We start from the raw sequence: 53,589 nt of genomic DNA, 5'->3' as shown, positions 1-53,589 counted from the left end.
TCGATCGACTCGCCGTTGGGTGCCGGCCAGTTGCGCCACTGGTAGCCGTACACCGGGCCGAGGTCGCCGTTCTCGTCGGCCCACTCGTCCCAGATGCGCACGCCGTGGTCCTGCAGGTACTTGATGTTGGTGTCGCCCTGGAGGAACCACAGCAGCTCGTGGATGATCGATTTCAGGTGGCACTTCTTGGTGGTGACCAGCGGGAAGCCGGCGGCCAGGTCGAAGCGCATCTGGTGGCCGAACACGCTGTAGGTGCCGGTGCCGGTGCGGTCGGCCTTGAAGGTGCCGGTCTCGCGCACCAGGCGCATCAGGTCGAGGTACTGTTTCATGGCAGGGCTCGGCAAAGGGGGAGTTTCAGGGGGCGTAGGGTAGAAAACTCGCGCAGCGATTTGCTACCGATTCCGGCCGAAAGGTGGGCAATCGCGGCGCGAGTTGCCCACCCTACGGGGCTGGCGAATGAATTCGCCCCTACGCGGTACGTCCGACGCGGTGGTAGGCGTACGCCATGAGGCCCAGGCCGCCGAGGATCATCGGCAGGCTGAGGACCTGGCCCATGGTCAGCCAGCCGCCGGCCAGGTAGCCGAGCTGGGCGTCCGGCACACGGACGAATTCGACCAGGAAGCGGAACAGGCCGTAGCAGGCGGCGAACAGCCCGGATACCGCCATGGTCGGCCGCGGCTTGCGCGAGTACAGCCAGAGGATGGCGAACAGCGCCACGCCCTCGAGGGCGAACTGGTACAGCTGCGAGGGATGGCGGGCCAGCTGCTCGGGATCGCTCCACGCCGGGAACAGCATGGCCCACGGCAGGTCGGTGGGCTTGCCCCACAGCTCGGCGTTGATGAAGTTGCCGATCCGTCCGGCGCCCAGGCCCAGCGGCACCAGCGGGGCGATGAAGTCCATCAGCTGGAAGAAGCCCTTGCCGGTGCGCCGGCCGAACCACCACACCGCCAGCATCACGCCGAGCAGGCCGCCGTGGAACGACATGCCGCCTTCCCAGATGCGCAGCAGCCACAGCGGGTCGGCGAGGAACTGTTCGAAGTTGTAGAACACCACGTAGCCGAAGCGTCCGCCGAGGATCACCCCGCAGGCCACCCAGAACACCATGTCGGAGAGGGTGTCGCGGGTCCAGGCGGGGTCGAAGCGCGCCAGGCGGCGGCTGGCGAGCAGCCAGGCGCCGCCGATGCCGATCAGGTACATCAGGCCGTACCAGTGGATCTTCAGCGGGCCGAGGGCGATGGCCACCGGGTCGATCTGCGGGAAAACCAGCATGGTGATTCCTCGGAACGGGACGTTCGGGTCAGAGCAGGAAGTTCAGGCCGACGCCGAGCATCAGCAGGGCGAACAGGCGCTTGAGGATGTGCGCCGGCAGCCGGTGCGCCAGGTGCACGCCGAGGCGGGCGGACAGCATCGAGGTGGCGGCGATGCCGACCAGCGCCGGCAGGTAGACGAAGCCGACGCTCCACGCCGGCAGCTGCGCCTGCTGGCTCCAGCCGGTGAGCATGAAGCCCACGGCGCCGGCCAGGGCGATCGGCATGCCGCAGGCCGCCGAGGTGGCCACCGCCTGCTGCATGGTCAGGCTGCGCCAGGCGAGGAAGGGCACGGTCAGCGAGCCGCCGCCGATGCCGAAGATCGACGAGGCCCAGCCGATCACCCCGCCGGCGACACTCAGGCCGGCCTTGCCCGGCAGCGGGAGGGCGGTTCGTGGCTGGAGGTTGAAGGCCATCTGCGCGGCGACGCAGATGGCGAAGGTGCCGATGATCTTCTGCAGGATCTCGCCCTGCAGGCTGGCGGCGGTGAGGCTGCCGAGGCCGACGCCGGCGAGCAGGCCGAGGGTCATCCAGCGCACCACCGGCCAGTTCACCGCGCCTCGCTTGTGGTGGGCGCGCACCGAGTTGATCGAGGTGAAGACGATGGTGGCCAGCGAGGTGCCCACCGCCAGGTGGGTCATCACCGCCGGATCGACGCCCATGGCGGTGAAGCTGAAGATCAGCGCCGGGACGATGATCATGCCGCCGCCCACGCCGAACAGGCCGGCCAGCACGCCGACAAAGGTCCCCAGCACCAGATAGATAACGAACTCCATCACCATCCCCCGCACGCAAAGCGGCATGGTACCGGATGGCTGGCGGCGGCTCTAGGGCTGCGCGGCGGGGATGGCCTGGCGCGGCTCAGTTCTGCACGCTGCTGCCCGGGGCGAGCATGCGGCTCAGGCCGAGGTTGCGCAGGTGCAGCTGCAGGGTGCTGTGGATCAGCGGGGCGTGGTCGAGGGTCATCACCAGGTCGAGCAGCTCGCTGGCCTGCTGCAGCGACACCTGGCGCAGCAGCCACTTGACCTTGGGCAGGTTGGTGGCGTTCATCGACAGCGAGTCGAAGCCCATGGCCATCAGCAGCATGGCGGCCGCCGGATCGCCGGCCATCTCGCCGCAGATGCTCACCGGCTTGCCGACGTGATGGGCGTCGCTGACCACGCGCTTGAGGGCGTGGAGGATCGACGGGTGCAGGTAGTCGTAGAGGTTGGCCACCCGCGGATTGTTGCGGTCCACGGCGAGCAGGTACTGGGTCAGGTCGTTGGAGCCGACCGAGAGGAAGTCGACCTGGCGGGCCAGTTCGCGGGTCTGGAACACCGCGGCGGGGATCTCGATCATCACCCCGACCGGCGGCATCGGCACGTCGACGCCTTCCTCGCGCACCTCGCTCCAGGCGCGGTGCAGCAGGCGCTGCGCCTCTTCCAGCTCGGGCAGGCCGCTGATCATCGGCAGCAGGATGCGCAGGTTGTTCAGGCCCTCGCTGGCCTTGAGCATGGCGCGCGCCTGGACCAGGAAGATCTCCGGGTGGTCGAGGGTGACGCGGATGCCGCGCCAGCCGAGGAACGGGTTGTCTTCCTTGATCGGGAAGTAGGACAGCGCCTTGTCGCCGCCGATGTCGAGGGTGCGCATGGTCACCGGCAGCGGATGGAAGGCCTTGAGCTGGTCGCGGTAGATCGCCACCTGTTCCTTCTCGCTGGGGAAGCGCTCGTTGGTCATGAACGGCACTTCGCTGCGGTACAGGCCGACGCCCTCGGCGCCGCGCTCCTGGGCGCGGGCGATGTCGGCGAACAGCCCGGTGTTGACCCACAGCGGCATGCGGTGGCCGTCGGTGGTCTCGCAGGGCAGGCTGCGCAGGGCGTCGAGACCGAGGTTGAGCTGGCGCTCCTCCTCGGCGATCTCGGCGAACTGGCGGCGCAGGCCGGGCGAGGGGTTGGTGAACACGTCGCCGCGGTAGCCGTCGACGATCAGTTCGATGCCGTCGAGCATGGCGTAGGGCAGGTCGACCGCGCCCATCACCGTGGGGATGCCCATGGCGCGGGCGAGGATGGCGACGTGCGAGTTGCTCGAGCCGGTCACCGAGACCAGGCCGAGCAGCTTGGCGGGCGGCACCTCGCCGAGCATCGCCGGCGACAGCTCCTCGCTGACCAGGATGGTGTTGTCCGGGTAGACCAGCTTCTGCTGGCGCGCCTGCTGCAGGCAGGCGAGCAGGCGCCGGCCGATGTCGCGCACGTCCGAGGCGCGCTCGCTGAGGTAGGCGTCGTCCATCTGCTCGAAGCGCTGCACGTGGCCGTTGACCACCTGGCGCAGGGCGCCCTGGGCCCACTGGCCGGTCTCGATCACCTTGACCACTTCGCCGCCGATCGAGGCGTCGTCGAGCATCATCAGGTAGACGTCGAACAGCGCGCGCTCTTCCTGGCGCAGCTGGCTGGCCAGGCGCGCGGACAGCGCATGGATGTCGGCGCGCACCGCCTCGAGGGCGTTGTAGAAGTAGGCGATCTCGCCGTCGATGTCGTCGATGCTGCGGTCCGGCACCACGTCGAGATCGGCCGGCGGCAGCACCACCACGCCGGTGCCCAGCGCCACGCCGGGCGAGCCGGGCACGCCGATGAAGCGGGTGTCCGGGGTGGCCTTGCCCTGCTTGCCGAGGCCGCGGATCGAGCCGGTGGCCTCGGCATGGGCGATGACCCCGGCGAGCTGGGCGCTCATGGTGACCAGGAAGGCTTCCTCGCCCTCGTCGAACTGGCGGCGCTCCTTCTGCTGCACCACCAGCACGCCCATCACCCGGCGGTGGTGGATGATCGGCGCGCCGAGGAAGGAGGCGTAGCGCTCCTCGCCGGTCTCGGCGAAGTAGCGGAAACGCGGATGGCTGGAGGCGTCCTCGAGGTTGAGCGGCTCCTCGCGGGTGCCGACCAGGCCGACCAGGCCCTCGCTGGGCGCCATGCTGACCTGGCCGATGGAGCCCTTGTTGAGGCCCTCGGTGGCCATCAGCACGAAGCGGTTGCTCTGCGGGTCGAGCAGGTAGACCGAGCAGACCTGGGTGCCCATGGCCGCGCGCACGCGCTCGACGATGATCGTCAGGGCGGTGTCCAGATCCCGGGCGGAGTTGACCTCCTGGATGATCTTGCGCAGCGTGTGGAGCATGGTCAAAGGGGCGGCGCTCCTATGGTCGGTCGGGTGCAGTCGGTTGGCTGGTCAGTCGCGAATCGGCAGGCGCGGGGCCAGCTCCCGCAGCGCGCGGCGATACACCTCGCGCTTGAAGGAGACCACTTGACCCAGCGGGTACCAGTAGCTGACCCAGCGCCAGCCGTCGAATTCCGGCTTGGCGGTCAGGTCCATGCGCACCCGCTGCTCGTCGCCGGTCAGGCGCAGCAGGAACCACTTCTGCTTCTGGCCGATGCACAGCGGCTGGCTGTGGGTGCGCACCAGACGTTGCGGCAAACGATAGCGCAACCAGCCGCGCGTGCAGGCGAGAATGCGCACATCCTCGGGCTCGAGGCCGACTTCTTCGTTCAATTCGCGAAACAGCGCATCTTCCGGCGATTCCTGCGGGTTGATCCCGCCCTGCGGGAACTGCCAGGCGTCCTGATTGATGCGCCGTGCCCACATCACCTGGCCGACCTCATTGGCCAGGATGATGCCGACATTGGGTCGGAAACCATCGGGATCGATCACGGCAGGCACCTCGAAACATATATGCCCGGATTGTTCCACAAAGCCCGTCACAGCGGCAATGCGGATAGGCCGGTGCATGGGCAGGCCAGGCGAAACGGGGTACGCTTGCCACTTCCCTTGACTGCCTGAGAGAACCTATCCGTGCGTCTGGCGCTATTCGATCTCGACAACACCCTGCTGGCCGGTGACAGCGACCACGCCTGGGGCGACTGGCTGTGCCGGCGCGGCATCCTCGACGCAGCCACCTACAAGGCGCGCAACGACGAGTACTACGTGGACTACCTGGCCGGGCGCCTGGACATCCAGGCCTACCTGAATTTCTGCTTGGCCGTGCTCGGCCAGTACGACAAGGCCCAGCTGGACGCCTGGCATGGCGAGTTCATGGCCGAGTGCATCGAGCCGATCATCCTCGCCAAGGGCGAGGCGCTGCTCGCCGAGCACCGCGCCGCCGGCGACAAGCTGGTGATCATCACCGCCACCAACCGCTTCGTCACCGGGCCGATCGCCGTGCGCCTGGGCGTCGACACCCTGCTGGCCACCGAGTGCGAGATGCAGGGCGGCCAGTACACCGGACGCACCACCGACATCCCCTGCTTCCGCGAGGGCAAGGTGACCCGCCTGGAGCGCTGGCTGCTGGAGAACGGCCTGAGCCTCGACGACAGCACCTTCTACAGCGACTCGCGCAACGACCTGCCGCTGCTGGAGCTGGTGGATCGCCCGGTGGCGGTCGACCCCTGCGCCGAGCTGCGCGCCATCGCCGAGCAGCGTGGCTGGCCGGTGCTCTCGCTGCGCTGAGTGTTGCGGCGGGCACGAAGACGGCGCCCATGGGCGCCGTCTTCGTCCGTGGTTCAAGCCGGCTTGGCCACCATCAGGAAGAAGATCGCCACGAAAGCAGCGAACGCCGGCCAGCCGAGGGCGAACCACCAGGCCATGTAGCGCCCGGCGATCGCCGGCAGCGGCGTGCCGTCGCGCTCGGCCTGCACGGCGAGGTCGCGCACGCGGATCTGCAGCCACACCACCGGCAGCCAGCACAGCCCGGCCAGCCCGTAGAGGATGAGGGTGACCAGCAGCCAGCTCTGGCTCAGCGGCCAGCCGGCCAGATGGACCATGGCCAGGCCGCTGAGCGGCTGGACGACCGCAGTGGGGGTGGTGAACAGCCAGTCGGCGCTGACCAGGTGGCGGAAGGTGGTGGCGATGGTCGCCACCTGGGCGCTCTTCCACGCCCGCCAGGCGTAGTAGGCCGAGCCGAGGCCGGTGCCGAACAGTAGGGTCGAGGAGAGGATGTGCAGGGTCTTGAGCAGCAGGTAGAGGGTCATCGCCGGGTCCTTGCGGGGAGCGGCTGCAGCCACAGCAGCCAGAGGCTGACCGCCAGCAGCACCAGGTTCTTGCCGATGCCCTGGAGGGGATCGAACCAGTAGTGCGGCAGCAGGATGCTGATCAGCAGCGTATAGCCGAGCATCAGGGCGACCTGCGCCTGCAGGGCGCGGCGGCGCCAGCGCGTGCAGAGCAGGCCGATGCCCAGTGCGCCGTCGAGCAGTGCGCCGGCGATCACCGCGAGCCGCGCCGGCCAGCCGGCGATGCCGGCCTCGGCAAGGATGCGCAGGCTCCAGTCGAAGCCGGGGCCGAGACAGGCCAGCGCGGTACCCAGCCAGACCACCACCAGCAGCGCCAGCAGCAGTGGCTGCACGATCAGGGCGGCGCTGTCCGTCGCCTGCGGCCAGTCGTGCAGGCGGGCGGCCAGCGGCAGGCAGCGGTAGCCGCAGGCCTCGGCCAGCGGCTCGGCCGCGGCAAGGTTGTCGCTGCGCGCCAGGCGCAGGGTCTGGCGGTTCAGCGCGCGCCAGCCGCAGCGCTCGCCGAGCCAGGCGCCGGCCAGGGCCAGCGGCCGCGGCAGCGTCCAGTAATGTCCCGGCCCCCAGCCCTGGGCGGCGCGCAGGCGGTCGACGATCTGGCCCATGGTCAGCGCCTCGGGGCCGACCAGCGCCAGGCTGCACGGCTGCACCGGCCAGCGCTCAAGCAGGGCCAGCACCGCGGCACACAGGTCGTCGATGTGCAGCGGCTGCAGGCGCGCGCGGTTGTCCAGCAGCGGCGTCCACGGCCAGGGCGACAGACGCAGCAGCCAGCGGCTGCTGGCCGCGCCGGGGCCGAGCACCAGCGAGGGGCGCAGCACCACCGCGGCAATGCCGAGGCCGAGCAGGTGCCGCTCGGCGGCGGCCTTGCTGGCGAGAAAGGCGGTGTCCGGGTCGTCTTCGGCGCCGAGCGCGGAGATCTGCAGCACCCGCGCGCCCTGGGCGGCGGCCAGTTCGAACAGGGCGCAGGCGCCCAGGTGCTGCACCTCGTCCAGGCGGGCACGGTCGGTGGAGAGCAGGCCGGCGGCGTTGATCAGCAGCTCGACACCGGCGGGCCAGGCGAAGGCGTGCGGATCACGGGCCAGTTCGGCCAGGTCCAGCGCCAGCCACTCGCCGCTGGTGCCGGGGTCGGGCTGGCGCGCGGTGGCGACGACCTGATGGCCGGCCGCGTGCAGCGCGGCCTGCAGGTGGCGGCCGATGAAGCCGCCGGCGCCAACCAGCAGGATGCGCATCAGCGCACCCTCCGGTTCGGCAGGTGGAGCGGGTGGGGCATGGCGATCACCTCCCTGTGATCGATGCGGCTGCTCTCAGCCGAGGAACAGCTTGTAGGCCGGGTCGTCGCTGGCGCACCAGTACGGGTAGCCGATGCCGTCCAGCGCCTCGGTGAGCAGGAGCAGGTCGTCGTCGGGCACCTGCAGGCCGACCAGCACGCGGCCATCGGCGGCGCCGTGGTTGCGGTAGTGGAACATCGAGATGTTCCAGCGCCCGCCGAGCTTGTTGAGGAAGTTGAACAGCGCGCCGGGGCGCTCGGGGAACTCGAAGCGGTAGACCCGCTCGTTCTCCGCGCCCGGCGCGTGGCCGCCGACCATGTGGCGGATGTGCAGCTTGGCCAGCTCGCTGTCGGTCAGGTCGAGCACCGGGAAGCCTTGCTCGCGGAGCATCGCCACCAGCTGCTCGCGCGGGTCGGTTTCCGGGTGGGTCTGCACGCCGACGAAGATCTGCGCCTCGTTCGGGCGGTTGTAGCGGTAGTTGAACTCGGTGATCGCGCGCTTGCCGATGGCCTGGCAGAACGCCTTGAAGCTGCCCGGCTGCTCGGGGATGGTCACCGCGATGATCGCCTCGCGCTGCTCGCCCAGTTCGGCGCGCTCGGCGACGTAGCGCAGGCGGTCGAAGTTGACGTTGGCGCCCGAGTCGATGGCCACCAGGGTCTGCCCGCTGATGCCCTCGCGCTGCACGTAGCGCTTGATTCCGGCCACGGCCAGGGCGCCAGCCGGCTCGGTGATCGAGCGGGTGTCGTCGTAGATGTCCTTCATCGCCGCGCAGATCTCGTCGGTGCTCACGGTGACCACCTCGTCGACGTGCTCGCGGCAGATGCGGAACGGCTCGGCGCCGATCTGCGCCACCGCCACGCCGTCGGCGAACAGGCCGACCTGGCTGAGCACCACCCGCTCGCCGGCGGCCAGGGCGGCGCGCAGGCAGTCGGACTCCTCCGGCTCGACGCCGATCACCTTGATGTCCGGGCGCAGGTACTTGACGTAGGCGGCGATGCCGGCGATCAGCCCGCCGCCGCCGACCGGCACGAAGATGGCATCCAGGCGCCCCGGCTGCTGGCGGAGGATCTCCATGGCGATGGTGCCCTGCCCGGCGATCACGTCCGGATCGTCGTAGGGATGCACGAAGGTGTAGCCCTTCTCCTCGACCAGCTTGAGGCAGTGCGCCAGCGCCTCGGGGAAGGCGTCGCCGTGCAGCACCACCCGCGCGCCGCGCGCGCGCACTGCCTGGACCTTGATGTCCGGGGTGCTGCGCGGCATGACGATCACCGCCTTGATGCCGAGCTTCTTGGCGGTCAGCGCCAGGCCCTGGGCGTGGTTGCCGGCGGAGGCGGCGATCACCCCGCGGGCCTTTTCCTCCTCGCTGAGCTGGGCGGCCTTGTTGTAGGCGCCGCGGATCTTGAAGGAGAACACCGGCTGCAGGTCTTCGCGCTTGAGCAGGACCTGGTTGTTCAGCCGTTCGGACAGGCTGCGCGCCGGTTGCAGGGGGGTTTCCACCGCCACGTCGTAGACGGGCGAAGTGAGGATCTTCTTGACGTACTGTTCGAGCATCGGAGGGGCCGCAGGCGGAATGGGCAGAATGGGCCGAGTCTACTCCTGCGACCGATGGTCGGCCAACCGCCCGGCCGCTGGGCGCCGGCTTGGGGCTATAATGCGCGCCGATTTTTTCCTTCTTGCGGAAGCCGTCATGAATCAGGATCAGCTCAAGCAGGCGGTGGCCCAGGCCGCCGTCGATCACATCCATCCGCGCCTCGAATCGCGCAGCATCATCGGTGTCGGCACCGGCTCCACCGCCAACTGCTTCATCGACGCGCTGGCCAAGGTCCGCCACGACTTCGACGGCGCGGTGGCCAGCTCCGAGGCCACCGCCGCACGCCTGAAGAGCCACGGCATCCCGGTGTACGACCTCAACAGCGTCGCCGAGCTGGAGTTCTACGTCGACGGCGCCGACGAGACCAATGCGCGCCTGGAGCTGATCAAGGGCGGCGGCGGCGCGCTGACCCGCGAGAAGATCGTCGCGGCGGTGGCCAAGACCTTCGTGTGCATCGCCGACCAGAGCAAGCTGGTCGAGCGCCTCGGCGCCTATCCGCTGCCGGTGGAAGTGCTGCCGATGGCGCGCAGCCATGTGGCCCGCGAGCTGGTCAAGCTGGGCGGCGACCCGGAATACCGCGAGGGCTTCGTCACCGACAACGGCAATATCATCCTCGACGTGCACAACCTGCTGATCGGCGATGCCGTGGCGCTGGAGCAGCAGATCAACAACATCGTCGGCGTGGTCACCAACGGCCTGTTCGCCGCCCGCCCGGCTGACCTGCTGCTGCTCGGCACCGCCGAGGGTGTGCGCAGCCTGACGCGCTGAGCCGGCGCCTTTTCTGTAACGCCGGTGCTGCGTCGTGCAGGCCGGCGTTTTTTGTTGCCCTCGCTTGCTCGCCTGGCCGCGGATGTCGGCGCGCTCGCGGGCTGTCGGCTGCTCCGGCGCCTTAGGGTAGGGGCGGGACATGCAACTGCGGACTATTCTTGAACGATGTGACCGATCAATCCAGGCAGAAGCTGCAGGCCGGAGGTACGTTCCATGTTCAGGCATTGCGTCGCAGGTATCGATTTTTCGGCTGGCTGGGATCAGGTGCATGCCCAGCTCAAACGCATGACTGCTTTGCTGGGTATCCAGCAGCTGACCCTGGTGCATGTGGACGAGCCTCGCCAGTGGGTGCACCGGGACGTCGCCGACGCCGCCAGCAGTGTCCGCCTGGAGCAGCTGGCGCGCGAGGTGCAGGCGGAGCTGGGGATCGCGGTGCAGCCCCGGCTCGTCTCGGGCCTGGCGGCCACGGCTCTGCTGGAGGTCGCAACCCGCCAGCAGGCCGATCTGGTCGTGGTCGCCAACCGCAGCCATTCCCGCGGGCGGGAACTGGTCATGGGCAATGTGGCGATGAGTCTGGTGCGCATGAGCACGCTGCCGCTGCTGATCGTGCCCTTCGACCTGGGGAGCATCGACGAGGGCGCTCCCCTGCTGCTGGTCACCGACAATTCGCCGGTTGCGAGCAAGGCCAGAGCCTGTTTCGCCGGGCTGTTGGGCGCGCGCCAGGGCCGGGTGATGATCGTCCGCCGCCCGCCGCAGACCTCCCTGGCGGAGGCGGAAGCCCTGGAGGCGTTGCTGGCCAGACATGGCAATACCGTGGTCGACAGCGTCGACACTGATCCGGTGGCGCAGGTCTGCCGGGTCGCCGGCGAGATCAAGACCCCCTTGATCATCCTCGGCAAGCGCAGCAGCAACGCCATCGACGAGCCGCTCCCCGACAGCATGGTGGAAGGCCTCTGTCGGCAAGCGCTCAGCCCGCTGCTGCTGATCCCCTCCTGATCCCGGCTCGCCTCCAGGCCGCAGCTGCGGCCCAGCCAGCCGGCGCAGGGCGTTGCGTTCGCCGTGACGGTGGCCTGCGGTGCAGATATTCGCGCAAGGCTAGCGGCAGCCTGCGCTGATAGCGTCTAGCTTTAACGGCGAGCGATCCGCCAACCGAGGAGCTAGACCATGAACGGGAAATTCCACCTGAAGAAGGGCAGCAACGGCCAGTTCCACTTCAACCTGGAAGCCAGCAACGGCCAGGTGATCCTGACCAGCGAGCACTACAAGGCCAAGGATTCGGCGCTCAACGGCATCGACTCGGTGCGCCGCAACGCGGCGCGCGAAGGTGCCTTCGAGCCGCTGACCGCCAAGGACGGGCGGCCGTATTTCGTGCTCAAGGCCACCAACGGCCAGGTGGTCGGCCAGAGCCAGCTGTATGCCAGTGCCGCCAGCTGCAAGCAGGGCATGGAGTCGGTCAAGAACCAGGCGCCGGAGGCGGCGCTGGTGGACGAGACGCTGGCCTGAAGCGCGCGCCGCGGCCCGCCTCCGCTACGGCGGGGTGGCCGTGCGCGGGCGGCCCGGCTTGCGGCTGAACACGTAGAAGCGGTTGGGTTCGCCGATCACGTAGATGTTGCCTTCGGCGTCCATGGCCACGCCCTCGGCCTGCGCGATGCCGCGCACCAGGCCGTGGAGGCCGCCGAACAGGCTGATGAAGCTGCGTGGCTTGCCCTCCAGGTCGAGTTCCACCAGCAGGCGCGACTCATCGGAGAGCAGCAGGGTGTGGCCGCTGCGCGGGTCGATGGCCACCGAGGACAGGTCGCGGACCAGCAGCGGCTGCTCGGGCAGTGGCTCGAGCAGGCCGGCGGCGCCGTCCTCGCCGGGGAACGGCAGGCTGAACAGCCCCTGCGGATCGCGCTCCTTGGCCAGCAGCAGGCGGCGGGTCTGCGGATTCCAGGCCAGACCCTCGAAGCCCTTGTTGCCGGCGTCGGCAAAGCCGAGGTTGTAGTGGGTGAGCTCGGCCAGGTCGAGATGCTCCACGCCGGGCTGCAGATGGAACACCGCGAGCAGATGGCGGCGCTCGTCGACGATGGCCAGGCGGCCGTCGCCGAGGGCCTCGACCGCCTCCGGGTCGGAGAAGCCGTCGAGACGGATGCGCCGCAGGATCACCCCGCCGGGAGTGAACTCCACCAGTTGCGGGTTCTGCCCGGTGACGGTGAACAGGGTGCCGGTCAGCGGGTTCCAGGTCAGGCCGGAGGTTTCGTCCTCCTCGAGGCCGGCCAGGGTGGTTTCCAGCACCAGGCGGTAGTCCGGCAGCCAGATGCCAGCGGCGCGGGTCTGCTCGTCCACCGACTGTTCCTGCCAGAGCAGGCGCAACTGGTCGTCCCAGTGCAGGCGGTAACCGACGATCAGCAGGGCGAGGGCGCCCAGCAGCAGGGCGGCCGGCAGCAGGCGGCGGAAGCGCGACGGACGCTGAGCAGGGGCGGGCATGGGCTGACGCACTCCGTTGGGTCGGGGCGACAGGATGCCAGAGGTGCTGGGCAAGGTTATGAAAAAAGCGTGAAAAAGCCCGCACGAGCCGGGCGAGTCCGGCTCGTGCGGTGGTCCGGCTCAGAGCACGCGGGTCTCGAAGCGGCACAGTCCGGGCAGTTCGACCACCAGCTGGTCGCCGCTGGCCAGGCTGCCGACGCCGGCCGGGGTGCCGGTGAGCACCACGTCACCCGCTTGCAGGGAGAAGTGGCCGCTGATGTAGCGGATCAGCTCGAGGATCGGCGTCAGCATGTCGCGGCTGTTGCCGTCCTGACGCAGTTCGCCGTTGAGGGTCAGGCGCACGCCGATGTCGGCCAGGTCCTCGACCGCATCACCGGGCACGAACGGCGACAGCGGGCAGGCGCCGTCGAAGGCCTTGGCGATTTCCCACGGATGGCCCTTGTCCTTGAGGCGGGCCTGCACGTCGCGCAGGGTCAGGTCGAGGGCGACGCCGAAGCCGCTGATGGCGTCGCGGATTTCCTCGTCGTCCGGGCGGGTCGACAGCGGCTTGCCGATCAGCACGGCGATCTCCGCTTCGTAGTGCACGCCGCCGCGATCCTGCGGGATGGCGAAGCCGTCTTCCAGCGGTACCACCGCACTGGCCGGCTTGATGAACAGCAGCGGCTCGCTCGGCACCGGGTTGTTCAGTTCCTTGGCGTGTTCGGCGTAGTTGCGCCCGACGCACACCACCTTGCCCAGCGGGAAGTGGATGAGGGTGCCGTCGACGTAGTGGTGCTGGTAACTCATGACAGACTCCTTGGTCGATACCGCCGCTGCGGCAGGAGCGGATCGGTCCGCGACGGGCTCAGCCCGGGTCGCGAATGACTGCGCTCCTGCACGCTGCGGGTGTCAGGCGAAGATCTTGCCGGGGTTCATGATGCCGTTGGGGTCGAACACCGCCTTGATCGCCTTCATGCAGGCGATTTCTTCCGGCGAGCGGCTGTAGCCCAGGTAGTCGCGCTTGGTCATGCCCACGCCGTGCTCGGCGGAGATCGAGCCGTTGTACTTCTCCACGGTTTCGAACACCCACTTGTTCACGGTAGCGCACTTGGCGAAGAACTCTTCCTTGGCCATGGCGTCGGGCTTGAGGATGTTCAGGTGCAGGTTGCCGTCGCCGATGTGGCCGAACCAGACGATCTCGAAGTCCGGGTAGTGTTCGCCGACGATGGCGTCGATTTCCTTGAGGAAGGCCGGCACCCTGGACACGGTGACCGAGATGTCGTTCTTGTACGGGGTCCAGTGGCTGATGGTCTCGGAGATGTACTCGCGCAGCTTCCACAGGTTCTGCAGCTGCTGCTCGCTCTGGCTCATCACGCCGTCCAGCACCCAGCCCTGCTCGACGCAGTGCTCGAACAGCTCCAGGGCGGCGTTGGACACCTCCTCGCTGCTGGCTTCGAACTCGAGCAGCGCGTAGTACGGGCAGTCGGTCTCGAACGGCGCCGGCACGTCGCCGCGCGCCAGCACCTTGGCCAGCGCCTTGTCGGAGAAGAACTCGAAGGCGGTCAGGTCGAGCTTGCCCTGGAAGGCGTGCAGCACCGGCATGATCGAGTCGAGATCCGGCGAGCCGAGCACCATGGCGGTGAGGTTCTTCGGCGCGCGCTCGAGGCGCATGGTGGCCTCGACCACGAAGCCCAGGGTGCCCTCGGCGCCGATGAACAGCTGGCGCAGGTCGTAGCCGGTGGCGTTCTTGATCAGGTCGCGGTTCAGCTCGAGGATGTCGCCCTTGCCGGTGACCACCTTGAGACCGGCCACCCAGTTGCGGGTCATGCCGTAGCGGATCACCTTGATGCCGCCGGCGTTGGTGCCGATGTTGCCGCCGATCTGGCTGGAGCCGGCCGAGGCGAAGTCCACCGGGTAGTACAGGCCCTGCTCCTCGGCGAAGTTCTGCAGCTGCTCGGTGACCACGCCGGCCTGGCAGTGCACGGTGCGGTCGAAGGCGTTGAAGTCGAGAATCTTGTTCATGTAGTCGAAGGCCACGACCACTTCGCCGTGGGCGGCGACGGCACCGGCGGACAGGCCGGTGCGGCCGCCCGAGGGCACCAGGGCGACCTGGCGCTCATTGGCCCAGCGCACGATGGCCTGCACTTCCTCGATGGACTTGGGGAAGGCGATGGCCAGCGGCGCGGGGGCGAACTGCTTGGTCCAGTCCTTGCCGTAGGCGTCCAGGGAGTCGGCGTCGGTGAGCACCTTGCCGGGTTCGACCAGGGTCTTCAGTTCATCGATCAGGGCAGCTTGGGTCATCTGCGGAAATCTCGGCCAGTTCATGGTCACCCTGAGCAGGCTTCATGCTCGGGGATGGGCGCTTCGCGGGGGCGCTATGTTAGCATACGCACCCCGCCAATCGCGCCCGCCGCCGACTTGCGGGTCGGTCAGCCCGCGCTGTCCACCGCCCAGCCAATTTCCCCGGGACAACAGGTTTACGCAGATGAGCAAGACGACCTCTCTCGACAAGAGCAAGATCAAGTTCCTTCTTCTCGAAGGTGTCCACCAGAACGCCGTGGATACCCTGAAGGCCGCTGGCTACACCAACATCGAGTACCTGAAGGGCGCGCTGTCGGGCGACGAGCTGAAGGAAAAGATCGCCGACGCGCACTTCATCGGCATCCGTTCGCGTACCCAACTGACCGAGGAAGTCTTCGACTGCGCCAAGAAGCTGGTCGCCGTCGGCTGCTTCTGCATCGGCACCAACCAGGTCAACCTGGATGCCGCCCGCGAGCGCGGCATCGCGGTGTTCAACGCCCCGTACTCGAATACCCGCTCGGTGGCCGAACTGGTGCTGGCCGAGGCCATCCTGCTGCTGCGCGGCATCCCGGAAAAGAACGCTTCCTGCCATCGCGGCGGCTGGATCAAGAGCGCGGCCAACTCCTTCGAGATCCGCGGCAAGAAGCTCGGCATCGTCGGCTACGGCTCGATCGGCACCCAGCTTTCGGTGCTGGCCGAAGCCATGGGCATGCAGGTGTTCTTCTACGACGTGGTGACCAAGCTGCCGCTGGGCAACGCCACCCAGGTGGGCAACCTGCACGAGCTGCTGGGCATGGCCGACATCGTCTCCCTGCACGTGCCGGAGCTGCCGTCCACCCAGTGGATGATCGGCGAGAAGGAAATCCGCGCCATGAAGAAGGGCGGCATCCTGATCAACGCCGCGCGCGGCACCGTGGTCGAGCTGGACCACCTGGCCGCGGCGATCAAGGACGAGCACCTGATCGGCGCCGCCATCGACGTGTTCCCGGTCGAGCCCAAGTCCAACGACGAGGAGTTCGTCAGCCCGCTGCGTGGCCTGGATCGAGTGATCCTCACCCCGCACATCGGCGGCTCGACCGCCGAGGCGCAGGCCAACATCGGCCTGGAAGTGGCCGAGAAGCTGGTCAAGTACAGCGACAACGGCACCTCGGTGTCCTCCGTCAACTTCCCGGAAGTGGCCCTGCCGTCGCACCCGGGCAAGCACCGCCTGTTGCACATCCACGAGAACATCCCGGGTGTGATGAGCGAGATCAACAAGGTGCTCGCCGAGAACGGCATCAACATCGCCGGCCAGTTCCTGCAGACCAACGAGAAGGTCGGCTACGTGGTGGTCGACGTCGACAAGGAATACTCCGACCTGGCGCTGGAGAAGCTGCAGCACGTCAACGGCACCATCCGCTGCCGCGTACTGTTCTGATCGTCCGCGTCTGAATGCAGAAGGGAGGCCTCGGCCTCCCTTCTTCGTTTCAACCGCTCAGTTTCAACCGCTCACTGCACGGTGATGGTGATCTTTTCCGACAGCACCGGCGGCTGGTGCGGCACGTGGTTCTTGTCGCCGAGCAGCAGCTGCAGGGTGTGCTGGCCCGGCGGCAGGCTGATTTCCGTCTCGGTCTGGCCCTTGCCGAAGTGGCGGATGTGGTCGGTGGCCGGCAGCGGCGCATCGAGGCCCGGCAGCTCGGCGACGTCCACCAGCAGGTGGTGATGGCCGGTGTCCGGGGCGTCGGTGCCGGCCGGGGCCACGCCCATGCCCTTGAGGCCGAAGCGCACGTTGACCGGACCGCTGAGGGTGGCGCCGTTGGCCGGCTCGATGAAGTACACGCTGGCGCCGGCCGGGGCCGGGGTGCGCGGTGTTTCGGCGATGGCCGGGGCGGCCAGGGTGAGGGCGGCGAGCAGGCCGCCGGTGGCAAGCAGGGCTTTCATCGCAAGGTTCCTTATGCGCGGGGGAAGTCCAGTACAGACTAGCCGCTGTCGCGAAAGGTTCCAGCCGCTGGCAAGCCGCGTGCTAGAGCGGCCCGTTGCCGCGACGGCGATACCAGCCGGTGACCGACAGGCGCTCGCGGCTGGCCGGCAGCACCTCGTGGGGGAAGTCGCCCGACATGAACACCACCAGGGTGCCGGCGGCGGGCAGCACGTCGTGCTCGCGACCGTCGGCCAGCTCGATGCGCAGCGCCCCGCCGTGCTCGGGAAGCCAGTCCTCGTTGAGATAGCACACCGTGGTCACCGTGCGGCGGTCGTCGTCGCGGAAGCGATCGAGATGGCGGCGGTAGAAGCTGCCCGGCGGGTACAGGGCGAAGTGGCACTCGTAGTCTTCCAGGCCGAGGAACAGCTCGCGGTTGAGCCGCTCGCGCAGTTCGTCGAGCACGGCCAGGTAGCCGTCGACGCTGGCGGACTCGCCGGGGGTGAGCCACTGGATGTGGTCGCCGCGAATGCCCTCGTCGATCACCTGGCCACTACCCCGGCCGACGGAGGCCGGGGCCAGGGCGCCGGCGCTGTGGCGGCGGCGGCATTCGTCGGCCAGCGCGCGACTCAGCGCCGCGGGCAGGGCCAGCGTCTGCTGCGACCAGCCCTGGCCGGCCAGGTCGTCGAGGATGCGTTCGATCAGGGGGGCGTGGGGGCTGTGCTCGGTCATGGCGCATTCTAGGGAGCGCGGGCCGGGCCAGGCAATGCCCGACTGAACCAATTCCGCAGGGGGCGGACAAAACCACTGTTCGTCGGTGCAGTGCAATTGTTCGGCCATCGGCGCAGCTAGCGCCTCGACAAGGCGGATGCCCGGCCCCGACAATACGCCCCTGTTCCACGGGAGTTGCCATGCGCGTCCTGATTGCCGTTGCCCTGAGTCTTGTCAGCCTGTTCAGTCAGGCCGACGAGCATGACCTGCTCTACGATCTGGCCGGCTGGCCGCAGCAGCGCGAGCACTTCAGTGCTGCCCTGGTCGCTGCCCAGCAGCGCTATCAGGGCAGCCTGCCGCCGGGGGTGTACCAGGCGCTGGTGGACAACAGCAATCGCCGCTTCGCCGCGCAGGCGATGGATCAGCGCGCCCTGGACAGCCTGCGCCGCAACCTGCCCGATCCGCTGGCGGCGATCCGCTTCTTCGACAGTCCGCTGGGTCGCGCGGTGATCCAGAGCGAGGTGCGCGCCACCTCGCCGGCCGAGCTGAACCGCCACGCCAACGGCCTGCCGCAGATGAATGCCTCCGCGGCGCGGCGGGCGCTGGCGCAGCGCCTGGGCAAGGCCCTGCCGGCGCGCGAAGCGGGCGCCGAGGTCAGCCTGGCGCTGGCCGGGGTGGCCGCCGACAGCCTCAGCCAGATGCTCCCCGGGCTGTCCGGCCTGCTGGGCAATGGCGCGCCGCAAGAACTGCTGGGTGGCCAGCGCGAGCGGCTGATGCAGCAGATCGACGGCGAACTGGAAAACACCCTGCTGTACGTCTATCGCGAACTCGACGACGCCCAGCTGGGCGAATACGTGGCCTTCGCCGAATCGGCGGAGGGCCAGATCTACTTCCGTGCCGCGCTGCAGGCGATCAGGGCGGGCTTGCTGGCGGAGCCGTCGGCGGCGCAGTGACCACCTGCAGGTCTGCCGCCAGGCGGCGGATCTGCGCCTGACGTTCGGCCTGCTGCGGCTCGACGCCGGCATTCAGGCGTGACCACTCGGGATGGGCGCGGGCCTTGTGCAGGGCCGACGGCAGTTTGCCCTCGCGCCAGGCCTGCTCCTGCGGGGTCGCCAGCTGGATGCGCTGCTGCGCGGCGTGGCCGCGGGCCTCCAGCAGCGCCAGCAGCCGGCTCTGGCGCAGCGCCAGCAGGCGCAACACGCCATCGTCGACGCTCAGCTCGCGCTGGCCGGTGAGCTTGCCCTTGAGCCGCGCGCCGTAGTTGCGCAGGGTCTGCCAGCCGCCGCCGGCGATGGCGCCCAGCGCGGCGGCGGCGCCCAGGGTCAGGCCGCCGACCAGCAGATCGACCCCCGCGCCGGCCGCGGCGCCGGCGGCCATGCCGCCACCCACCTTCACGCCCAGCTGTTTCAGGGTTTCCGGATGGAACAGGTCGTTGCCCCAGCGGCCGTCCTGCAGCGGCAGTTCGCCGGCTTCGGCATCGTCGGCGCGAAAGGCGTACAGGCTCAGCAGCTCGTCCACGCAGCGCTGCTCGCGGTCGCGCAGGTCGCCGCGCAGGCGCTCGACGGCGGCGGCCAGGCTCCCGTCATCGGCGGCGACCAAGCGCCGGCAGGCGGCGGCATCCAGCAGCAGCTCGGCGATCAGCCGCGCACCGGCCTGGCGGCGCGCGGCGCGCTGCGCCTCGTGATCGGCGATCAGCCGCTGCAGGCGCTCGCGCGCCGGCTCGAGCAGCAGGGCCAGGCTCTCGTACAGGCGCCGTTCGCCGTCCGCGGGCGGCGCCACGCTGTCGAAGCGCACCAGCGCGTGCAGGCCCAGGCGGGCCAGCGCCGTACGCCAGTCGTCCTCGCGGTGGCCGGGGGCGGCGACGAAGTTGAGCACCGGCAGCAGCGGCCGGCCACAGTCGGCCAGCACTGCCAGTTCGTCGCGGTACTTGGCCAGCACCGGCTCGCGGGCGTCGATCACGTACAGTCCGGCATCGGAGACCAGCAGCTGGCGCAGCACCTTGGCCTCCTGCTCGAAGCGCCCGCGCGCCTCGCTGCCGGCCAGCAGGCGCTGGATGCGCTCGGGGCCGTCGAGGCGCTGGCCGGGCGGTTCGAGGGTGTCGAGGTAGTCGCGCAGGGCGATGGCGTCCTCCAGGCCGGGGGTGTCGTACAGCTCGAGCAGCGCCTCGCCGTCCACCGACAGCCGCGCGCCCTCGACGTGGCGGGTGGTGCTGGGGCGGTGCGACACCTCGCCGAAGCCGACGTCGCGGGTCAGGGTGCGCAGCAGCGAGGTCTTGCCGACGTTGGTGTGGCCGACCACCGCCAGTTTCAGCGGCGTGCCTTGGCGGGCGTCAGTCATCACCGTTCTCCAGCCAGGCCAGCGGCGCGTCGTCGGCCCACGGCAGCCGCAGCTGGTCGAGGGCGGCGTGCCAGTCGCCCAGGCGTGCCGGGTCGAGCGTCTCGCCGGCGCTGGCCGGCAGCAGCCACACGCGCGTCTTGCCGGCGGCGCGCGCCAGCTCGCCGAGCAGCGCCAGGGTGCCACGGTCCGGCGAGCGCCGCGGGTCGCAGGCGATCAGCAGGCGCGCCGGCGGCTGGCGGGTCAGCTGCTCGAGCAGGCGGCGGCGCTGGGCGCCGTCGTCGAGGATGCCCGCATCGCTCACCCCGGCCGGCAGCGCCGGCGGCCAGGGGCGGCGGTCGTCCAGCTCCACCGCGACCAGCAGGGCGCCCCGGCTGGCGGCAGCGAGGTGCCCGGCCCGCGGCTGGTGCAGCTGCGCCGGCGCCCCATCGCTGACCCCCAGGCGCTCGCTGGACGGCAGCAGGCGCTCGCGCAGGCGGCTGTAGCCCGGCAGTCCGAGATCCAGCTGCAGGGCGTGCAGGCCGCGTTGCCATTGCACGAAGCACAGCAGGGCGAGCAGGGCGCGCGGCAACAGGCCGAACACCGCGAACACGCCGAGCAGCCAGCCGGCCCAGGTCTGCCGCGCCGCCTCGCCGCCCACCACCGCCTCGCCGCTGGCGCGCAGCAGGTCGAGGTCGGGCTGCGGGAAGCCGAGCAGTGCCGGCAGGGCGCCGAGGGCGTGGATCAGGCTGGCGAAGCTGTCCGCCGGCAGCAGGGTGGTTTCCCAGACGAAGCCGTAGCGGCGGGTGGCCAGCAGGGCCAGCAGCAGGAGCAGTGCGGCGAGCAGGGCGAGCAGCCACAGGCCGTGGCTGAGCAGGCCCAGCGCCCAGCGCTGCAGCCCGTGGCGACCGAGCAGCAGGACCAGCGCCGGGCCGAGCTGGGCGCCGCGGCGGTCGCGCGCCAGACGGGCGCTCAGGCCCAGCCACAGGCGGCCGAGGGCGCTGCCGGCTTCGCCGCCGAAGGCGAAACCCAGCACCCAGCCGAGCAGGGTCAGCAGGTGCAGGCCGAGCAGGCTGCCCAGCGCCCACAGCAGGTTGACCGGGCGCGCACCGTCGCCCAGCGCGGCGAAGGCCAGCCCGGCGCCGCTGAACAGCGCCAGCACGGCGAGCAGGAGCAGGCCGAGGCCGGCGCCCTGGCGCCAGTGCTGCAGGGCCAGGTCGAGACCGTCGCGGCGCGCCAGCTGGGTGGCGCGGGCGAGGATGCGTCGCTGCAGGTCGCCGCCGCCGGCACGCGCCTGCCGGCAGGCTTCGGCGTCCTCCAGCGGACCGCTGCGCTCCTCGGTGAGGCGCAGGGTTTCGGCGAGCCAGAGGGCTTCGGGGATGGAGTTGAGGGGCAAGCGGCCTCCGTGGCGGCGAGGTGATGGGCAGAGGATAACCGCTCGACCGCCTGCCGGCATCGTCAGCGGCCGCGACCGCCTGCTATCCTCGCCGCCATGAACACGACACCACTCCCCCTCGCCCTGATCGCCGCGCTGGCCGACAACCGCGTGATCGGCATCGACAACCGTCTGCCCTGGCACCTGCCGGCGGATCTCAAGCACTTCAAGGCCGTGACCCTCGGCAAGCCGATCATCATGGGTCGCAAGACCTGGGATTCGCTCGGCCGGCCGCTGCCGGGCCGCCTCAACCTGGTGGTCAGCCGCCAGGCGGACCTGCGGCTGGACGGCGCCGAGGTGTTCGCCTCGCTGCCGGCGGCCATCGCCCGCGCCGAGGAATGGGCGCGCGCGCAGGGCGTCGCCGAGCTGATGCTGATCGGCGGCGCCGAGCTGTACGCCCAGGGCCTGGCGCGGGCGCAGCGCCTGTACCTGACCCGGGTGCACCTGCAGCCGGACGGCGACGCCTGGTTCCCGGAATTCGCCGAGGGCGACTGGCGGCTGGTCAGTCGCGACGAGCAGCTGGCCACGGCGCAAACGCCGGCGCACGCCTACGAGGTGTGGGCGCGCGCCTGAAGCCGCCGCGGGGCGCGCAAGGCGCCCCGCGGGTTATTCAGAACTTGTCGGGGAACTGCTTGACCAGCGCCCCGGCCAGGGCGTCGGCAACGCCGAGTATGTGCTCGCGCATGGCGTGCCAGGTCTTCGCCTCGCCGGCGTAGTCGGCCTTGGCCAACTGGTCGATCTGGCTGATGTGGTGGCCGCCGTGGGCGCTGAGCAGGGTCACCAGGGTGTCCTCCGGCAGATAGGGGTTGGCCTTGGCGAGGAAGGCGGCGATCGCCTTGGCGTTGCTGACCAGGGCGTCCATGGCGGCTTTCTGCTTGGCCGCGTCCTTGGCCAGGCCGGCGTCGCTGTAGTCCTTGATGGCGCCCCAGTGGCCGGCCAGCAGCTCGAGCATCTGCTCGGCGGCCGGCTGGCCGTACAGCGGTTGCAGGCTGTTGGCGATCGCGGTGGCGTTGGCCACCACTTCCTTGGCGGCCGTATCGGCCTGCGCGGCGTTGCCGCCCTGGTTGGCCAGCGCGTAGTTCCTGACCCAGAAGATGTGCTCGACCCACAGGTCGCGCAGGGCCAGGCGGGTGGTCAGGGCGGCGCTTTGCATTTCGGCCTGAGCGGCGGCGGGAGCCGCCGGGGTTTGGCTCCAGGCCAGCGGTGCGCAGAGCGCGAGCAGCAGGGCCAGGTTGCGGATGAGCATGTCGGTACCCTCACGTGATGGATGGTCCCCCGCACTCAAGTGAAGGTCGGAATTGGGCAAAGGCGAATCCGCCGGACGGACGGCTGGTCCGCCGCCAGAAACGCCAACGCCCCGCAGAGCGGGGCGTTGGTTGTTGCAGTCACGGGCTGGGGGGAAGCCGCTGGGCGGCTTTCCCGTTGGTCGATCAGCCGTCCAGCAGCGCCTTGTTGCGCACCGCGCCCTTGTCGGCGCTGGTGGCGAGCAGGGCGTAGGCCTTCAGCGCGGTGCTGACCTTGCGCGCGCGCGGTGCGGCCGGCTTCCAGCCCTTGTGGTCCTGGTGCAGGCGGCGGGCCTTGAGCTCGTCGGCGCCGACCAGCAGGTTGATGCTGCGGTTGGGGATGTCGATGAGGATCTTGTCGCCTTCCTCGACCAGACCGATGGCGCCGCCCGCGGCGGCTTCCGGCGAGGCGTGGCCGATCGACAGGCCGGAGGTGCCGCCGGAGAAGCGGCCGTCGGTGAGCAGGGCGCACTGCTTGCCCAGGCCCTTGGACTTCAGGTACGAGGTCGGGTAGAGCATTTCCTGCATGCCCGGACCGCCCTTGGGGCCTTCGTAGCGGATGATCACGATGTCGCCCGGCTTCACCTCGTCGGCGAGGATGCCCTTCACCGCGGCGTCCTGGCTCTCGTAGATCTTCGCCGTGCCTTCGAACACGTGGATCGACTCGTCGACGCCGGCGGTCTTCACCACGCAGCCGTCCTCGGCGATGTTGCCGTACAGCACGGCCAGGCCGCCCTCCTGGGAGTAGGCGTTCTCGACGCTGCGGATGCAGCCCTCGAAGCGGTCGGTGTCCAGGCTCGGCCAGCGGGTCGCCTGGCTGAACGCGGTCTGCGACGGGATGCCCCCCGGGCCGGCCTTGAAGAAGGTGTGCACGGCCTCGTCGCTGGTCTGGGTGATGTCCCACTGGGCGATGGCGTCGGCCATGGTCTTGCTGTGCACGGTCGGCACGTCGGTGTGCAGCAGGCCGCCGCGGGCCAGCTCGCCGAGGATCGAGAAGATGCCGCCGGCGCGGTGCACGTCCTCCATGTGGTACTTCTGGATGTTCGGCGCCACCTTGCACAGCTGCGGCACGCGACGCGACAGGGCGTCGATGGCGCGCAGGTCGAAGTCGACCTCGCCTTCCTGGGCGGAGGCCAGCAGGTGCAGGATGGTGTTGGTCGAGCCGCCCATGGCGATGTCCAGGGTCATCGCGTTCTCGAACGCCTTGCGGTTGGCGATGTTGCGCGGCAGCACCGACTCGTCGTTCTCGCCGTAGTAGCGCTGGCACAGCTCGACGATCAGGCGGCCGGCGCGCAGGAACAGCTGCTCGCGGTCGGCGTGGGTGGCCAGGGTGGTGCCGTTGCCCGGCAGGGCGAGACCGAGGGCCTCGGTCAGGCAGTTCATCGAGTTGGCGGTGAACATGCCCGAGCAGCTGCCGCAGGTCGGACAGGCGCTGCGCTCGTACTCGGCGACGGTCTCGTCGGAGCAGCTGTCGTCGGCGGCGGCGACCATGGCATCGACCAGGTCGAGGCCGTGGCTGGCCAGCTTGGTCTTGCCAGCTTCCATCGGGCCGCCGGAGACGAACACCACCGGGATGTTCAGGCGCAGGGCGGCCATCAGCATGCCGGGGGTGATCTTGTCGCAGTTGGAGATGCACACGATGGCGTCGGCGCAGTGGGCGTTGACCATGTACTCGACGGAGTCGGCAATGATCTCGCGGCTGGGCAGCGAATAGAGCATGCCGTCGTGGCCCATGGCGATGCCGTCGTCGACGGCAATGGTGTCGAATTCCTTGGCCACGCCGCCGGCCTTCTCGATCTCGCGGGCGACCAGCTGGCCGAGGTCCTTCAGGTGCACGTGGCCGGGCACGAACTGGGTGAAGGAGTTGGCGACGGCGATGATCGGCTTCTTGAAGTCCTCGTCCTTCATCCCGGTGGCGCGCCACAGCGCGCGGGCGCCGGCCATGTTGCGGCCGAAGGTGGAGGTTTTCGAGCGATAGTCAGGCATGGCGGGTTCCCGGAATGCAGGCAGGTACGGAAGTTTTCAGGATAACGCGATTTGGCGGGCGGGTGCACCGGGGCGGGCGGCGTCGGTCCCGCTGCCGATCTTGTAGGAGGCCCGCCCTCGGGGCGATGCTCGTGCGCTGGGGTGGACCGGTGGCCCATCGCCGCGAGGTCGCGCCTCCTACAGTGCCGGGTTGTTGCCTCAGTTGGGCAGGATGCGGCAGGTCAGGCTCTTGATGTAGCGGGTTTCGTGGATCGCCGGGTGCACCGGATGGTCCGGGCCCTGGCCGCCGCGCTCGAGCAGCTGGATGTGGCGATCGAGGTGGCGGGCGCTGGACAGCAGGATGTTCTGCAGGTCGTCCTCGGGCAGGTGCATCGAGCAGCTGGCGCTGACCAGGATGCCGTCGCGGCTCAGCAGGCGCATGGCGGCCTCGTTGAGGCGGCGATAGGCGGCTTCGCCGTTCTTCAGGTCCTTCTTGCGCTTGATGAAGGCGGGCGGGTCGGCGACGATCACGTCGAAGCGCTCCTCGGCGGCCTTCAGCTCCTTGAGCGCCTCGAACACGTCGCCCTCGACGCAGGCCATCTTGTCGGCGACGCCGTTCAGCGCGGCGTTGCGCTCGACGCCGTCCAGGGCCAGCGCCGAGCCGTCCACGCACATCACCTCGGAGGCGCCGAACGCCGCGGCCTGCACGCCCCAGCCGCCGATGTAGCTGAACAGGTCGAGCACGCGCTTGCCCTTGACGTAGGGCGCCAGGCGCGCGCGGTTCATGCGGTGGTCGTAGAACCAGCCGGTCTTCTGGCCGCTGAGCACCGGGGCCTCGAACTTGACGCCGTTCTCTTCCAGCGCCACCCACTCCGGCACCTGGCCGTAGGCGCTGTCGACGTAGCGCGGCAGACCCTCGGCGTCACGCGCCGCGGAGTCGTTCTTGAGCAGGATGCCGGCCGGCTTGATCACCTGGACCAGCGCCTCGATCAGGTGGTGCTTGTGGTGTTCCATGGTCGCCGAGGCCATCTGCACCACCAGATAGTCGCCGAAGCGGTCGACCACCAGGCCGGGCAGCAGGTCGGAGTCGCCGTAGACCAGGCGGTAGAACGGCTTGTCGAACAGGCGCTCGCGCAGGCTGAGGGCGACGTTGATGCGGTGCACCAGCAGCGACTTGTCGAGCATGTGCTTGATGTCGCGGGAGATCAGTCGGGCGCAGATCAGGTTCTGCGGGCTGATGGCGACGATGCCCAGCGGCTTGCCGTTGCTCATCTCGAGGATGGCCTGGTCGCCGGCGCCGAACAGCGACAGCGGGGTGGCCGCCACGTCCACCTCGTTGCTGTAGACCCACAGGTGGCCGGCGCGCAGGCGGCGCTCGGCGTTGGCTTTCAGTCGCAGGCTGGGCAGGGTCATGGGGCACTCTCGCAAAAAGCGCGCAGTATAGCGGAAGGCGGTGCGCCGGGCGCCTGCCGGCTGGCGCGCGAGGGTGAGCGGGGCCGGCAATCCTGCTATGTTGGCGCCCCCTGTTCCACCTGTGTCTGCCGCCATGCCCGAACTGCCCGAAGTCGAAACCACCCGCCGCGGCATCGCCCCCCATCTGGAAGGCCACCGGGTGACCCGGGTGATCGTCCGCGAGCGCCGCCTGCGCTGGCCGATCCCCGAGGATCTCGACGTGCGCCTGTCCGGCCAGCGCATCGAGCGGGTCGAGCGGCGCGCCAAGTACCTGCTGATCGGCGCCGAGTGCGGCACCCTGATCGGCCATCTGGGCATGTCCGGCAGCCTGCGCCTGATCGAGGCCGGCCTGCCGGCGGCCAAGCACGAGCACGTCGACATCGAGCTGGATTCCGGGCTGGCGCTGCGCTACACCGACCCGCGGCGCTTCGGCGCGCTGCTGTGGAGCCAGGACCCGCTCAATCACGAGCTGCTGCGCAAGCTGGGGCCGGAGCCGCTGGGCGCGGACTTCGACGGCGAGCGCCTGTACCAGCTGTCGCGCGGCAAGCGCGTGGCGGTCAAGCCGTTCATCATGGACAACGCGGTGGTGGTCGGCGTGGGCAACATCTACGCCACGGAAGCGCTGTTCGCCGCCGGCATCGACCCGCGCCGCGAGGCCGGCTCGATCTCGCGGGCGCGCTACCTGAAGCTGGCCGAGGAGATCCGGCGCATCCTCGCCCAGGCCATCGACTGCGGCGGCACCACCCTGCGCGACTTCGTCGGCGGCGACGGCAAGCCCGGCTACTTCCAGCAGACGCTGTTCGTCTACGGCCGCGGCGGCGAGTTCTGCAAGGTCTGCGGCAGCACCCTGCGCGAGGTCAAGCTGGGCCAGCGCGCCAGCGTGTACTGTCCGCGCTGCCAGCGCTGAATGAAGCCCCGGCTGCCGGGCGCCGGCGGCTTTGCCGGGACGGCATTTCCTCGCCGGTCTGGCCGCAGCGATTGACGGCGTTCACGCTGGCGGCCGGCGATTCGCTGATATAGTTATCCTCACGTGCAACGCGGCAAAAAGGACCCTGCGCATGAATCTGTTCCGCTCCACAGCCCTCGGCTTGCTCCTGACCACCGGTCTGGCCTCCCTTCCGCTGTCCGCGTCTGCTTCCCAGGACAATGTCAGCGGCGATCCCACCTACACCCTGGAGGCTCCGCCGGCCTACGCCATGATGGGCGACTTGCTGATCGCCCGTCCGCTTCTGATCGCCGGCACCATCATCGGTGCGGCGGCCTTCGTCGTCAGCCTGCCGTTCACGGCGCTGGGCGGCAACGTCGCGGAGGCCGGTCATGCCCTGGTGGTCGAGCCGGGTCGCGAAGCCTTCGTGCGCTGCCTGGGCTGCACCAGCTCCTGGGCCCAGAACCAGTCGTACCAGCGCTGAGCCGGAATCGGGCGCCCGTCCTGCACTCCCGCGCGTCTCCCCCTTCCCGCTGCATTTTCGGGCAGAATTGCCCGCGTGACGGTCATCTGCCCGTCACTCCATGGTCATGCCGCTTCCTCCCGTGCGCAGAGGTGCTGTGCGGCGCCTCCCTGAACGTGCACCGTGGGTCGTCAGCCGAGGGCCGTCTTGTCCAGTAAAACCGCTAATACCGTCGTGATGTGGCTGCTGGCCGTGGCGCTGGCGGCGTCGTTCTGGTTCAGCGCTGGCTGGACGCGCCTGGCCGGCGGCCTGGCGTTGTTCCTGTTCGGCATGCAGTGTTTGGAAGAAGGGCTGCGCCTGCTGGCCGGCAGCGCGCTGGAACGTTTCCTCGCCAAAGCCACCGACCGGACCTGGAAGAGCCTGGCCTTCGGCGTGCTGGCCACGGTGATGGTGCAGTCCAGCACCCTGGTGTCGCTGCTGACCATCGCCTTCCTCGGCACCGGGCTGATCGGCCTGGGCGCGGGGCTGTGCATCGTCTTCGGCGCCAACCTCGGCACCACCAGCGGCATCTGGCTGCTGGCGCTGGTCGGACAGAGTGCCAGTCTGGCCGACATGGCCCTGCCGCTGGCGGTGTTCGGCATCCTGCTCGGCTTCAACGGCCCGCGCAGCAAGGGCGCCGGGCGGATTCTGCTGGGCATCTGCTTCCTGTTCTTCGGCATCGACCTGATCAAGGGCGGCTTCACCGATGCCACCGCAATGTTCGATCCGGCGCAGTTCAAGGTGCCGGGCCTGCTCGGCATCCTGCTGTTCGCCGGCATCGGCGCGCTGGTCACCGCGGTGGTGCAGTCCAGCCACGCCAGCCTGATGCTGGTGCTGACTGCGCTGGCCGCGGGGCAGATCGACGTCGACCAGGGCTTTGCCCTGGCCATCGGCACCAATGTCGGCGGCGTGCTGACCGCGGTGATCGGCTCGCTGGGCGGTGGGCGGGCCGGCAAGCGCCTGGCGCTGGCCAACGTGATCTTCAATTGCGGGGTGGCCGCGCTGGCGCTGGTCTTCCTGCAGCCGCTGACCAGCCTGGTGCTGCTGCTGGCGGAGCGCTTGGGCTTTGCCGGCAACGCGCTGCTGGCGCTGGCCCTGTTCCACACCCTGTTCAATGGCCTGGGGGTGCTGCTGTTCGTGCCCTGGCATCCGCGGCTGGCCGCGGCCCTGGAGCGCTGGCTGCCGGAGCTGGCCGAACCCAAGGTGCTGATCGCCGAGGTGCAGGGCCAAGCGCCGACCGCGGCGCCGCCGGTGGTGACCCGTGCCCGCTACCTGGACGACAACGCGCTGGATTCGGCGGATGCCGCGGTGCAGGCGGTGGCCCGCGAGCTGCAGCACCTGGCGCGCCTGAGCCTGGAGGTGATCTGCCACGCGCTGTACCTGCCGGTCGATCAGCTGCGCAGCGCGCAGATCGACGAGCGCGCCCTGCAGGATTCGGCGCAGGGCGCCAGCCGCGGCCTGGATGCCGAGCAGCTCTACCAGCGCCACATCAAGGGCGTGTACAGCGACCTGGTCAGCTACATGGGCCGCCTGAAGGCCAACCTCGACGAGACGCACAACCGCGAGTGGATCGCCAGCCAGGTGCTGGCCATGCAGCTGGTGGATGCGGTCAAGGATGCCAAGCACCTGCAGAAGAACCTCGGCCGCCAGCTCAACGGCCACGAGCCGGCGGTGAGTGCGGCCTATGCCGAGCTGCGCCGGCACATGCTCTGGGTGCTGCGCGAGATGCGCGTGATCAGCCTGCTCGATCTGCCGGAGGAAGCGCTCAGGGCGCGGCTGGAGCTGTTCGACGGCGAGGCGGCGAAGTTCGATGGCCAGTTCCGCGAGCGGCTGTTCGTGGCGGTGCGCGAGAACAAGCTGGACGGCCTGCACGCCAGCTCGCTGATGAACGATCTGGGCTACGTCAGCCGGATCAGCCAGAGCCTGCGCAACGTGCTGATGCTGGGCCTGGGCGATGCGCACGAGCTGTTGCCGCAGCTGCCGTTCCGCAGCGAGGACGAGGCGCCGCTGATTCAGCTGTAATCAACCACGGCGGCGGCAGTTTCGTGCGGCGGTCGCCCGCAGGAGGGAGATTTCTTGTCCAAGCATTCGGCGAATGAAGTGGTGGTCTGGCTGCTGGTGGCGGCGCTGCTGGTGTCGTTCTGGTTCAGCACGGGCTGGACCCAGCTGGCCGGCGGTCTGGCCTTGTTCCTGTTCGGCATGCAGTGCCTGGAGGAAGGCCTGCGCATGCTGGCCGGCGGCGGGCTGGAGCGCATTCTGGCCAGGGCCACCGATCGGGTCTGGAAGAGCCTCGGCTTCGGCATCCTCGCCACCGCGCTGGTGCAGTCCAGCTCGCTGGTTTCCCTGCTGACCATCGCCTTTCTCGGTACCGGCCTGATCGGTCTGGCGGCGGGGCTATGCATCATCTTCGGCGCCAACCTCGGCACCACCAGCGGCATCTGGCTGCTGGCGCTGGCCGGGCAGAGCGCCAGCCTCAGCGCTCTGGCCCTGCCGCTGGCGGTGGTCGGCATCCTGCTCGGCTTCAACGGCCCGAAGGCCAGGGGCGTCGGCCGGGTGCTGCTCGGCATCTGCCTGCTGTTTCTCGGCATCGACCTGATGCAGAGCGGTTTCTCCGGCGCCACCGCCTGGCTGGATCCGGCCAGCATCCAGGTGCCGGGGTTGCTCGGCACCCTGCTGTTCGTCGGCGTCGGCCTGCTGGCGACGGTGCTGCTGCAGTCCAGCCATGCGGCGCTGATGCTGACCCTGACCGCCCTGGCGGGCGGGCAGATCGGCCTCGAGCAGGCCTTCGCGCTGGCCATCGGCGCCAACCTCGGCACCACGGTCACCGCCGTGCTCGGCTCGCTCGGCGGCGCGCGCGCCGGCAAGCGTCTGGCCCTCGGCCATGTGCTGTTCAACCTGGGCACGGCACTGTTGACCATCGTGCTGGTCGCGCCGCTGGCGGCGCTGACCGGGCAGGTCGCCGCCTGGCTCGGTCTGGGCGACAACGCCCTGCTCCAGCTGGCGCTGTTCCACACCCTGTTCAACACCCTCGGCGTGCTGCTGTTCGTGCCCTGGCACAAGGGACTGGCGGTGCGCCTGGAGCGCTGGCTGCCCGAGCTGGCGGAGCCCGCGGTGCTGATTGCCGAGGTGCAGGGCGCGGCGCAGGTGTCGGTGCCGGCGGTCACCCATGCCCGCTATCTGGACGACAGTGCGCTGGGTTCGGCCGAGGCCGCGGTACAGGCGGTGGCTCGCGAGCTGCAGCATCTGGCGCGTCTCAGCCTGGAGGTGATCTGCCACGCGCTGTACCTGCCGGTCGACCAGCTGAGCAGCGCGCAGGTCGACGAGGCGCTGCTGCGCCGCTCGGCGCAGACGGCCGGGCGCGCGCTGGATGCCGAGCAGCTGTACCAGCGGCATATCAAGGGAGTGTACGGCGACCTGCTGAGCTACATGGGGCGCCTGGAGGTCAATCTGGACGAGGCGCACAGCCGCGCCTGGCTGGCCAGCCAACTGGTGGCGCTGCAGCTGGTGGATGCGGTGAAGGACGCCAAGCACCTGCAGAAGAACCTCGGCCGCCTGCTGAACGACGGCGAGCCGGCGGTCAGCGCGGCCTATGCCGACCTGCGTCGCCAGTTGCTCTGGGTGCTGCGCGAGATGCGTGCGATCAGCCTGCTGGATCTGCCGGCCGAAGCGCTCAGGGCGCGGCTGGAGCTGTTCGACAACCAGGCGGCGAGCTTCGACGCGGCGTTCCGCGAGCGGCTGTTCGCCGCGGTGCGCGAGAAGCGCCTGGACGGCCTGCACGCCAGCTCGCTGATGAACGATCTGGGCTACGCCAGCCGGATCGGCCAGAGCCTGCGCAACGTGCTGCTGCTGGGCCTGGGCGAGGGGCACGAGATCATGCCGCAGCTGCCGTTCCGCGGCGAGGGCGAGGCGCCACTGATCCAGCTGGAATGAAAAACGCCGGCCACCCTGTGCGGGATGGCCGGCGTTGTCGCCTGCGGCAGGTGGATCAGGCCTTGCCGCTGATGATCAGGTATTTCTGCATCAGCTCGTCGCGGCTTTCCACGTGGTTCGGGTCCAGCGGGATGCAGTCCACCGGGCACACTTGCTGGCACTGCGGCTCGTCATAGTGGCCGACGCACTCGGTGCACAGGTTCGGGTCGATCTCGTAGATCTCCTCGCCCTGGGAAATGGCGCCGTTGGGGCACTCGGGCTCGCAGACGTCGCAGTTGATGCAGTCGTCGGTGATGATAAGGGACATGGGGAGAACTCCAGGAGCAGGTACAGTCAACGTTCATATTGTGCCGCAACTGCGCGCGGCCTGCATGCGTCCGTGTGTCTCAACCCGGGTAGCGTTCGTGCAGGGCCTGGGCGACAACCGGGTGGACGAACTTGCCGATCTCGCCGCCGAGCGCCGCGATCTCGCGCACCAGACTCGAGGAAATGTACGAGTACTGCTCGGACGGGGTGAGGAACAGGCTTTCCACCTGCGGCGCGAGCTGGCGGTTCATGTTGGCCAGCTGGAACTCGTACTCGAAGTCCGACACCGCGCGCAGGCCGCGCAGCAGCACGTTGGCCTGCTGCTGCTGGGCAAACTGGGCGAGCAGGTTGGAAAAGCCGAGCACCCGCACGTTGGGCAGGTGGGCGGTCACCGCCTCGGCCAGCTCGACGCGCTTGTCCAGGCTGAACAGCGGATTCTTCTTGGGACTGGCGGCCACGGCGACGATCACCTCGTCGAACAGCCGGGCGGCGCGCTCGATCAGATCGCCATGGCCCTTGGTGATCGGGTCGAAAGTGCCCGGGTAAAGCGCTCGGTTCATCCTGTGGTCCTGCTTTAGGGGGCGTAGGAGGCCCGGATGGTAGCGCAGCGCCGGCGGGGCGGCCAAGCCGAACCTGTGACGGCGTCAGGCGGGCAGCGGCGCCGTCTCGCCGCACACGCGGTTGCGGCCGCCGCCCTTGGCGGCGTAGAGGGCCTGGTCGGCGCGCTGCAGCAGGCTGCCGTGGCTGTCGCCGGGGCGGGCGCTGCTGACCCCGAAGCTGGCGGTGACCTGGCCGGCCTGGGCGAAGGGCGTGCCCTGCACCAGGCGTCGCAGGGCTTCGGCCAGGTGGGCCGCTTGGCTGGCGTCGGTTTCCGGACAGATGATCACGAACTCCTCGCCGCCGAGGCGGCAGAACAGGTCGATCCGCCGCAGGCGCGCGCCGATGCGCCGGCACAGCTCCTGCAGCACCTGATCGCCGGCATCGTGCCCCCAGGTGTCGTTGACCCGCTTGAAATGGTCGATATCCAGCATCACCAGGCTGAGCGGGCGCCCGGTGCGGGTGCGGCGCTCCAGTTCGATGTCCAGCTGGTCGAGAAAGTAGCGGCGGTTGTGGATGCCGGTCAGCGGGTCGGTGATGGTCAGCGCCCGCAGCTCGTGCTCGACCTGCTTGAGGTTGCTGATGTCGGCGATGAAGCCGTGCCAGAGCACCGAGCCGTCGGCCAGCCGCTCCGGCATCGACTCGCCGCGCAGCCAGCGCAGGCCGCGCTGCGGCAGCAGCACCCGGTAGTCCTCCTGCCAGCGGGTCAGCTGGCGGGCCGACTGCTGGATCGAGTCGATGATCCGCGCGCGGTCGAGCGGGTGGATGCGCTCGAGGACCGCCGTGGCGTCGCTGCGCACCTGCTCCGCCGTCACTTCGTAGACCTCGCGGATGCCGGCGCTGGCGTAGGGAAAGCAGCTGCGGCCGTCGCTGAACAGGCGGTATTGATAGATGCTGCCGGGCACTTGGGCGCCGAGCTTTTCCAGCAACTGGCTGCGCTCCTCCAGGGCCTGGCGGGCGCGCAGGCGCTCGCCGATGTCGAGGGCGATCAGCAGAAAGCCGCCGCGCCGGCCATCGGCCTCGATGATGGCGGAGAGCATCAGGGTCACGTGCAGCGGCTCGCGGTTGCGCCGCAGCAGGATGGTTTCCAGCTCGCGGTGCTGATGTGGCGAGTCGAGCAGCGCTTCCAGCAGCGCCAGGGCGCCGCCCGGCGGCACGCCCAGCTCGGCACTGGCGGCCAGACTCGGGCCGTCCAGCAGCGGGTCGAGCGGCTGCTGCTGGACGTCCTCGCGGTTGTAGCCGAGCAGGCGCTCGGCACCGGCGTTGAAGGTGCGGATCCGCCCGTCCGCGCCGACGCCGATGATGGCCACCTGGGTGGCGGCCTCGAGCAGGCGCTGCAGGCGGGCATTGCTCTGGCGCAGCTCCAGTTCCAGCGCCTTGCGCGCCGAGATGTCGACGTGGGTGCCGATGATGCGCAGCGGCTGGCCGTCGGCCCGGCGCTCGACCACCTTGCCGCGGGCCAGCAGCCACCGCCAGTTGCCATCCCTGCCGCGCAGGCGCTGCTCGCAGCGGTACATCGGCGTGCGGTCGGCCAGGTGCTCGTGCAGGGCCTGCTGGCAGCGGGCGGCATCCTCCGGGTGCAGGCGCTCGCGCCATTCGTCGGGGTGGTTGCCGATCTCGTCCTCCGCGTAGCCAAGCATGCTCTTCCAGGTCGCCGAGAGGTACAGGTGGTCATTGCGCAGATCCCAGTCCCACACGCCGTCGCCGATGCCGTCGAGGGCCAGGGTCCAGCGCTCCTCGCTGAGACGCAGGGCCTCGCGGCTGCCCTGCAGCTCGGCAGTGCGCCGCTCGACCAGGGCCAGGGCGCGCTGGCGCTGGCTGAGCAGGACGAACAGCAGGATGCCGAGCAGCAGGCTGAGGCTGGCGCCCGGCAGGGCCACGCTCCAGGCGGTCAGGCTGTCCTGCCAGAACTGGCGGGTGAACAGTGCGGTGATGATCAGGCCGGTGAGGCTCAGCAGGCAGCAGAGCAGCCACTGGCAGCGTCGGCTGCAGCGGCTGGGCGTGGCATCGCGGAGGGTGGACATGGGGACTCCTGGTCCACCGCGCGGCAGTCGGGATGCGGTCGGACAGCGGCGCCAAGCATAGCGTTCCGGCCGCCATTTTTGCAGCAGTGTGACAGGGTTGCGACTTGCGCTGTGATGAAGTCGACAGAAACCCGGTGCACGGAGGGCTGCGCAGCCCGCCGGATCAGCTCGGCGTCTGGCGCTGCCACAGCGCGTAGTGCACCTGGCCGGTGTGCTTCTCGCGGTGCAGACGCCAGTTGCCCGGCAGGCCGAGCGTGGACGGTGCGTTCTCGCTCTCCGTGTAGATCCAGGCGCGCTCGGCCAGCCAGCCGCGTGCTTCGAGCAGCTGACAGGCGGGGGCGAGCAGGTCCTTGTGGAACGGCGGGTCGAGGAACACCAGGTCGAAGGACTCGGCGGCGGCCGTCTGCAGGTGCTGCAGGGCATCGGCCTGGCGCACCTCGCCGTTGCCGGCGCGCAGCAGTTCGAGGTTGCCGCGCAGGGCGCTGACCGCCGCCGGATTCAGCTCCAGAGCCAGGCCGCGGCTGGCGCCGCGCGACAGCGCCTCGAGGAGCAGCGCGCCGCTGCCGGCGAAGGGATCGAGCACGCGGGCGGCGCCCACATAGGGCGCCAGCCAGTTGAACAGGGTCTCGCGCACCCGGTCCGGCGTCGGTCGCAGGCCGGGAGCGTCGGGAAAGCTCAGGCGCCGCGAGCGCCAGTCGCCGCCGATGATGCGCAGCTGGCCCTGGCTGGCGGTGGCGCGGGCGGGTCTTGCGGGGGATCTGGCCATCAGTGCTCCGGTACGCCGGCGCTCTGCGCGGCGGGTCGTTCGACAGGCGGTGGCAGCGGCTGCTGGGCGACCGTGGGACCGCTGGAGACCACCACGAAGGCGTCGGCATCCAGGTGGCGGGCCATGGCCTCGCGCACCTGGTCGACGCTGAGCTGCTGCACCTGGTTCATGAAGTCTTCCAGCTGGGTGCTGGGCAGGTCGTAGAAGCCGATGGCGGCGAGCTGGCCGACGATGTCGGCGTTGCTGGCGGTGGTCAGCGGGAAGCTGCCGGCCAGCTCGCGCTTGACCTGCTTCAGTTCTTCCTCGGTCGGCCCCTGGGCGACGAAGTCGCGCACCAGCGTGCGCACCAGCTCGAGGGTGGCCTCGCTGAGCTCGGCGCGGGTCTGCACGTTGATCATGAACGGCCCGGCCACCTGCATCGGGGTGAAGCCCGAGTAGATGCCGTAGGTCAGGCCGCGCTTCTCGCGCACCTCTTCCATCAGCCGGGTACCGAAGCCACCGCCGCCGAGGATCTGGTTGCCGACGTAGAGCGCGGCATAGTCCGGATCGCGGCGCTCGATGCCGAGCTGGGCGAGCATCAGGTGGGTCTGCTGCGAGGGAAACTCGATGTGCTGGCGCGCCGCGGCCGGCGCCGCGGGCGCTGGCGGGGCGGGCAGCGCCGGGCCCTTGGGCAGGCTGGCGGAGACCTGCGCGGCGATGGCCTCGGCCTCGCTGCGCGAGAGGTCGCCGACCAGGGCGATCACCGCGTTGCCGGCGCTGTAGGCGCGGGCGTGGAAGGCGGCCAGCTGGGCGCGGTCGAGGGCGGGGACGCTCTGCAGGGTGCCATCGCTCGGCCGGGCGTAGGGGTGCGCGCCGTACAGCTGCTGGAACAGGGCGATGCTGGCCAGCTTGCCGGGGTTCTGCTTCTGCTGCTCGAGGCCGGCGAGGACCTGGTTCTTCAGCCGCGCCAGGGCGGCGTCGGGGAAGCTCGGCGCGCCGACCACCTGGGCGAACAGCGCCAGCGCCGCTTCGCGCTGCTCGGCAGCGGACAGGCTGCGCAGCGAGGCGACCGCCATGTCGCGGTAGGCGCCGTTGCCGAACACCGCGCCGAGGCTCTCGAAGCCGGCGGCGATGGCGGTGGTGTCGCGGCCGTCGATGCCCTCGTTGAGCATGGCGTTGGTCAGCATGGCCAGGCCGGGGGTGGCGCCGTCCTGGCTGCTGCCGGCGGCGAAGGTCAGGCGCAGGTCGAACATCGGCAGCTCGCGGGCCTCGACGAACAGCACGCGGGCGCCTTCGGCGGTTTCCCAGCGCTGGATGTCGAGGTGGCGGCGGGCCAGGGCCTGGCCGTTGATGCTGGCCAGCGAGGCGATCTTCGGCGTTGCGGCCGGGGTGCTGCCGGTGGCGGGCGTCGCCGGGGCGGGACTGTCCGGTTCGGCCGCCGGGCGGCTGATCAGCAGCAACAGGCCGAGCAGGACCAGCAGCGCCAGGGCGAACAGCAGGTGGCGTTTATTCATGGCGGGTCTCCGCGGTGGTCGGCGCGGCGCTGGCCAGTGGCAGCACCTGGGCGAGGGTCAGGCGCTCGCGCTGGAACAGGCGCTGGGCGGCGGCCTGGATGTCGGCGGGGGTGACCGCCTTGAGGGCGTCGAGCTCCTGGTCGAGCAGCTGCCAGGACAGGCCGACGGTCTGCAGCTGGCCGATGCCGGTGGCCTGGCTGGTGATGGAGTCGCGCTCGAAGACCAGCCCGGCGATCACCTGGGCCTGCACCCGCGCCACTTCCTCGGCGCTCGGCGCTTGCTTCTTGAGCAGCTCCAGCTCCTGCCAGAGGCCGGCCTCGACCTGCTCGAGGGTCTTGCCCTGCTGCACGTTGGGGCGGGCGGACAGGATGAACAGGCTGTCGCCGCGGGTGAACGGGTTGTACCAGGCCGAGGCGCCGGTCACCAGTTCCTGCTCGCGCTCCAGGCGGGTGGCCAGGCGCGCGCTGTAGCCGCCGTCGAGCAGGGCGGCGATCAGGCGCAGGGCGTGCACCTCGCGGGGGTTGTCGCTGCTGGCCAGGCCCGGCACGTTGAAGCCGAGCAGCAGGCTGGGCAGCTGGGTCTTGACCCGCAGGGTCAGGCGCCGCTCGCCGAGCGCCGGCAGCTCCAGCGGGGCCTTGGCGGTCGGCAGCGGGCGGGCCGGGATGGCGGCGAAGTGGCGCTCGGTCAGGGTCTTCACCTCGGCGACGGTGACGTCGCCGACCACCACCAGGGTGGCGTTGTTGGGGCTGTACCAGTCGTTGTGCCAGCTGCGCAGGTCGTCCACCGTCATGCGCTCGAGATCGCTCATCCAGCCGATGGTCGGGTTGCGGTAGCCGGTGGCCGGGTAGGCGGCGGTCTTGAAGCGTTCGAAGGCCAGCGAGGAGGGGTTGTCCTCGGTGCGCAGGCGGCGCTCCTCCTTGATCACCTCGATCTCGCGGCTGAACTCGTCGGCCGGCAGGGCCAGGCTGGCGAGGCGGTCGGCTTCCATTTCCAGGGCGATTTCCAGGCGGTCGCGGGCCAGCACCTGGTAGTAGGCGGTGTAGTCGTCGCTGGTGAAGGCATTCTCCTCGGCGCCCAGTTCGCGCAGGATGCGCGACGATTCGCCGGGGCCGAGACGGGCACTGCCCTTGAACATCATGTGCTCGAGGGCGTGCGACACGCCGGTGAAGCCGGGACGCTCGTAGCTGGAGCCGACCTTGTACCACAGCTGGGAGACCACCACGGGGGCGCGGTGGTCCTCGCGCACGATCACGGTCAGGCCGTTGTCCAGGCGGAACTCGTGGGTGGGCTGGCCGCTGGCGGCAAGGGCGCTCAGCGGCAGGCAGAGAGCGCTCAGCAACAGGCTGACGGCGCGGCGCGCGAATGCATTCATCAATAGTGCCCTTTCAGACTGCCGGCCGGTTTTGGCGCCGGCGGGCGAGGAGGTGCTAGGATACCCAACCGATTTCCTGGCGGCCACGTCGGTGCGCAGCCGCCCACTTGAGATGCAAGCCGTCCATGTTTGGTTCCAAAGACGACAAGAAGACTCCGGAGAGCGGAGAAAAGAAAGGCCTGTTCGGCTGGTTCCGCAAGAAGGGCCCGGCACAGGTCGAAGAACAACCGGCCGCCGCCGAGCCGACGCCCGCTGTCGCGCCCGAGACGCCGGAGGTGGTGGCCGAGCCGGTCGCTGCCGCAGCCGAGGTCGCGCAGGCCAAGCCGCCAGCGCCCGTGGTGGTCACGCCGCCGGCGGCCGCGCTCGAGCCCGAGCCTGCTCCGCGGCCGGTTGTCGAGCCGCCCGCCGCCGCCGTGGTCCCCGCGCCCGCCGCACCTGAACCCACACTCCCCGTGTCCGCCGCCGCGCCCGCCCCGGTCGCCGGCGAGGCGCCGGCCAAGCTGGGCTTCTTCGCCCGCCTGCGCGCCGGCCTGGCCAAGACCAGCGCCAGCCTCGGCGAGGGCATGGCCAGCCTGTTCCTCGGCAAGAAGGCCATCGACGACGACCTGCTCGACGAGCTGGAAACCCGCCTGCTGACCGCCGACGTCGGCGTCGAGGCGACCAACGCGATCATCCAGAGCCTGACCAGGCGCGTGGCGCGCAAGGAGCTGACCGACAGCGAGGCGCTGTACAAGGCGCTGCAGGAAGAGCTGGCCGCCATCCTGCGCCCGGTCGAGCAGCCGCTGCTGATCGCCGCCGGCCGCAAGCCCTACGTGATCCTGGTGGTCGGCGTGAACGGCGCCGGCAAGACCACCACCATCGGCAAGCTGGCCAAGAAGCTGCAGGACGAGGGCAAGAAGGTCATGCTCGCCGCCGGCGACACCTTCCGCGCCGCCGCGGTCGAACAGCTGCAGGTGTGGGGCGAGCGCAACCAGATTCCGGTGATCGCCCAGCACACTGGCGCCGACTCCGCCTCGGTGATCTTCGATGCGGTGCAGGCCGCCCAGGCCCGCGGCATCGACGTGCTGATCGCCGACACCGCCGGCCGCCTGCACACCAAGGACAACCTGATGGAGGAGCTGAAGAAGGTCCGTCGGGTGATCGGCAAGCTCGACGACAGCGCGCCGCACGAGACCCTGCTGGTGCTGGACGCCGGCACCGGGCAGAACGCCCTCAGCCAGGCGCGGCTGTTCCATCAGGCGGTCAACCTCAGCGGCCTGGTGCTGACCAAGCTGGACGGCACCGCCAAGGGCGGGGTGATCTTCGCCCTGGCCAAGCAGATGCAGATGCCGATCCGCTACATCGGCGTCGGCGAGGGTATCGACGATCTGCGTCCCTTCGAGGCCGATGCCTTCGTGAGGGCGCTGTTTGCGGGACAGGAGCAGGCATGATCCAGTTCGAGCAGGTGGGCAAGCGTTATTCCAACGGCCACGTCGGCCTGCACGAGCTGAGCTTCCGCGCGCGGCGCGGCGAGTTCCTGTTCGTCACCGGCCACTCCGGGGCCGGCAAGAGCACCCTGCTGCGCCTGCTGCTGGCGCTGGAGCGGCCGACCAGCGGCAAGCTGCTGCTGGCCGGCCAGGACATCGGCTCGATCCGCAACTCCGAGATCCCCTTCCTGCGCCGGCAGATCGGCGTGGTGTTCCAGAACCACCACCTGCTGTTCGACCGCAGCGTGTTCGACAACGTCGCCCTGCCGCTGCAGATCCTCGGCCTGCCGCGCGATGAAATCCGCCGGCGGGTGGACACCGCGCTGGAGCGGGTGTCGCTCCAGGAGATGGGCGAACTGCTGCCTAGCGACCTGTCCAGCGGTCAGCAGCAGCGCGTCGGCATCGCCCGCGCGGTGGTGCACCAGCCGGCGCTGCTGCTGGCCGACGAGCCAACCGGCAACCTCGATCCGCGCCTGGCCGCCGAGATCATGGGGGTATTCGAGGACATCAACCGCCTGGGGACGACCGTGCTGATCGCCAGCCATGACCTTGCCCTGATCGCGCGCATGCGCCATCGCCTGCTGACCCTGCAACGTGGTCGCCTGATCGGCGACGGGGAGGCGGCCTGATGAGCGCCACCAAGCAGTTGCCGCGCGGCGCCGAGGAAGGCGCGCCGCAGCCGCGCCAGCGCCACCTGCAGGAGGACGAGGCCAGCGACTGGCGCGGCCTGCTGCGTGCCTACCTGGACAGCCATCGCGCCAGCCTGCTCGACAGCCTGCGCCGCCTGGCACTCCAGCCGTTCGGCAGCTTTCTCACCTGCCTGGTGATGGGCATCGCCCTGTCGCTGCCCATGGGCCTGGCGCTGCTGCTGGATAGCGTCGAGCGCCTCGGCGGCTCCTGGCAGCGCGCCGCGCAGATCTCGGTGTTCCTCAAGCTCGAGGTGGCCGACGTCGAGGGGCAGTCGCTGCGCGAACAGATCGCCGGCATGGAGGAGGTGCTGGCCGCCGAGTGGATCAGTCGCGAACAGGCGCTCGCGGAACTGCAGCAGCATTCCGGCCTCGGCGACGCGCTGCGCGAGCTGCCGGAAAATCCCCTGCCGGCGGTGGTGCTGGTCACCCCGCAGGAGATCGACAAGGCCGCCCTGGAAGCCCTGCGCACGCGCCTCGCGGCGCTGCCCGGAGTGGAGCAGGCGCAGCTCGACCTGCTGTGGGTCGAGCGTCTGGGCGCCATTCTCAAGCTTGGCGAGCGCTTCATCTTCGGCCTGGCGGTGGTGCTGATCCTCGCCCTGCTGCTGGTGATCGGCAACACCATCCGCCTGCACATCGAGAACCGCCGCGCGGAGATCGAGGTGATCAAGCTGGTCGGCGGCACCGACGGCTACGTGCGGCGACCGTTCCTCTACACCGGGGCCTTCTACGGCATCGGCGCCGGCCTGCTGGCCTGGGGGCTGCTGGAATACGGCCTGGGCTGGCTGAACGAGTCCGTGGTGGGCCTGGCCGGGCTGTACGACAGCGAGTTCGCCCTCGGCGGCGTGCCGGTGGACGATGGCCTGTCGCTGCTGGTCGGCGCGCTGCTGCTGGGCTGGGTCGGCGCCTGGCTGGCGGTCGCCCGCCACCTGCGCCAGCTTGAGCCGCAGTAGCAAGCTGTTGATTTTATTGATATTTTTGAAGTGTAAGGGAACTTTTCGCGGGCATTTCCTGTCTTATTGGCACAGTGCTATAGTCATGAGCTGATTAGTACTCTGGAGGATGTCCATGTCCACGTCTCTGCAACCTGTCTATGCCCTGGCTCCCGGCGCCAACCTGGAGGCCTACGTGCATTCGGTCAACAGCATCCCGCTGTTATCGGCCGAGCAGGAACGCGAGCTGGCCGGGCGTCTGTACTACGCGCAGGACCTCGATGCCGCCCGCCAGATGGTGCTGGCCCACCTGCGTTTTGTCGTGCACATCGCCCGCAGTTACTCCGGCTACGGCCTGGCCCAGGCCGACCTGATTCAGGAAGGCAACGTCGGCCTGATGAAGGCGGTCAAGCGCTTCAACCCGGAAATGGGCGTGCGCCTGGTGTCCTTCGCCGTGCACTGGATCCGCGCCGAGATCCACGAGTTCATCCTGCGCAACTGGCGCATCGTCAAGGTCGCCACCACCAAGGCGCAGCGCAAGCTGTTCTTCAACCTGCGCAGCCAGAAGAAGCGCCTGGCCTGGCTGAACAACGACGAAGTCAATGCGGTGGCCGCGACCCTCGGCGTCGAGGCCCGCGAAGTGCGCGAGATGGAAAGCCGCCTGACCGGTCACGACATGGCCTTCGATCCGGCCAGCGATGCCGACGACGACTCGGCCTTCCAGTCGCCGGCGCACTACCTGGAAGACAACCGCTACGACCCGGCCCGCCAGCTGGAAGAGGCCGACTGGAGCGACAGTTCCAACGCCAGCCTGCACGACGCCCTGGAGGGCCTCGACGAGCGCAGCCGCGACATCCTCCAGCAGCGCTGGCTGAGCGAGGAAAAGGCCACCCTGCATGAGCTGGCGGACAAGTACGGCGTTTCCGCCGAGCGCATCCGCCAGCTGGAAAAGAACGCCATGAGCAAGCTCAAGGGCCGCCTGCTGGCCTGATCGGCAGCGGTTTCGGGGCACACAAAAAAACCGCATCCCGGGATGCGGTTTTTTTGTGTGCGGCGTTCCTGCGGCGCCTACAGGCGCCTGAGGTAGTGGCTGCCGCCCAGCTGCCACATCTGCTGGCGGATCCAGTTGGCCCGCCGGCTGACGTAGGCGCTCGGCCGGCCGGCGCTCCACACGCGCGGGTTGGGCAGCACCGCGGCGAGCAGGCTGGACTGCTGGCGCGACAGGTAGGGCGCGCCCTTGCCGAAGTGGTGGCGGGCGGCCGCCTCGGCGCCGAACACGCCGTTGCCCCACTCGACACTGTTCAAGTACACCTCGAGGATGCGCTGCTTCGGCCACAGGGTCTCGATCAGCAGGGTGAACCAGGCTTCCAGGCCCTTGCGCAGCCAGCTGCGCCCGGACCACAGGAACAGGTTCTTGGCCACCTGCTGGCTGAGGGTGCTGGCGCCGCGCAGGTTACCGCCGCGCTCGTTGTGCGCCAGCGCGGCGCGGATCGCGGTCAGGTCGAAGCCCCAGTGTTCGGCGAACTTCTGGTCCTCGGCGGCGATCACCGCCACCTTGAGATCGTCCGGCAGTTCCTGCCAGGGGCGCCAGTCGCGCTGCAGGTCGATCGGATCGCCGTCGATCCAGGACTCGAGCTTGCGCTCGATCATCAGCATGCTGCCGGGCGGCGGCACCCAGCGCAGCAGCAGCACCAGCAGGAGGTTGGCGGCCAGGCAGCAGAGCAGGAGTTGAGTGATGCGTCGAAGCAGGCGGCGTGGCATGGAGGCACGGGAATGGCTGAGCGGGTGGCCATTATAGAGGGCGTCCGCCTCGCCACGGGACTGCCCGCGGCGCAAAGTCGCCGGCCCCGGGACGGGCGGGGCGTCCGCCCGGCGCGCAGGGGAGTCAGTCGGCGACGAAGATGAAGTACTTGCGGACGGTTTCCACCACTTCCCAGGTGCCGCGCATGCCCGCCTCGATCATGAATATGTCGCCGGCGCGCAGGTGGATCGGCTCCTGCCCTTCGGGAGTGATGATGCAGTAGCCTTCCTGGAAGTGGCAGTACTCCCACTTGTCGTAGCTGACCTCCCACTTGCCCGGCGTGCAGATCCAGGTGCCCATGATCTTGCGACCGTCGGGCGAGGTGTAAGCGTTCAGGTTGACCGTGTGTGGCTCGCCCTCGATGATCCGCCACTTGGAGGCGTCGAGGACGGGAATCGGCTGGGTGTCGCGCAGCAGAGTGATCGGCTGGTGCATGGGGTGCTCCTATGAGTGTGCGGGTGGATACGGCTCTTCACCATAGCGACGTGGAAAAACGTGGCTTGTCTGCAATCGACCTCTCCTTGTCCGGCTCGGCCGCGTGCAGCCGGTTTGCCTGTGGCAGGTGTCTGGGGCGATCATGGCTGCCGTTTCTGATGTGGGAGTCCCCCATGTCGCGTCTGTTCGTCCTGCTCGCTGCGCTCTACGGTTTCACCGGCGTGGCCCTCGGCGCCTTTGCCGCCCATGGCTTGCGCGGTCGCCTGAGCCCCGAGTACCTGGCGGTGTTCCACACCGGCGTGCTCTACCAGCTGGTGCATGCGCTGGCCCTGCTCGGCGTCGGCGCGCTGGCCCTGCACTGGCGCTCGCGCCTGCTGGCGGCGGCTGGCGGCCTGTTCGCCGCCGGCATCCTGCTGTTCTCCGGCAGCCTGTACCTGCTGACCCTGAGCAGCCTCAGGGTCGGCCCGGTCACCCCGCTGGGCGGCGTCTGCCTGCTCGCCGGCTGGCTGTGCCTGGGGATCGCCGCCAGTCGCGCTCAGTCGCGCCGCCACTGAGCCATCCGGCCGCCGCCTTGGTCATCCTCCACGATCGGCGCTAGAATGCCGGCTTTCCCTGTGTTCGCGAGCGGATACCCATGCACATTCAGCTGAATGGCGAAGCCCTCGACCTGCCCGACGGTCTGTCCGTCGCCGACCTGCTGGAGCGGCTCGAGCTGACCGGCAAGCGCGTGGCGGTCGAGCTCAATCTCGATATCGTGCCGCGCAGCCAGCATGCCGCGACCCGCCTCGGCGAAGGCGACCGGGTCGAGGTGGTGCATGCGATCGGCGGCGGCTAGCCGGCTGTCTCCTGCACCGCCGCCCTTTACCCGTTTCCGCCTGCTCGTATGGAGCCTTCCATGACCCAGTCTTCCCGCACCGACAAGCCGCTGGTCCTCGCCGGCCGCACCTACAACTCGCGCCTGCTGGTCGGTACCGGCAAGTACAAGGATCTCGACGAGACCCGCCTGGCCATTGAGGCCTCCGGCGCGGAGATCGTTACCGTCGCCGTGCGCCGCACCAACATCGGCCAGAATCCCGGCGAGCCGAACCTGCTCGACGTGATCAGCCCGGACCGCTACACCATCCTGCCCAACACCGCCGGCTGCTACGACGCGGTGGAAGCGGTGCGCACCTGCCGCCTGGCTCGCGAGCTGCTCGACGGTCACAAGCTGGTCAAGCTGGAAGTGCTGGCCGACCAGAAGACCCTGTTCCCCAACGTGCTCGAGACCCTCAAGGCCGCCGAGACCCTGGTCAAGGATGGTTTCGACGTGATGGTCTACACCAGCGACGACCCGATCATCGCCCGCCAGCTGGCCGAGATCGGCTGCATCGCGGTGATGCCGCTGGCCGGCCTGATCGGCACCGGCCTGGGCATCTGCAACCCGTACAACCTGCGCATCATCCTCGAGGAGGCCACCGTGCCGGTGCTGGTGGATGCCGGGGTGGGTACCGCGTCGGATGCCGCCATCGCCATGGAGCTGGGTTGCGAGGCGGTGTTGATGAACAGCGCCATCGCCCACGCCCAGCACCCGGTGCTGATGGCCGAGGCGATGAAGCACGCCATCGTCGCCGGTCGCCTGGCCTACCTGGCCGGGCGTATGCCGAAGAAGCTGTACGCCAGCGCCTCGTCGCCGCTGGAAGGGTTGATCCGCTAACCGACGTTTACATGGGCAGGCCCCTGGCGCTGCCCTGACTTCAGCACGGCGAGTCCGGTCCGCGAGGGCAGGGCTCGTTTGTCTTTACAGCGAAAGTGTTCATGACTGACGAAATCCAACAAGCGCCGCAAGCTGCCGGCGAAGCGCGCCGTCTGCGCACCATCAAGAGCTTCGTGATGCGTGCCGGGCGGGTGACCGAGGGCCAGCAGCGCGGCCTCGAACAGGGCTGGCCGAAGTTCGGCCTCGAGCTGGAGGACGGCCTGCGCGACTTCGACCAGGTGTTCGGACGCCAAGCGCCGCGCACCTTCGAGATCGGCTTCGGCATGGGCCACTCGACCCTGGAGATGGCCGCCGCCGCCCCCGAGCAGGACTTCATCGGCGTCGAGGTGCACAAGCCGGGCGTCGGCGCCCTGCTCAGCGGCGCGCTGGCGCAGAACCTCAGTAACATCCGCGTGTACAGCTGCGATGCCTTGGACGTGCTGCGCCAGTGCGTGGCCGACGCCAGCCTGGATCGCGTGCTGCTGTTCTTCCCCGACCCGTGGCACAAGGCCAAGCACAACAAGCGGCGCATCGTGCAGCCGGCCTTCGCCGAGCTGGTGCGCCAGAAGCTCAAGGTCGGCGGCGTGCTGCACATGGCCACCGACTGGCAGCCGTATGCCGAGTACATGCTGGAAGTGTTGAGCGCGGCGCCCGGCTACCGCAACCTGGCCGCGGACGGCGGCTACGTGCCGCGCCCCGAGGAGCGCCCGGTGACCAAGTTCGAGCGCCGCGGTGAGCGCCTTGGTCATGGCGTGTGGGATCTGAAGTTCCAGCGCGTTGAGTGAGTCGATTGCACTGACGACAAAGCCGGGCTTGCCCGGCTTTGTCGTTTCTGGTCGGTGCGCAGGGTGGACTCAGCGCCGCTCGGCGATCACGCCGATACCGATGAATACCAGCAGCAGCGCCGGCGCCAGGGTGTAGTTGTTCAGCTGCGCCAGGCCCTTGGCCAGCCAGGGGGTGGCATGCACGATGACCATGCCGTAGCCCAGCGCGCAGAGCAGGATGAACAGCAGGGTGCGGAACACGAAGTTGAGGCTGCCGACCTGGCGCTGCAGCCAGGCATTGACCAGCGGGCCGAACAGCACCAGCAGCGCGGCGACCACCGCCAGGGCGATCTCGTCGAGATGGCTGCGGCACCAGCGCGACAGGGTGACGAACAGGTCGAGTAGCAGATCCATGCGGACTCCTGACTAGTACGGGAAGGCTCGGGCTAGTTTACCCGGTGCAGCGTGACGGGCCTGCCACGCCGCACACGCTTAGGGCAGAAAGTGCTGCAGCAGATCGTTGAGAAACAGCTGGCCGCGGGCGGTCGGCCGCAGCAGCCGCGGATCGGCGTCGAGCAGGCCGGCGGCGCGCGCCGCGGCGCAGGCGTCACTGATGCTGGCCAGCGGCAGGCCGGTGCGCTGCTCGTACAGCGCCGCCGGCACCCCGCCGGTCAGGCGCAGGGCGTTCATCATGAACTCGAACGGCAGCTCGCCGGCTTCCAGCAGGCGCTCGCCGGCCTGGAACGGCTTGCCCGGGTCGAGGTAGTCCTTGGGTAGGCGGGTCTTCCAGCTGCGGCGGATAGCGCCGTCGGGGGCGCTCAGCTTGGCGTGGGCACCGGCGCCGATGCCGAGGAAGTCGCCGAAGCTCCAGTAGTTGAGGTTGTGCCGGGCGCGGCGCTCATCGCGGGCGTAGGCCGAGGTCTCGTACTGGGCGAAGCCGTGTTCGGCCAGCAGCGCCTGGCCGGCCTCCTGGATGTCCCAGAGGATGTCGTCCTCGGGAATCTCCGGCGGCTGGCTCCAGAACACCGTGTTCGGCTCCAGGGTCAGCTGGTACCAGGACAGGTGGGTCGGCGCCAGGGCGATGGCCTGGCGCAGGTCGGCCAGTGCACCGGCGACGTCCTGGCCGGGCAGGCCGTGCATCAGGTCGAGGTTGAAGTTGTCGAAGCCGGCGCGGCGCGCCATCTCGGCGGCGCGGATCGCCTCATCACCGTCGTGGATGCGCCCCAGCGCCTTGAGCTGCTCGGTCTGGAAGCTCTGCACGCCGATCGACAGGCGGTTGATGCCGAGCCGGCGGTAGTCGACGAACTTGGCCTGCTCGAACGTGCCCGGATTGGCCTCGAGGGTGATCTCGATGTCCGGGGCGAAGCCCAGGCGCCGGTTGACCCCCTGCAGCAGGCGGTCGAGGGCGCGCGCCGAGAACAGGCTGGGCGTGCCGCCGCCGAAGAAGATCGAGCCCAGCTCGCGGCCGTGGGCGGCGGGCAGGTCGATGTCGAGGTCGGCGAGCAGGGCGTCGACATAGGCCACTTCCGGCAGCTCGGGGCCGGCGGCGTGGGAGTTGAAGTCGCAGTACGGGCACTTGCGCACGCACCACGGGATGTGGATGTACAGCGCCAGCGGCGGCAGCTGGAACGGCCCGACCGGCGCCAGCGCGGAGCTGACGCCGTGCTCGCTCGCGCGGTTCAAGCGAGGGCCAGCCGCTGCTTGAGCTGGGCCATGGCCCGTGCGCGGTGACTCAGCTGGTTCTTCTCGACGGGCGACAGTTCGGCGCTGGCGCACTCGCGCTCCGGTACCCAGAACAGCGGGTCGTAGCCGAAGCCGCCGGTGCCGCGCGCCTCATGGAGGATCTGGCCGTGCCAGAGGCCCTCGCAGATGATCGGCAGCGGATCATCGGCATGGCGCACCAGGGCCAGGGCGCAGACGAACCGGGCGCCGCGCTCGGCGTCCGGCACGTCCTTGAGGGCGTCGAGCAGCTTGGCGTTGTTGGCCGCATCGCCCAGGCCGTCGGCGTAGCGCGCCGAGCGGATGCCCGGGGCGCCGCCGAGGGCGTCCACCGCCAGGCCCGAATCGTCGGCCAGCGCCGGCAGGCCGGACACCCGCGCGGCGTGGCGGGCCTTGAGGATGGCGTTCTCGACGAAGCTCAGGCCGGTCTCTTCCGGCTCATGGCTGCTGAACTCGGCCACCGAGCGCACGCGCACGGCGTCGCCCAGCATGGCCTGCAGTTCCTTGAGTTTGCCGGCGTTGTGGCTGGCCAGTACCAGTTCGGTCAGGGCTTTCATTCGTCGGGGAATACTTCCTGGTTGAAGGTGAGGCTGTGGGTGTTGCCGCCTTCCTGCACCTTGAGGTCGAAGGTCAGCACCTCGCGGTCGGTCATGCTGAACTGCGCCAGGTGATAGACCGCCTGGGTGTCGCCCTCGCCTTCGCTGACACGCTGGAAGTTCAGCGTCTTGCTCTGGCCGAGCAGGTTCTTCACCGAGCCGCTGACGCTGGCCGCGGGGACGGCCTTGCCGGCGCGCATCACCGCGACGTTGACCACGCCCTGGGTCTTGCTGCGGGTCAGGCCGGAGGCGGCGGCGATGTCCGGCTGCAGGAAGCTGGAGTTGAACACGTTGTAGTGCACCTCGAGGTCGCCGAAGCGTTGCAGGCGCTCGGCGGCGGCCGGCAGGGCCAGGCTCAGGGTGAGGAGGAGGAGGGCTAGGCGACGCATGGTGGTTCTCCTTGCTCAGCGGGTGACTCGGTAGATACCGATCTCACCCAACAGATTAGGCCACAGGCGGGTGAGTGCATGCAGCCGGTGGTCGCGGTCCACCGCCAGGCGATCGAGCACGCGCAGCCGCTGTTCGCGGCACAGCGCCTCGAAGTCGCGGAAGGTGCAGAAGTGGATGTTCGGCGTGTTGTACCAGGTGTAGGGCAGGAAGTCGGAACGCGGCATTTCGCCCTTGCGCGCCAGGTACCAGCGGCAGCGCCAGTGGGCGAAGTTGGGGAAGGTGATGATGCAGGTCTTGCCGACCCGCAGCATGTCGCGCAGCAGGCGGTCGGGGTAGTGCACCGCCTGCAGGGTCTGGGTCATCACCACCACGTCGAAGCTGTCGTCGCCGAAGTGGTCGAGGCCGAGGTCCAGGTCCTGCTCGATGACGTTGACCCCGCGGTCCAGACACTGGGCGATCTTGTCCGGGTCGCGCTCCAGGCCGTAGCCGTGCACGTTGCGGTGCTCGCGCAGCCAGGCCAGCAGTTCGCCATTGCCGCAGCCGAGGTCGAGGACCCGGCTGCCGGCGGGGATCCATTCCTGAATGATTTCCAGATCGGCACGCATGTCGGACAGGCTTCCTTACACGGCAATACGGTTCATGTAGCGACCAAAGCCCTGCAGGTAGCGCGGGCTGGGGATGAGGAAGGCGTCGTGGCCGTGGGCCGACTCGATTTCCAGATAGCTGACGTTCTTCTTCGCCGCCACCAGCGCATCGACGATCTCCCGCGAGCGCGCTGGCGAGAAGCGCCAGTCGGTGGAGAAGGAGATCACGCAGAAGTCGGCGCGGGCAGGCGTGAGGGTCTTGACCAGGTCGCCGTCATGGGCGGCGGCCGGGTCGAAGTAGTCCAGCGCCTTGGTCATCAGCAGGTAGGTGTTGGCGTCGAAACGCCCGGAGAACTCCTCGCCCTGGTAGCGCAGGTAGCTTTCCACCTGGAATTCGACGCTGTGGAAGTCGTAGTTGAGCTGGTCGGTCTTCAGCTCGCGGCCGAATTTCTCGCCCATGGCGTCGTCGGACAGGTAGGTGATGTGGCCGACCATGCGTGCCAGCATCAGGCCGCGCTTGGGGATGGTGCCCTGCTCCTGGAAGTGTCCGCCGTGGAAGTCCGGATCGGTGAGGATGGCCTGGCGCGCCACCTCGTTGAAGGCGATGTTCTGCGCCGACAGCTTGGGCGCCGAGGCGATCACCAGGCAGTGCCGGATGCGTTCGGGGTAGCTGATGCTCCACTGCATGGCCTGCATGCCGCCGAGGCTGCCGCCGACCACCGCCGCCCACTGGGTGATGCCGAGGGCGTCGGCCAGGCGCGCCTGGCTGTGCACCCAGTCCTCCACGGTCAGCACCGGGAAGTCGGCGCCGTAGGCGCGGCCGGTTTCCGGGTTGCGGCTGCCGGGCCCGGTGGAGCCGTTGCAGCCGCCGAGATTGTTGAGGCTGACCACGAAGAACTTGCGGGTGTCGATCGGCTTGCCGGGGCCGATGCAGCTGTCCCACCAGCCTGGCTTGCGGTCGTCGGGGCTGTGGTAGCCGGCGGCGTGGTGGTGGCCGGAGAGGGCGTGGCAGATCAGCACGGCGTTGCTGCGCTCGACGTTGAGCGTGCCGTAGGTTTCGTAGACCAGCTCGTAGTCGGCCAGCTGGCGGCCGCAGGCCAGCGGGAGGGGGTCCTTGAAGTGCAGTACCTGGGGGCTGACCAGGCCGACGGAATCTTCGGCGAAGACGGTGGGCATCGACCCTGCTCTCGAAAAATGAAGTGCGCCAGTCTAAAGAGCGCGCCCCCGAGGGGCAAGGGCGCGGGTGGAAGGGGGGGGTTACGGCCTTTGGCCTGAGCCACGCTGCGCCTGGCGTCCGGCCTCGAGTTCCGCGGCCAGCTCCGCCGGCAGCTGCTGCGGCGCGTGGATACGCACGCGCTTCTGTCGGTTGAGGTCGCCGCTTTCCAGGCTGACCTGGCTCTTGGCCACGCCGAAGGCCTTGCCGAGGAAGGCCAGCAGGTGAGCGTTGGCCTTGCCCTCCACCGGCGGCGCGGTGAGGCGGATCTTCAGGCGCTCGCCATGCAGTCCGGCGAACTCGTCCTTGCTGGCCTTGGGCTGCAGGTGGCAGGCGAGGATCAGGTCCGCGCCGTCCCAGCGGAACCAGCTCATTTACAGGAACGGGCTGAGCAGTTGCGGCATGCTGGTCATGGCGGCGAGATTCTTGATCACCAGCATGTCCACCAGGTTCAGCGCGATGAAGGCGAAGATCGGCGAGATATCCAGGCCGCCGAGGTTCGGCAGGATGCGCCGGATCGGCGCCAGCAGCGGCTCGCAGAGCTGGTTGACCAGCTGGGCGCCGGGATTGTGGCTGTGCGGGGCGACCCAGGAGAGGATCACGCTGGCGATCAGGGCGAAGAAGAAGATCTTCACGAACAGCGCGGTGACGCCGATCACCGACCACACCAGCAGCTGTGGCAGCAGGGCGCCGATGCCGTAGCCCATCAGCAGCAGCGTGAGGATCATCAGCAGCAGTTGGATCAGCAGCGCCAGCACCAGGGAGGCCAGGTCCAGGCCGCCGAAGCCGGGAATCACCTTGCGCAGCGGGTTGAGCAGCGGCTTGGTGGCCTTGACCGCGAACTGGCTGAGCGGATTGTAGAAGTCGGCGCGCACCAGCTGGAGGATGAAGCGCAGCAGGACGATCAGCAGGTACAGGCTGCCGAGGGTCTGCACGACGTAGACGGCGGCGGTGTTGAGTCCGTTCATCGGGGCTCCTTATTGGCCGAGCTGTTCGGCGAGTTCGGCCGAGCGGTGGGCGGCGGCGTGCAGGGCCTGGTCGACCAGCGCCTCGAAGCCGCCGGCCTGGAAGGCCTTGATCGCCGCCTCGGTGGTGCCGTTGGGTGAGGTCACCCGGCGGCGCAGTTCGGCCGGGTCGAAGTCGCTGACCAGGGCCATGCGCGCCGCGCCGAAGGCGGTCTGCCGGGCCAGCAGGCTGGCGGTGGCGGCGGGCAGGCCGAGGCGCTCGCCGGCGGCGGTCATCGCCTCCATGAGCAGGAAGAAGTAGGCCGGGCCGCTGCCGGACACCGCGGTCACCGCATCGATCTGCTGCTCGTTGTCCAGCCACAGCACCAGGCCGACCGCATCCAGCAGGGCCTCGGCCTGCTCGCGCTGCGCGGCGCTGGTGCGCGCGTTGGCGTACAGGCCGCTGGCGCCTTCGTGGAGCAGTGCCGGGGTGTTGGGCATGCAGCGCACGATGGCCTGCTCGCCGAGCCAGCGCTCGAGGCTGGCGCAGGGGATGCCGGCGGCGATGGAGACCACCAGCACGCCGGCCGGCAGCGCCGGGGCCAGGGCCTGGCAGACTTCCTTCATCACCTGCGGCTTGACCGCCAGCACCACGATGTCCGCGCCGGCCACGGCGGCGGCGTTGTCGGCGAACACGGCGATGCCGTGCTCGCCGGCGATGCGCTCACGCTGCTCGGCGGAGGGTTCGCTGGCGGTGATGCGCTCGGCGGGCACGGCACGGGCGATCAGCCCGCCGATCAGGCTGGTGGCCATGTTGCCGGCGCCGATGAAGGCGATGCGCGGATGAGTCATGGGGCAAGTTCCTTTCAGGTCGGGGAGGGCGCCGCCTCAGCGGGCGGGGCTCTCGGAAGCTTTCTGAGGGTAGTCGCGGGCGCCGAACAGCGCGCTGCCGATGCGCACCCAGCTGGCGCCTTCGGCGATCGCCGCTTCGAGGTCGTCGCTCATGCCCATCGACAGGGTGTCGAGGGGCAGCGACAGGCTTTCCTGCAGCTGGCGCAGGCGGGCGAAGGCGGCGCGCTGGGCGGCGACCTCCGCGGTCGGTTCGGGAATCGCCATCAGTCCGCGCAGGCGCAGGTTGGGCAGCGCGGCCACCGCGGCGGCCAGCGCCGGCAGCTCGTCGGGGTTGCAGCCGGACTTGCTGGCCTCGCCGCTGACGTTGACCTGCAGGCAGATGTTCAGGGGGGCGAGGTGTGCGGGGCGCTGGGCGGACAGGCGCTCGGCGATCTTCAGGCGATCCACCGAGTGCACCCAGGCGAAGTGCTCGGCCAGCGGCTTGGTCTTGTTCGACTGGATCGGGCCGATGAAATGCCAGACGAGATCCAGGTCGGCCAGTTCGGCCTGCTTGGCCAGGGCCTCCTGCAGGTAGTTCTCGCCGAAGTCGCGCTGGCCGCAGGCGAAGGCCTCGCGCAGGGCGTGCGCCGGCTTGGTCTTGCTCACCGCCAGCAGCTGCACCGCCTGCGGATCGCGACCGGATGCTTGCGCCGCCTCACGGATGCGCGTTCGGACCTTTGCAATATTGTCGTGGATCGTGGACATTTACTTCCGCTTCCTGCACCGGCCGCTGGCTGTCGCAGCATTCTACCCGCTTGTTTGTGATTGGGGACCCCCATGGATATTACCGAGCTGCTGGCCTTCAGCGCCAAGCAGGGCGCATCGGACCTGCACCTCTCCGCCGGTCTGCCGCCGATGATCCGCGTCGATGGCGACGTGCGCCGCATCAACCTGCCGCCGATGGAGCACAAGCAGGTGCATGCGCTGATCTACGACATCATGAACGACAAGCAGCGCAAGGACTTCGAGGAGTTCCTCGAGACCGACTTCTCCTTCGAGGTGCCTGGCGTCGCGCGCTTCCGGGTCAACGCGTTCAACCAGAACCGCGGTTCCGGCGCGGTGTTCCGGACCATTCCCTCGCGGGTGCTGAGCATGGAAGACCTCGGCATGGGCGAGGTGTTCAAGAAGATCTCCGACGTGCCGCGCGGCCTGGTGCTGGTCACCGGACCGACCGGTTCGGGCAAGTCGACCACCCTGGCGGCGATGATCGACTACATCAACAGCAACAAGTACCACCACATCCTCACCATCGAGGACCCGATCGAATTCGTCCACGAGTCGAAGAAGTGCCTGGTCAACCAGCGCGAGGTGCATCGCGATACCCTCGGCTTCGCCGAGGCGCTGCGCTCGGCGCTGCGTGAGGACCCGGACATCATCCTGGTCGGCGAGATGCGCGACCTGGAGACCATCCGCCTGGCGCTGACCGCCGCGGAAACCGGTCACCTGGTGTTCGGCACCCTGCACACCACCTCGGCGGCCAAGACCATCGACCGGGTGGTCGACGTGTTCCCCGCCGAGGAGAAGTCCATGGTCCGCTCCATGCTCTCCGAGTCGCTGCAGGCGGTGATCTCACAGACCCTGCTGAAGAAGACCGGCGGCGGCCGGGTGGCGGCCCACGAGATCATGATCGGCACCCCGGCGATCCGCAACCTGATCCGCGAGGACAAGGTGGCGCAGATGTATTCGGCGATCCAGACCGGTGGTGCGCTGGGCATGCAAACCCTCGACGCCTGCCTGAAGACCCTGCTCAGCAAGGGTCTGGTC

55 protein-coding genes and 1 pseudogene (2 of these 56 cut by a window edge) are annotated in these 53,589 nt (G+C 69.3%); 20 read left to right on the top strand and 36 right to left on the bottom strand.

Going from position 1 to position 53,589, the window contains the following annotated elements; all coding sequences use genetic code 11:
• The 5 genes and pseudogenes from thyA to BM297_RS07265 all read right to left on the bottom strand — a co-directional run.
• Positions 1–329: pseudogene (thyA, locus tag BM297_RS07285) on the bottom strand (thymidylate synthase); its annotated part reaches 112 nt to the left of the window's first position; the annotation flags it as partial.
• 139 nt (positions 330–468) lie between these two features.
• Entirely contained in the window at positions 469–1,269 is an 801-nt protein-coding gene (gene lgt / locus BM297_RS07280; RefSeq protein ID WP_092429765.1) for a prolipoprotein diacylglyceryl transferase, read from the bottom strand.
• Positions 1,270–1,297: 28 nt separating this feature from the next.
• Positions 1,298–2,083, bottom strand: a complete 786-nt coding sequence (locus BM297_RS07275; protein WP_092429763.1) for a sulfite exporter TauE/SafE family protein — start codon at positions 2,081–2,083, stop codon at positions 1,298–1,300.
• 85 nt (positions 2,084–2,168) lie between these two features.
• Complete coding sequence (gene ptsP / locus BM297_RS07270) at positions 2,169–4,448, bottom strand: phosphoenolpyruvate--protein phosphotransferase (protein WP_092429880.1); 2,280 nt, start codon at positions 4,446–4,448, stop codon at positions 2,169–2,171.
• A 51-nt stretch (positions 4,449–4,499) separates the two neighbouring features.
• Positions 4,500–4,979, bottom strand: coding sequence for an RNA pyrophosphohydrolase (locus tag BM297_RS07265; protein WP_090309017.1), 480 nt, complete (start codon positions 4,977–4,979; stop codon positions 4,500–4,502).
• A 141-nt stretch (positions 4,980–5,120) separates the two neighbouring features.
• On the opposite strand from BM297_RS07265, the gene BM297_RS07260 reads away from it, so the two are divergent.
• Positions 5,121–5,774, top strand: coding sequence for a histidinol-phosphatase (locus BM297_RS07260; protein ID WP_092429761.1), 654 nt, complete (start codon positions 5,121–5,123; stop codon positions 5,772–5,774).
• A gap of 53 nt (positions 5,775–5,827) precedes the next feature.
• Here BM297_RS07260 and BM297_RS07255 read toward each other — a convergent pair whose 3' ends face one another.
• From BM297_RS07255 to ilvA, 3 genes are all read right to left on the bottom strand, one after another.
• Positions 5,828–6,295: a DUF2269 family protein gene (locus BM297_RS07255; protein ID WP_092429759.1), complete on the bottom strand. Its 468-nt coding sequence runs from the start codon at positions 6,293–6,295 to the stop codon at positions 5,828–5,830.
• The gene (locus BM297_RS07250) at positions 6,292–7,557 is read right to left on the bottom strand and encodes an SDR family oxidoreductase (protein WP_092429757.1); all 1,266 of its coding nucleotides are present in this window, start codon (positions 7,555–7,557) and stop codon (positions 6,292–6,294) included. The genes BM297_RS07255 and BM297_RS07250 overlap by 4 nt, the downstream gene beginning before the upstream one ends.
• A gap of 75 nt (positions 7,558–7,632) precedes the next feature.
• Positions 7,633–9,147 carry a threonine ammonia-lyase, biosynthetic gene (ilvA, locus tag BM297_RS07245; protein ID WP_092429755.1) on the bottom strand — a complete coding sequence of 505 codons (1,515 nt, stop codon included), beginning with the start codon at positions 9,145–9,147 and terminating at the stop codon, positions 7,633–7,635.
• A 136-nt stretch (positions 9,148–9,283) separates the two neighbouring features.
• Between ilvA and rpiA the strand changes: the two genes are divergently transcribed.
• From rpiA to BM297_RS07230, 3 genes are all read left to right on the top strand, one after another.
• Complete coding sequence (rpiA, locus tag BM297_RS07240; RefSeq protein WP_092429753.1) at positions 9,284–9,955, top strand: ribose-5-phosphate isomerase RpiA; 672 nt, start codon at positions 9,284–9,286, stop codon at positions 9,953–9,955.
• Between the two features lie 213 nt (positions 9,956–10,168).
• Positions 10,169–10,951: a universal stress protein gene (locus BM297_RS07235; protein WP_092429751.1), complete on the top strand. Its 783-nt coding sequence runs from the start codon at positions 10,169–10,171 to the stop codon at positions 10,949–10,951.
• A 168-nt stretch (positions 10,952–11,119) separates the two neighbouring features.
• Positions 11,120–11,458, top strand: coding sequence for a YegP family protein (locus BM297_RS07230; RefSeq protein WP_092429749.1), 339 nt, complete (start codon positions 11,120–11,122; stop codon positions 11,456–11,458).
• 24 nt (positions 11,459–11,482) lie between these two features.
• Here BM297_RS07230 and BM297_RS07225 read toward each other — a convergent pair whose 3' ends face one another.
• The 3 genes from BM297_RS07225 to BM297_RS07215 all read right to left on the bottom strand — a co-directional run bounded on the left by BM297_RS07225 (position 11,483) and on the right by BM297_RS07215 (position 14,701).
• Positions 11,483–12,421, bottom strand: a complete 939-nt coding sequence (locus BM297_RS07225) for an SdiA-regulated domain-containing protein (protein WP_092429747.1) — start codon at positions 12,419–12,421, stop codon at positions 11,483–11,485.
• A 120-nt stretch (positions 12,422–12,541) separates the two neighbouring features.
• The gene (locus BM297_RS07220) at positions 12,542–13,207 is read right to left on the bottom strand and encodes a fumarylacetoacetate hydrolase family protein (protein WP_092429745.1); all 666 of its coding nucleotides are present in this window, start codon (positions 13,205–13,207) and stop codon (positions 12,542–12,544) included.
• A gap of 102 nt (positions 13,208–13,309) precedes the next feature.
• Entirely contained in the window at positions 13,310–14,701 is a 1,392-nt protein-coding gene (locus tag BM297_RS07215) for an FAD-binding oxidoreductase (RefSeq protein WP_092429743.1), read from the bottom strand.
• A 184-nt stretch (positions 14,702–14,885) separates the two neighbouring features.
• On the opposite strand from BM297_RS07215, the gene serA reads away from it, so the two are divergent.
• Positions 14,886–16,118 (top strand): phosphoglycerate dehydrogenase, encoded by a 1,233-nt coding sequence (serA, locus tag BM297_RS07210; RefSeq protein ID WP_092429741.1) that lies wholly within the window; start codon positions 14,886–14,888, stop codon positions 16,116–16,118.
• 71 nt (positions 16,119–16,189) lie between these two features.
• Here the strand turns inward: serA and BM297_RS07205 are convergent, their stop codons facing one another.
• Both BM297_RS07205 and BM297_RS07200 read right to left on the bottom strand, forming a co-directional pair.
• Entirely contained in the window at positions 16,190–16,621 is a 432-nt protein-coding gene (locus tag BM297_RS07205; protein WP_092429739.1) for a DUF4399 domain-containing protein, read from the bottom strand.
• An 82-nt stretch (positions 16,622–16,703) separates the two neighbouring features.
• Positions 16,704–17,330 carry a 2OG-Fe(II) oxygenase gene (locus BM297_RS07200; RefSeq protein ID WP_092429737.1) on the bottom strand — a complete coding sequence of 209 codons (627 nt, stop codon included), beginning with the start codon at positions 17,328–17,330 and terminating at the stop codon, positions 16,704–16,706.
• Positions 17,331–17,509: 179 nt separating this feature from the next.
• Here BM297_RS07200 and BM297_RS07195 point away from each other — a divergent pair, with 179 nt between their 5' ends.
• A complete protein-coding gene (locus BM297_RS07195) occupies positions 17,510–18,262 on the top strand; it encodes a hypothetical protein (RefSeq protein WP_092429735.1) in 753 nt (250 codons plus the stop codon).
• On the opposite strand, the gene BM297_RS07190 is transcribed toward BM297_RS07195, so the two are convergent.
• Complete coding sequence (locus BM297_RS07190; RefSeq protein WP_092429733.1) at positions 18,222–19,646, bottom strand: GTPase/DUF3482 domain-containing protein; 1,425 nt, start codon at positions 19,644–19,646, stop codon at positions 18,222–18,224. The genes BM297_RS07195 and BM297_RS07190 overlap by 41 nt on opposite strands.
• The gene (locus BM297_RS07185; RefSeq protein ID WP_245768224.1) at positions 19,639–21,018 is read right to left on the bottom strand and encodes a DUF2868 domain-containing protein; all 1,380 of its coding nucleotides are present in this window, start codon (positions 21,016–21,018) and stop codon (positions 19,639–19,641) included. Before BM297_RS07185 ends, BM297_RS07190 begins: the two co-directional genes overlap by 8 nt.
• Positions 21,019–21,114: 96 nt before the next feature.
• On the opposite strand from BM297_RS07185, the gene BM297_RS07180 reads away from it, so the two are divergent.
• On the top strand, positions 21,115–21,630 hold the full coding sequence (locus BM297_RS07180; RefSeq protein WP_175526613.1) for a dihydrofolate reductase: 516 nt from the start codon (positions 21,115–21,117) through the stop codon (positions 21,628–21,630).
• A 37-nt stretch (positions 21,631–21,667) separates the two neighbouring features.
• Here the strand turns inward: BM297_RS07180 and BM297_RS07175 are convergent, their stop codons facing one another.
• From BM297_RS07175 to BM297_RS07165, 3 genes are all read right to left on the bottom strand, one after another.
• Positions 21,668–22,303 carry a hypothetical protein gene (locus BM297_RS07175; protein ID WP_092429727.1) on the bottom strand — a complete coding sequence of 212 codons (636 nt, stop codon included), beginning with the start codon at positions 22,301–22,303 and terminating at the stop codon, positions 21,668–21,670.
• Positions 22,304–22,487: 184 nt separating this feature from the next.
• The gene (gene ilvD / locus BM297_RS07170; RefSeq protein WP_092429725.1) at positions 22,488–24,326 is read right to left on the bottom strand and encodes a dihydroxy-acid dehydratase; all 1,839 of its coding nucleotides are present in this window, start codon (positions 24,324–24,326) and stop codon (positions 22,488–22,490) included.
• Between the two features lie 198 nt (positions 24,327–24,524).
• Entirely contained in the window at positions 24,525–25,718 is a 1,194-nt protein-coding gene (locus BM297_RS07165; protein ID WP_092429723.1) for a class I SAM-dependent rRNA methyltransferase, read from the bottom strand.
• A gap of 133 nt (positions 25,719–25,851) precedes the next feature.
• On the opposite strand from BM297_RS07165, the gene mutM reads away from it, so the two are divergent.
• The 4 genes from mutM (at position 25,852) to BM297_RS07145 (ending at position 31,114) form a co-directional block, all read left to right on the top strand.
• Positions 25,852–26,664, top strand: coding sequence for a bifunctional DNA-formamidopyrimidine glycosylase/DNA-(apurinic or apyrimidinic site) lyase (gene mutM / locus BM297_RS07160; RefSeq protein ID WP_092429721.1), 813 nt, complete (start codon positions 25,852–25,854; stop codon positions 26,662–26,664).
• Between the two features lie 151 nt (positions 26,665–26,815).
• Positions 26,816–27,166: a multidrug transporter gene (locus BM297_RS07155; RefSeq protein ID WP_092429719.1), complete on the top strand. Its 351-nt coding sequence runs from the start codon at positions 26,816–26,818 to the stop codon at positions 27,164–27,166.
• 216 nt (positions 27,167–27,382) lie between these two features.
• Positions 27,383–29,206, top strand: a complete 1,824-nt coding sequence (locus BM297_RS07150; RefSeq protein ID WP_092429717.1) for a Na/Pi cotransporter family protein — start codon at positions 27,383–27,385, stop codon at positions 29,204–29,206.
• 54 nt (positions 29,207–29,260) lie between these two features.
• Positions 29,261–31,114 carry a Na/Pi cotransporter family protein gene (locus BM297_RS07145; RefSeq protein WP_092429715.1) on the top strand — a complete coding sequence of 618 codons (1,854 nt, stop codon included), beginning with the start codon at positions 29,261–29,263 and terminating at the stop codon, positions 31,112–31,114.
• A gap of 55 nt (positions 31,115–31,169) precedes the next feature.
• Here BM297_RS07145 and BM297_RS07140 read toward each other — a convergent pair whose 3' ends face one another.
• The 6 genes from BM297_RS07140 to BM297_RS07115 form a co-directional block, all read right to left on the bottom strand.
• Positions 31,170–31,421 carry a YfhL family 4Fe-4S dicluster ferredoxin gene (locus BM297_RS07140; RefSeq protein WP_090212384.1) on the bottom strand — a complete coding sequence of 84 codons (252 nt, stop codon included), beginning with the start codon at positions 31,419–31,421 and terminating at the stop codon, positions 31,170–31,172.
• A gap of 79 nt (positions 31,422–31,500) precedes the next feature.
• Complete coding sequence (gene coaD / locus BM297_RS07135; RefSeq protein ID WP_092429713.1) at positions 31,501–31,980, bottom strand: pantetheine-phosphate adenylyltransferase; 480 nt, start codon at positions 31,978–31,980, stop codon at positions 31,501–31,503.
• 84 nt (positions 31,981–32,064) lie between these two features.
• The gene (locus BM297_RS07130) at positions 32,065–34,041 is read right to left on the bottom strand and encodes a sensor domain-containing diguanylate cyclase (RefSeq protein ID WP_092429711.1); all 1,977 of its coding nucleotides are present in this window, start codon (positions 34,039–34,041) and stop codon (positions 32,065–32,067) included.
• Positions 34,042–34,204: 163 nt separating this feature from the next.
• Complete coding sequence (gene rsmD, locus BM297_RS07125) at positions 34,205–34,807, bottom strand: 16S rRNA (guanine(966)-N(2))-methyltransferase RsmD (RefSeq protein WP_092429709.1); 603 nt, start codon at positions 34,805–34,807, stop codon at positions 34,205–34,207.
• On the bottom strand, positions 34,807–36,300 hold the full coding sequence (locus BM297_RS07120; protein WP_092429707.1) for a M16 family metallopeptidase: 1,494 nt from the start codon (positions 36,298–36,300) through the stop codon (positions 34,807–34,809). Before BM297_RS07120 ends, rsmD begins: the two co-directional genes overlap by 1 nt.
• Entirely contained in the window at positions 36,293–37,672 is a 1,380-nt protein-coding gene (locus tag BM297_RS07115) for a M16 family metallopeptidase (protein ID WP_092429705.1), read from the bottom strand. The genes BM297_RS07120 and BM297_RS07115 overlap by 8 nt, the downstream gene beginning before the upstream one ends.
• A 125-nt stretch (positions 37,673–37,797) precedes the next feature.
• Here BM297_RS07115 and ftsY point away from each other — a divergent pair, with 125 nt between their 5' ends.
• The 4 genes from ftsY (at position 37,798) to rpoH (ending at position 41,747) form a co-directional block, all read left to right on the top strand.
• On the top strand, positions 37,798–39,102 hold the full coding sequence (gene ftsY, locus BM297_RS07110) for a signal recognition particle-docking protein FtsY (RefSeq protein ID WP_092429703.1): 1,305 nt from the start codon (positions 37,798–37,800) through the stop codon (positions 39,100–39,102).
• The gene (gene ftsE, locus BM297_RS07105) at positions 39,099–39,767 is read left to right on the top strand and encodes a cell division ATP-binding protein FtsE (protein ID WP_092429701.1); all 669 of its coding nucleotides are present in this window, start codon (positions 39,099–39,101) and stop codon (positions 39,765–39,767) included. The genes ftsY and ftsE overlap by 4 nt, the downstream gene beginning before the upstream one ends.
• Complete coding sequence (ftsX, locus tag BM297_RS07100; RefSeq protein WP_092429699.1) at positions 39,767–40,777, top strand: permease-like cell division protein FtsX; 1,011 nt, start codon at positions 39,767–39,769, stop codon at positions 40,775–40,777. The genes ftsE and ftsX overlap by 1 nt, the downstream gene beginning before the upstream one ends.
• Before the next feature lie 115 nt (positions 40,778–40,892).
• Complete coding sequence (gene rpoH / locus BM297_RS07095; RefSeq protein WP_092429697.1) at positions 40,893–41,747, top strand: RNA polymerase sigma factor RpoH; 855 nt, start codon at positions 40,893–40,895, stop codon at positions 41,745–41,747.
• A gap of 77 nt (positions 41,748–41,824) precedes the next feature.
• Here rpoH and mtgA read toward each other — a convergent pair whose 3' ends face one another.
• Positions 41,825–42,517, bottom strand: a complete 693-nt coding sequence (gene mtgA, locus BM297_RS07090; RefSeq protein ID WP_092429695.1) for a monofunctional biosynthetic peptidoglycan transglycosylase — start codon at positions 42,515–42,517, stop codon at positions 41,825–41,827.
• Positions 42,518–42,641: 124 nt separating this feature from the next.
• Positions 42,642–42,992: a cupin domain-containing protein gene (locus tag BM297_RS07085; RefSeq protein WP_092429693.1), complete on the bottom strand. Its 351-nt coding sequence runs from the start codon at positions 42,990–42,992 to the stop codon at positions 42,642–42,644.
• Positions 42,993–43,165: 173 nt separating this feature from the next.
• Between BM297_RS07085 and BM297_RS07080 the strand changes: the two genes are divergently transcribed.
• The 4 genes from BM297_RS07080 to trmB all read left to right on the top strand — a co-directional run bounded on the left by BM297_RS07080 (position 43,166) and on the right by trmB (position 45,509).
• Complete coding sequence (locus tag BM297_RS07080) at positions 43,166–43,546, top strand: DUF423 domain-containing protein (protein ID WP_092429691.1); 381 nt, start codon at positions 43,166–43,168, stop codon at positions 43,544–43,546.
• 80 nt (positions 43,547–43,626) lie between these two features.
• On the top strand, positions 43,627–43,827 hold the full coding sequence (thiS, locus tag BM297_RS07075) for a sulfur carrier protein ThiS (RefSeq protein ID WP_092429689.1): 201 nt from the start codon (positions 43,627–43,629) through the stop codon (positions 43,825–43,827).
• Between the two features lie 60 nt (positions 43,828–43,887).
• On the top strand, positions 43,888–44,685 hold the full coding sequence (locus BM297_RS07070; RefSeq protein ID WP_092429687.1) for a thiazole synthase: 798 nt from the start codon (positions 43,888–43,890) through the stop codon (positions 44,683–44,685).
• A gap of 101 nt (positions 44,686–44,786) precedes the next feature.
• Entirely contained in the window at positions 44,787–45,509 is a 723-nt protein-coding gene (gene trmB / locus BM297_RS07065) for a tRNA (guanosine(46)-N7)-methyltransferase TrmB (protein WP_092429685.1), read from the top strand.
• Between the two features lie 69 nt (positions 45,510–45,578).
• Here the strand turns inward: trmB and BM297_RS07060 are convergent, their stop codons facing one another.
• The 10 genes from BM297_RS07060 to BM297_RS07015 form a co-directional block, all read right to left on the bottom strand.
• Positions 45,579–45,902, bottom strand: a complete 324-nt coding sequence (locus BM297_RS07060) for a DUF3392 domain-containing protein (RefSeq protein WP_092429683.1) — start codon at positions 45,900–45,902, stop codon at positions 45,579–45,581.
• 78 nt (positions 45,903–45,980) lie between these two features.
• Positions 45,981–47,135, bottom strand: a complete 1,155-nt coding sequence (gene hemW, locus BM297_RS07055) for a radical SAM family heme chaperone HemW (protein ID WP_175526618.1) — start codon at positions 47,133–47,135, stop codon at positions 45,981–45,983.
• 32 nt (positions 47,136–47,167) lie between these two features.
• Positions 47,168–47,764 carry an RdgB/HAM1 family non-canonical purine NTP pyrophosphatase gene (gene rdgB, locus BM297_RS07050; protein ID WP_092429679.1) on the bottom strand — a complete coding sequence of 199 codons (597 nt, stop codon included), beginning with the start codon at positions 47,762–47,764 and terminating at the stop codon, positions 47,168–47,170.
• Positions 47,761–48,192, bottom strand: coding sequence for a DUF4426 domain-containing protein (locus BM297_RS07045; protein WP_092429677.1), 432 nt, complete (start codon positions 48,190–48,192; stop codon positions 47,761–47,763). Before BM297_RS07045 ends, rdgB begins: the two co-directional genes overlap by 4 nt.
• 15 nt (positions 48,193–48,207) lie before the next feature.
• Positions 48,208–48,798, bottom strand: coding sequence for a methionine biosynthesis protein MetW (gene metW, locus BM297_RS07040; protein WP_092429675.1), 591 nt, complete (start codon positions 48,796–48,798; stop codon positions 48,208–48,210).
• A 15-nt stretch (positions 48,799–48,813) separates the two neighbouring features.
• Complete coding sequence (metX, locus tag BM297_RS07035) at positions 48,814–49,953, bottom strand: homoserine O-succinyltransferase MetX (RefSeq protein ID WP_092429673.1); 1,140 nt, start codon at positions 49,951–49,953, stop codon at positions 48,814–48,816.
• 81 nt (positions 49,954–50,034) lie between these two features.
• Positions 50,035–50,364 carry a DUF167 domain-containing protein gene (locus BM297_RS07030; protein ID WP_092429671.1) on the bottom strand — a complete coding sequence of 110 codons (330 nt, stop codon included), beginning with the start codon at positions 50,362–50,364 and terminating at the stop codon, positions 50,035–50,037.
• Positions 50,365–50,958, bottom strand: coding sequence for a YggT family protein (locus BM297_RS07025; RefSeq protein ID WP_092429669.1), 594 nt, complete (start codon positions 50,956–50,958; stop codon positions 50,365–50,367). It lies immediately after the preceding gene.
• A 9-nt stretch (positions 50,959–50,967) separates the two neighbouring features.
• Positions 50,968–51,786 carry a pyrroline-5-carboxylate reductase gene (gene proC / locus BM297_RS07020; RefSeq protein WP_092429667.1) on the bottom strand — a complete coding sequence of 273 codons (819 nt, stop codon included), beginning with the start codon at positions 51,784–51,786 and terminating at the stop codon, positions 50,968–50,970.
• Positions 51,787–51,822: 36 nt separating this feature from the next.
• Entirely contained in the window at positions 51,823–52,530 is a 708-nt protein-coding gene (locus BM297_RS07015; RefSeq protein ID WP_092429665.1) for a YggS family pyridoxal phosphate-dependent enzyme, read from the bottom strand.
• A gap of 72 nt (positions 52,531–52,602) precedes the next feature.
• On the opposite strand from BM297_RS07015, the gene BM297_RS07010 reads away from it, so the two are divergent.
• A protein-coding gene (locus BM297_RS07010) for a type IV pilus twitching motility protein PilT (RefSeq protein WP_092429663.1) crosses the window boundary here: on the top strand, positions 52,603–53,589 show its 5' portion. Its footprint extends 48 nt past the window's final position; only the first 987 of its 1,035 coding nucleotides appear in the window; the start codon lies at positions 52,603–52,605; its stop codon lies beyond the right edge, outside the window.

Origin of the sequence: Geopseudomonas sagittaria, from assembly GCF_900115715.1 — a bacterium.
GTDB lineage: Bacteria > Pseudomonadota > Gammaproteobacteria > Pseudomonadales > Pseudomonadaceae > Geopseudomonas > Geopseudomonas sagittaria.
This window is presented reverse-complemented; position numbering and strand designations above follow the sequence as displayed.

Excerpts from the sequence above, each read along its gene's own strand:
- lgt (WP_092429765.1), bottom strand. The coding sequence starts at position 1,269 with ATGCTGGTTTTCCCGCAGATCGACCCGGTGGCCATCGCCCTCGGCCCG.
- BM297_RS07275 (WP_092429763.1), bottom strand. The coding sequence starts at position 2,083 with ATGGAGTTCGTTATCTATCTGGTGCTGGGGACCTTTGTCGGCGTGCTG.
- ptsP (WP_092429880.1), bottom strand. The coding sequence starts at position 4,448 with ATGCTCCACACGCTGCGCAAGATCATCCAGGAGGTCAACTCCGCCCGG.
- BM297_RS07255 (WP_092429759.1), bottom strand. The coding sequence starts at position 6,295 with ATGACCCTCTACCTGCTGCTCAAGACCCTGCACATCCTCTCCTCGACC.
- BM297_RS07250 (WP_092429757.1), bottom strand. The coding sequence starts at position 7,557 with ATGCGCATCCTGCTGGTTGGCGCCGGCGGCTTCATCGGCCGCCACCTG.
- ilvA (WP_092429755.1), bottom strand. The coding sequence starts at position 9,147 with ATGCTCGAACAGTACGTCAAGAAGATCCTCACTTCGCCCGTCTACGAC.
- rpiA (WP_092429753.1), top strand. The coding sequence starts at position 9,284 with ATGAATCAGGATCAGCTCAAGCAGGCGGTGGCCCAGGCCGCCGTCGAT.
- BM297_RS07235 (WP_092429751.1), top strand. The coding sequence starts at position 10,169 with ATGTTCAGGCATTGCGTCGCAGGTATCGATTTTTCGGCTGGCTGGGAT.
- BM297_RS07230 (WP_092429749.1), top strand. The coding sequence starts at position 11,120 with ATGAACGGGAAATTCCACCTGAAGAAGGGCAGCAACGGCCAGTTCCAC.
- BM297_RS07225 (WP_092429747.1), bottom strand. The coding sequence starts at position 12,421 with ATGCCCGCCCCTGCTCAGCGTCCGTCGCGCTTCCGCCGCCTGCTGCCG.
- BM297_RS07220 (WP_092429745.1), bottom strand. The coding sequence starts at position 13,207 with ATGAGTTACCAGCACCACTACGTCGACGGCACCCTCATCCACTTCCCG.
- BM297_RS07215 (WP_092429743.1), bottom strand. The coding sequence starts at position 14,701 with ATGACCCAAGCTGCCCTGATCGATGAACTGAAGACCCTGGTCGAACCC.
- serA (WP_092429741.1), top strand. The coding sequence starts at position 14,886 with ATGAGCAAGACGACCTCTCTCGACAAGAGCAAGATCAAGTTCCTTCTT.
- BM297_RS07205 (WP_092429739.1), bottom strand. The coding sequence starts at position 16,621 with ATGAAAGCCCTGCTTGCCACCGGCGGCCTGCTCGCCGCCCTCACCCTG.
- BM297_RS07200 (WP_092429737.1), bottom strand. The coding sequence starts at position 17,330 with ATGACCGAGCACAGCCCCCACGCCCCCCTGATCGAACGCATCCTCGAC.
- BM297_RS07195 (WP_092429735.1), top strand. The coding sequence starts at position 17,510 with ATGCGCGTCCTGATTGCCGTTGCCCTGAGTCTTGTCAGCCTGTTCAGT.
- BM297_RS07190 (WP_092429733.1), bottom strand. The coding sequence starts at position 19,646 with ATGACTGACGCCCGCCAAGGCACGCCGCTGAAACTGGCGGTGGTCGGC.
- BM297_RS07180 (WP_175526613.1), top strand. The coding sequence starts at position 21,115 with ATGAACACGACACCACTCCCCCTCGCCCTGATCGCCGCGCTGGCCGAC.
- BM297_RS07175 (WP_092429727.1), bottom strand. The coding sequence starts at position 22,303 with ATGCTCATCCGCAACCTGGCCCTGCTGCTCGCGCTCTGCGCACCGCTG.
- ilvD (WP_092429725.1), bottom strand. The coding sequence starts at position 24,326 with ATGCCTGACTATCGCTCGAAAACCTCCACCTTCGGCCGCAACATGGCC.
- BM297_RS07165 (WP_092429723.1), bottom strand. The coding sequence starts at position 25,718 with ATGACCCTGCCCAGCCTGCGACTGAAAGCCAACGCCGAGCGCCGCCTG.
- mutM (WP_092429721.1), top strand. The coding sequence starts at position 25,852 with ATGCCCGAACTGCCCGAAGTCGAAACCACCCGCCGCGGCATCGCCCCC.
- BM297_RS07155 (WP_092429719.1), top strand. The coding sequence starts at position 26,816 with ATGAATCTGTTCCGCTCCACAGCCCTCGGCTTGCTCCTGACCACCGGT.
- BM297_RS07150 (WP_092429717.1), top strand. The coding sequence starts at position 27,383 with ATGTGGCTGCTGGCCGTGGCGCTGGCGGCGTCGTTCTGGTTCAGCGCT.
- BM297_RS07140 (WP_090212384.1), bottom strand. The coding sequence starts at position 31,421 with ATGTCCCTTATCATCACCGACGACTGCATCAACTGCGACGTCTGCGAG.
- coaD (WP_092429713.1), bottom strand. The coding sequence starts at position 31,980 with ATGAACCGAGCGCTTTACCCGGGCACTTTCGACCCGATCACCAAGGGC.
- BM297_RS07130 (WP_092429711.1), bottom strand. The coding sequence starts at position 34,041 with ATGTCCACCCTCCGCGATGCCACGCCCAGCCGCTGCAGCCGACGCTGC.
- rsmD (WP_092429709.1), bottom strand. The coding sequence starts at position 34,807 with ATGGCCAGATCCCCCGCAAGACCCGCCCGCGCCACCGCCAGCCAGGGC.
- BM297_RS07120 (WP_092429707.1), bottom strand. The coding sequence starts at position 36,300 with ATGAATAAACGCCACCTGCTGTTCGCCCTGGCGCTGCTGGTCCTGCTC.
- BM297_RS07115 (WP_092429705.1), bottom strand. The coding sequence starts at position 37,672 with ATGAATGCATTCGCGCGCCGCGCCGTCAGCCTGTTGCTGAGCGCTCTC.
- ftsY (WP_092429703.1), top strand. The coding sequence starts at position 37,798 with ATGTTTGGTTCCAAAGACGACAAGAAGACTCCGGAGAGCGGAGAAAAG.
- ftsE (WP_092429701.1), top strand. The coding sequence starts at position 39,099 with ATGATCCAGTTCGAGCAGGTGGGCAAGCGTTATTCCAACGGCCACGTC.
- ftsX (WP_092429699.1), top strand. The coding sequence starts at position 39,767 with ATGAGCGCCACCAAGCAGTTGCCGCGCGGCGCCGAGGAAGGCGCGCCG.
- rpoH (WP_092429697.1), top strand. The coding sequence starts at position 40,893 with ATGTCCACGTCTCTGCAACCTGTCTATGCCCTGGCTCCCGGCGCCAAC.
- mtgA (WP_092429695.1), bottom strand. The coding sequence starts at position 42,517 with ATGCCACGCCGCCTGCTTCGACGCATCACTCAACTCCTGCTCTGCTGC.
- BM297_RS07085 (WP_092429693.1), bottom strand. The coding sequence starts at position 42,992 with ATGCACCAGCCGATCACTCTGCTGCGCGACACCCAGCCGATTCCCGTC.
- BM297_RS07080 (WP_092429691.1), top strand. The coding sequence starts at position 43,166 with ATGTCGCGTCTGTTCGTCCTGCTCGCTGCGCTCTACGGTTTCACCGGC.
- thiS (WP_092429689.1), top strand. The coding sequence starts at position 43,627 with ATGCACATTCAGCTGAATGGCGAAGCCCTCGACCTGCCCGACGGTCTG.
- BM297_RS07070 (WP_092429687.1), top strand. The coding sequence starts at position 43,888 with ATGACCCAGTCTTCCCGCACCGACAAGCCGCTGGTCCTCGCCGGCCGC.
- trmB (WP_092429685.1), top strand. The coding sequence starts at position 44,787 with ATGACTGACGAAATCCAACAAGCGCCGCAAGCTGCCGGCGAAGCGCGC.
- BM297_RS07060 (WP_092429683.1), bottom strand. The coding sequence starts at position 45,902 with ATGGATCTGCTACTCGACCTGTTCGTCACCCTGTCGCGCTGGTGCCGC.
- rdgB (WP_092429679.1), bottom strand. The coding sequence starts at position 47,764 with ATGAAAGCCCTGACCGAACTGGTACTGGCCAGCCACAACGCCGGCAAA.
- BM297_RS07045 (WP_092429677.1), bottom strand. The coding sequence starts at position 48,192 with ATGCGTCGCCTAGCCCTCCTCCTCCTCACCCTGAGCCTGGCCCTGCCG.
- metW (WP_092429675.1), bottom strand. The coding sequence starts at position 48,798 with ATGCGTGCCGATCTGGAAATCATTCAGGAATGGATCCCCGCCGGCAGC.
- metX (WP_092429673.1), bottom strand. The coding sequence starts at position 49,953 with ATGCCCACCGTCTTCGCCGAAGATTCCGTCGGCCTGGTCAGCCCCCAG.
- BM297_RS07030 (WP_092429671.1), bottom strand. The coding sequence starts at position 50,364 with ATGAGCTGGTTCCGCTGGGACGGCGCGGACCTGATCCTCGCCTGCCAC.
- BM297_RS07025 (WP_092429669.1), bottom strand. The coding sequence starts at position 50,958 with ATGAACGGACTCAACACCGCCGCCGTCTACGTCGTGCAGACCCTCGGC.
- proC (WP_092429667.1), bottom strand. The coding sequence starts at position 51,786 with ATGACTCATCCGCGCATCGCCTTCATCGGCGCCGGCAACATGGCCACC.
- BM297_RS07015 (WP_092429665.1), bottom strand. The coding sequence starts at position 52,530 with ATGTCCACGATCCACGACAATATTGCAAAGGTCCGAACGCGCATCCGT.